A 57,671-nucleotide genomic window follows, 5' to 3' on the forward strand; every position below is an offset into this window, starting at 1 on the left:
GACTAATAAACAAATTGTACATAAATTTTTCCTTACGAATAGTTACATATTAAAATAATAATTAAAACAATATAAGATACTATAAATATTGACGGAATAGAATACTCAAATATTGTCCCATCTATATATTTTCTATCTTTTAAAAGCTCCCATTCTTTGATAAATGGTTTCTCTGGTAGTTTGTTTTCAATATCATTAATGACTTTAAATTTTTCACTGTTTAGAATTCTAAAATTTCTTAATAAAAAAATCCAAGCAAAGCATAATAAAACACCAAGCAAAGAAATAATTAAAGATTTTAAATCCCATATAATTGAAATAGCCGTTAAAATTGCCATGTTGAGAGTTACAAACAAATTGTTTAAAGTATCTCGCCTTTGGCTTATATAATTTGCCATTTCCACACAGGTTTGCCATTGAGCTAAAACAATATCTTTATTTTCCAAATTTATCCTTTCGTAATTTTACTAATTAGATTTCAATGTTTTAATTATATGATTTTACTGACACCCCTCGCATTCGATCGAACGGTCAGCTACGTCGTTTAGCTTTTCGCTGTCTGGGCTTTCAGAGCGTAGATAGTAGGTTGATTTTAGTCCAAGCTCCCATGCAAGCGTGTAAATTTCACTTAGATATCCGCCACTTGCCTTATCCAAGCTCATGAAGATATTTAGACTTTGACCTTGGTCGATCCACTTTTGGCGGATAGCGCCTGCTTTTATTAAAATTCTTTGATCAAGCTCGTAAGCTGGCGTGTAAAACTGCCAAGTATCAGGGCTTAAATTTGGCACAACATTTGGGATCATGCCGCTTAGGTTGTGCTCGAACCACTTGCGCTTATAGACTGGCTCGATAGTTTGGGTAGTGCCAACTAGGATCGAGATCGAGCTAGTTGGAGCGATCGCCATTAGGTAGCCGTTTCTCATGCCGTCACGCTTGACCTTCTCTCTTAGCTTATCCCAGTCGCAGACATTTTCGTCAAATAGCCCGCCTTTGTCGTTTAAAAGAGCCTTTGCATTCTCGTTTGCGGTGTCTATCGGCATGATACCTTTACTCCATTTTGAGCCTTCAAATTTTGGATAGATGCCCTTTTCTACGGCTAAATTTGAGCTAGCATAGATCGCGTTATAGCTTATGTTTTCCATTATGCTGTCTATCAGCGCCAAGTGCTCATAGCTGCCCCATTTTACGTTTTTCTCAGCTAGCATTTGCGCCTCGCCCATTACGCCAAGTCCGATCGAGCGAGAAGCTAGGTTTGTGTGTTTTACCTTTTTGTGTGGGTAAAAATTTAGATCTATAACATTATCAAGCATCCTGATAGCTATCGGTACGACACGCTCGATGTCCTCTTTGCTGTTTATCTTACTTAAATTTATACTTGCAAGGTTGCAAACCGCCGTTTTGCCCTCGATACTCTCTTTTTCTACGATGAAAATTTGCTTGCCTTTTAGGCTATCAAGCGCGCTAAGCTTTTTAGCTTTTTTAGTTATGCCGCTATCTACAGTAACGTCTTCTTCTTCGTCAAATAGCTCCTCGCCGCCATCCTCATAAGTGATCTTGATCTTATAGTAGTTTGGCGCTGTGTTTTGGAAAATCTCGGTGCATAAATTTGAGCTTCTGATGATGCCCTCGTGGTCGTTTGGATTTGCTTTGTTGGCATTGTCTTTAAAGCACAAAAATGGCATGCCCGTTTCAAAATAGCTAGTTAAAATTTTCTTCCAAAGCTCTTTTGCAAGGATGGTGTTTTTCTGGATATTTTCGTCGTTTTCATACTCCAAATATCTCTTCTCAAACTCCTCGCCGTAAAGGTCGCAAAGGTCGCTTACTTGAGCTGGGTCAAAGAGGCTCCAGCGGCCATTTTCTTTGACACGCTTCATAAATAGGTCGTTTATCCAAAGCGCAGGGAAAAGCTCGTGCGCGCGGCGTCTCTCTTCGCCTGAGTTTTTACGAAGATCAAGAAAATCGCTCACGTCCATGTGCCAAGGCTCAATGTAAACAGCGATCGCGCCCTTTCTAGTGCCTAGCTGATCGACCGCTACTGCAATGTCGTTTGTCACTTTTAAAAATGGTATGATACCGCCAGCTGCGTTTTTGTGCCCGTCGATACTGCCGCCCATCGCGCGCACCTTACTCCAGTCCCAGCCGATACCGCCGCCAAATTTTGAAAGTAGCGCCATCTCTTTGTAGCTATCAAAAATGCCCTCGATATTATCAGGCGTACTGCCTACGTAACAGCTACTTAGCTGGTGGCGTGTAGTCCTTGCATTGGAGAGCGTTGGCGTGGCTAGCATCACTTCAAATTTAGAGATGAGGTCGTAAAATTTCTTAGCCCAGCCTTGGCTGTCTAGCTCGTTTTGCGCAAGAAACATCGCGATCGCCATAAACATATGCTGTGGCAGCTCGATTGGCATGCCATTTTTGTCTTTGATGAGGTAGCGGTCATAAAGCGTCTTGATACCAAGGTATGCAAACTGAAGGTCACGCTCAGGCTTGATATAGGCGTTTAGATCCTCAAGATCGTACTTCTCTTTTAGCCCAGGGATGATACGGCCTACTTTTTCACCTTTTACTAGGTAGTCTTTTAGGTGATTGTAGCCGTTAAAGCCAGATACTTTGTGATAAAGATCGTATAAAAATAGCCTTGCAGCAACAAATGTCCAGTTTGGGCGGTCGATGTCGATCTTATCGACTGCTGTTTTTATAAGAGTCTGCTGAATTTCCTCAGTCGTGATCATGTCCCTAAACTGGATTTTCGCGTCTACCTCAAGCTCACTAAGGCTTACATTGCTTAGTCCAAGGACCGCTTCGTTTGTGTATTTTTTGATCTTACTTATATCAAGCTCTTCTGTTCTGCCATTACGTTTTATAACTTTCAAAAATATCTCTCCATATTAAATTTTAATTTGGGATTTTATCCAAAAGGAGATAAAAACTCTCTTTGTTAAAAAAGTGCTTTTAAATATAAAATTTAATCCGAAAAATAATATTTTATTTTTAAAAATTAAAAAATTTGATCTTATTTTAAAATGATTGTAAAAATTTTTGAAGCGATGTCTTGAAGCAAGAAGCATAAATTTGCTTCTTGCATTTAAATTTACTTGCCAAAGACTCTGGTGAAAATTCTATCTACATTTTTAGTGTAGTAGTTGTAGTCAAAGCACTCTTTGATCTCATCTTTGCTAAGGCTTTTAGTTAGGTCCTCGTCGTTTAGCAAATTTTGTAAAAATAGGCTGTGGCCTTGCTCATCGATCGCTTTTTTGCCCTCTTGCAAGTCCGCCCAGACTTTCATGGCGTTGCGCTGAACGATCTTGTAGGCATCCTCTCTAGAAATTCCACGCTGTGGTAGCTGTAAAAGCACGCGCTGTGAAAAGACTAGTCCACCTGTTAAATTTAAATTTTTCATCATATTTTCTGGATAGACGACTAAATTTGCTATCAAATTTTTGATGCGAACCAACATAAAATCAGCCGTGATAAACATATCTGGTAGGATAAATCTCTCAACTGAGCTGTGGCTGATATCGCGCTCGTGCCAAAGTGCGACATTTTCAAGCGCTGGCGTGACGTATGAGCGTAGCACCCTGCAAAGGCCAGTGATGTTTTCGCTAAGGACTGGATTGCGTTTGTGTGGCATAGCGCTTGAGCCTTTTTGTCCTGGGCTAAAATACTCCTCCGCCTCGTAAACCTCTGTCCTTTGGTAGTGTCTAATGGCGACTGCGATCTTCTCGCAAGTAGAGGCTAGAACTGCGATGGCGCTTACCACATGTGCGTAGCGGTCGCGCTGGATCACTTGGTTTGACGCTGGGGCAGCCTTAAGACCTAGCTCCTCACATGTTAGCTCTTCAAATTCTATCGGAGCGTGGGCTAAATTTCCCATAGCGCCTGAGAGTTTGCCGTAGCTGATCGTATCTTTTGCATCTTTGATGAGCTTTAGAGCCCTTGCAATCTCATCGTACCAGATGGCAAGCACGAGGCCAAAGGTTATCGGCTCTCCGTGGATGCCGTGGCTTCTGCCGACCATGAGCGTGTGCTTGTGCTCATTTGCCCTGTTTTTTACCGCCTGCATGAACTCCTCTACGTCGCTGATGATGAGCTCTAGGCTCTCTTTCATCTGAAGTGCGACGGCTGTGTCGATGCAGTCGCTTGAGGTCATGCCGTAGTGCACAAACCTGCTCTCCTCGCCAAGGCTCTCGCTAACGCTTGTTAAAAATGCGATGACGTCGTGCTTTGTCGTCTTTTCTATCTCGTCGATGCGAGCCACTTCAAATTTAGCGTTTTTGCAAATTTTCTCGCAGTCGCTGTCGCTTATGAAGCCAAGCTTATTCCAAGCTTTAACGGCAGCTTTTTCTACTTTGAGCCAAGCGTCATATTTTGCTTGTATGCTCCACTTTTCAGCCATCTCTTTGCGTGAATATCTTTCGACCATTGTTGAACCTTTTTGTATTAGTTTGCTTTTGTCCTGAAAGTATAAATTTGGCTTTTTGGGCCAGAAATCACGTCGTGCAATTTCTCTAAATTTAAGTTTTGATTATATAAAATCCGGGCTGAAATGTCGGTTATACACTTATAAATTTGGGCTTAAGATAGCTCGCTCGTTTTTCAAAGGATCATTTTTGCCCTACGTAAATAAATTTATCATTACTGCAGATCATCAAAAAGCTTACGAAATTTTACTCCAAAATGGCTTTAACATGAGTCAAACCCAGCGTCTCATCGATAAGGGCAGGCTGATCTGTGGCGGCAGTGTCGTGAGCGAGAAAAATGCCATTTTATGTGGCGATGTCTTTTTGATCGACTATGAGGCCAAGCCAAAGGGACTAAAGCCGATCTTTGAGTGCGAGAGCTTTGCGGTATTTGACAAGCCAAGTAGCGTGCTAAGCCACCCAAATGGCAGACACTGCGACTACTCACTAAACGATGAAATTTACACACTTTTTGGGCGAGATGCGAGCGTAGCACATAGGCTGGACTTTGAGACAAGCGGCTTGATAGTCGTGGGCAAAGATAGAAATTCTACGATAAAGCTAAAGAAAATCTTTGAAAACAGAGAGGTTTCTAAAAGCTACGTCGCGATGGTGCAAGGCAAGATCGAGCGAGAATTTACGATCGATGCTAAGATGGATCTGGCAAAGAACTACGACGATGTGAAAATGCGAATGCAAATTTGTGAGAACGGCAAGAGTGCTGTTACTGAAATTTTGCCGATCAGATATTTTGACGATATCGATACGACTTTGGTTCAGGCTATTCCTATCACTGGCAGGCAGCATCAAATTCGGTTGCATTTGTTTCATGTGAAACACAAGATCCTTGGCGAACCACTTTATGGTTTGTCACGTCCGCAGATCGAAAAAATTTTAGATAAAGAGATGAGCGAGCATGAACGAATAAATTTAACTGGAGCAAAAAGGCTCTTGCTTCACTCAGATGAAATTTCTTTTAAATTTGATGAAATTTTTTACACCATAAAAAGCAAATTTGACGCTGAGAGAGAGTTTTATAGATTTGCAAAAGAGAGTTTACTTTAGTCCAAAATTTTTTTAATAAATTTCTATTTCTCATAAACCTTTACCTACGTTTTGCCAAAGTTTATCACTTTTAAATACCACAATGATAATTTTGTAGTTTATGCAATTAATGCTCCATTTTATTTCTTTATGAGAGCTAGGCTTTATCTTGATGTTAAGGCTTAGAATTTATGCCTATCTTTTTCATCTTTTAAAACTTTTAAAATAAGCCCTAGTCCAAGTAAAACCACAACAGCAACAAAGACTATTTCGGCTATATCAAGTGCACTCATTCTAACTCACGCTGGCTTTACTATTATCTTCAAGTGAATGTGTTTTTAAATTTTTATCGCTGGAAATAGCTTTAAATTTTGCATTTTCATTGCGTTGTTTTAATTGCCCACAAGCCGCACTTATGTCAAGGCCTTTACTCTGTCTGATCGTGCAAGTGACGCCGTGATCTCTTAGATATTCTTGAAATTTTAGCATGCTAGTAAGCTCAGGTCGTCCAAATTCACTGCCCTCATGTGGGTTAAAATATATAAGATTTACCTTCGCTTTTATGCCATGAAGTAGTTTTACCAACTTTTTAGCATCACTCACGCTATCGTTTAAATCCTTGATAACAAGGTATTCAAACATTACACGCTTTCGTATATCGATAGGAAATCCCCTAACAGCATCCATAACAGCCTCGATGTTATATGCCTTATTTATCGGCATTAGGCGGCTTCTAAGCTCATTAGTAACAGCATGAAGCGATATGGCCAATAACACGCCAAGATCCATCTCACCAAGCTTTTTTATCTGACTGCCAAGTCCGCTAGTTGAAACGGTTTGACGACGCGGCGATATGGCTAGACCCTCGTTAAGTGCTAAAATTTTGATCGCTTTACTAACGTTAGCAAGATTATCAAGTGGCTCACCCATACCCATATAAACGACATTTATGCGTCTTTCATAAGGTATCTTATTCTCTCTTTTTATCCATAAAATTTGCCCCACAATCTCGCCTGCAGTCAAATTTCTAACAAGCCCGCCCTTTGCTGTTAGACAAAAAGCACATCCCATTTTACAGCCAACCTGTGAGCTAACACAAACTGTATAACGAGCATGGCGACTGACCTTTCCATTCTCATCACTAATCTCCTCTTTCATCGGGAGTAAGACACTCTCTATCTTTAGCCCATCTTTTAGCTCAAAAAGATACTTGATCGAACCATCACTACTTTGCTCAAATTTTACACATTTTAAAGGATCGATATAAAATTTTTCAGCCAGATCTTGACGCATATCTTTAGGTAAATTTAGCATTTGGCTAAAATCGGTTGCATTTTTTTTATATATCCACTCGTAGATTTGTGTTGCTCTAAATGGTGGAGAAACTAACTCTTTTAGCTCATCAATACTAAGATCAAGCAAATTTATCACATATTTTCCTTTATATATTTTGTTAGAATTTTCTTGGCCTCTGCGTGATTTTTTATAAAATCAGCATGTGCATCTTTATTACAAAAATTTGTCGCTACGAAAATTCCATAAGCTGGAATTTTAAAAATTTGAGCTACTTTTAGAACAGAAAAAAACTCCATATTTTCTAAAAAATAGCCTTTTTCAAATATCTTATGAGCCAAATTTTTATCTGTCGTTATGAAATTTGACGAATTTATTTTGATAGTTCCACGTGAAACGATAGAAGAAATTTCACACTCAATTGGTGAATAAGATCTATTTTCTACGCTAGAAATTTCAATATTTGCCCCAACCGAGCTTTCATAAATTTGTAAAATTTCACCATCTTTATAAAGACCTGCCGAGCCAACGAAAACTATTTTTTCTGGCATCTGATACAAATTTCGTTCAGGATTTTTTGACAAATTTTGGCTTAGATTTTGTAGCTCTGGATTTGATGAGTTTGCAAATTTAGCTTCAATCTTTGCAAGATAGTGCGGATCGATATTTTTTAAATTTATACCCTTTTCATCCGCTCCAATACATGCTCGTTTCTGCAAAAATTTTGTCAAACTTATTGCCATATCAACTAGCCCCACACCCATTGGCAAAGCAAAGTCAAAAATTTCGTTTTTTCCAGCAGAGACAATCAACATCAGAGCCTAACCTCAACGCCATTTGCCTTGAGATACTCTTTTAGCTTTTTTATCTCGATTTCGCCAAAGTGAAATATCGAAGCAGCTAAACACGCATCAGCCCCGGCTTCAAAAGCCTCTTTAAAGTGCTCCATCTCACCAGCTCCACCACTTGCGATAGTTGGTATAGAAAGCGTGCTAAATATATTTGTTAGCTCAAGATTAAAGCCCTGTTTGACGCCGTCGTTGTCCATAGAGGTTAACAATATCTCACCTGCTCCTCGCGACTCGACCTCTTTTGCCCAGGTAAAGGCATCTTTTTTGGTATCGATCCTGCCACCATTTATAAAAACGCTATAACCATTCTCGATCTTTTTAGCATCAATTGCTACGACAACACATTGCGAGCCAAATTTCTTAACTGCCTCATCAATCAAATTTGGATCTTGTATGGCTGATGAATTTAAGCTTACTTTATCGCAGCCAGCATTTAAAAGGCGAGAGATATCATCGATCGTGCGTATACCTCCGCCAACTGTTAGTGGGATAAAAAGCTTACTTGCGACCTTTTTTACGACATCAACTATCGTATCACGCCCAAGATGAGAGGCAGTGATATCCAAAAAGCAAAGCTCATCAGCACCCTCATCATTGTATCTTTTAGCTATCTCAACAGGATCTCCAGCATCGACAAGCCCTACGAAATTTACACCTTTTACGACTCTGCCATCTTTTACATCAAGGCATGGGATTATACGTTTTGCAAAATGATTCAAATCTGTCCTTTATCTATTTTTCTAGCTGCTACCTCAAAATATGGCAAATTAGACCAATTTTCTCGGTTACCAACTATATAAATAACCTCTTTTGCTCTTGTTAGTGCTACATTTAGTAAATTTGGCGTACTAGCAGCCCATGCTCTAGCGCCTTTTGTGGCACCGCCAAGAACAAAGATAACAACATCAGCTTCTTTGCCTTGCATGGTGTGAATGGTACCAGCCCCTTTTAAATTTTTACAAACATCTTTAAAAGGTGTTATTATTTTAACGCTATCTTTTAGCTTGGCTAGCTTACCATCTAAAAGCTCTTTAACGATCATGCCTTCAGCTTTATTATAGTTACCTATCCATTCATCACTACTAACATCAATCCATTCTGTTTTGATATTAGGATCACTAAGTTTACTTTTACTACTTCTACCAAGTATCATCATATCATCATATGTTGTTTCGTTTGAAATTTTAAACATAGGGTTGGCGCACCTTCTATGAACGATAAGTGGCGAACCAACCCAAATGGACTTACCCTCTCCTTTTATATATGTACCAATATTTTGTACTTTATCGGCTCGAAGTTGAACTGATGATTTTAGTAGATTAAACTCATCCTTTGCATCGCAGTAGCGTAAAATAGCGTTATTTAAAGCTGGTGGCAATGTTACAACAGGCTCAAGTTGAAGTGGATCACCAACTACAACAGCCATGTTTGAACGAAGCAGTGCACCTAATGCGTTAGTTAAATTTGCCTGCCCTGCCTCATCTATTAAGAGCAAGCCTATATCGCCATTTAGTAGCTCTTTAAAGGTATTATTAAAAGATGCGAAAGTAGAACTAACAACTGGCGTTAGTAAAAATAATCCTTTTATTATTTCACGTCTATCTTTAGCCTCAAGCCCGTTTTTCTCAGCCATTTTTTCATCATTAAATATAACACTAAGAGCTCGTAAATTTGTTCTAACAGCTTCTTTGCAAGCAAAGATAGTGGCTTTATGCAGATTAAGCGCTTCTTTAAAAAGCTTGATTCTTGCGTTAAAAAGCTTTGTCTTATGAAATTTCTCATCAAAGCCAAGCTCCATCATAAATGGCATACTCTTTTGCATTCCTTCATTACTCTGATTAAAACTACCATTTAAAAAGCTATCAAGCTCTTCACTTCTACCAATTAATTTTTGACGTCTAACAAAGTCATCATTAAGCCTATTAAGATGATCTATTTTAGCGTTAAGTTCTAAAATTTTATCTTCGAGCTGAGTTATTTGAGATTTTAGTTCGTTTAATTTTGCTTCATTCTTCTCTTTATTTTCACTATTTTGCTTGCTTGCTTCCAAATTTTGCTCAGCTATTTGGCGATTTATCTCACTAACTTTTTGCACTTCATTGTTATATTTTTCAAAAGCTTGCGTCTTTAAAATTTGCTGGAAAATAAAAAATGATGGCTTTATAGGCACACTCAGATACTCTTGTAAAATTTCATTTTGGCCAATAAGCTTTGCTAGCTCGTTAGCTTCAGCCACCTTTTGTTCTAGCTCATTTTTGCTCAAATCCAGCTCATCTATTAGTGGCTTTAAAAGCTCGTCTATTTGCTTTGCTGAATTATAGTTATCAAGTCTTTTATCGATATTTATAAGCTCGCTATTTATACTTTTTAGCTCCTCTTCTTTGATCCTGATCTCACTAAAAAGTAGATTTACTTCATGTAAGGCTTGATTAAATTTCTCCTTCGCCTCGTCAAAATCATCAATTCCTTCGCCAGTAGCCAAGTATTTGCCAAGCCCCATTAAAAAGTCATCTTGTTCTATAAATTCTTTAAATTCTTTTGAAATGTCTTCAAATTGACTATGCGTTTTTTCGATCTTTACGCCATTAATCGCGTTAAAAACAAAATTTGACTTATTTTGCTTTGAGCCAAGAGGTATGCAAAAAAGCCCCCATGCAGGTTTTGAGATAAAAGATTTTTCGCCAAAATTTATCTTTTCATCAGCCGAGAGAAGCCTTGTAGCTATAAATTTAAAATAATCAATCTCGCCTGCGTAACTACCGATGCTTTTTAGTTGGCTAAGCTCTTTACTTAAAATTTCAACCGCACCGTTATTACAAGAGCTAACAACCATCTCATAGCCCTGAAGTTCTTTATTTAGAGTAAAATAAAGCACCTTATCGCTACTATCTCGAACTGGTGCAAAGATATCATGTCTACTCATTTGCGCGAGCTTCATCGCTCTAAGCGTAACAACTTCAGCCATTACGTCTTTTAAAAGAGTTGTTTTACCAGTGCCTGGAGCACCATTTACGCTATAAATTCCACCACTTTTTTCTTTAAATTTTTTAATGATGTTATTAACGGCAATTTGCTGTGAAAAATTTAGAGCAAAGTCGCTAGAAAAGGCCGATCTTGGATACTCTTCTGCTTTAAAAAAATCTCTAACAAGCCTTCTATTTTGCTCATCTCTTACATCAAGTCTTTCAAATTTATTCTCACTGCCATCATCCAAAAACTGATCAGTTAGCTCATGTGTCCTGCCTGACTCGTAAAATTTGATAAGCAAATTTATATCATCTATGAAAAAGCTATTTAAAAGGCTATCATTTTCTTTAAAATTTGGATTTATGATCTTTACTTCAAGCCTTAAGAAATCATTACAAAATGGTGTTTTAAGTGCACTTTTTAGCTCATCGTTTATAAGCTTTATATATTTGCCAAATTCCATTTTTTCTTTATAGATAGATAGCTTATCTTTTATGCGCTCACACTCTTTGCTAAAATCACTTTGGCTTATCTCTTTTAGATAATCTAGGCGAGCCATTGCCCAAGGAGCTGTTGAGATAAAAAGATCATCAGATGAGTTTGGTGTAAAAAACGGAGTTAAATCATCATCTAAATTTACATCTTTTAAAGTAAAATTTTGGTCATCTTTACAAAATACCAAATCACCAGCGAGCTTAAGCTTATAACAAAATGCCTTTTCAAAGCTCGTTTGCTCAGAGCGTAGCTCATCTAAAATTTGCTCTTTTTCAAATTTCACCTTTGCTAGCTTTGATATCGCAAGGGCGAGCAAGTCAGTCTCAAAAATGCCGCCGTAAATCGAAATTTCTACACCATTTTTTAAAAGCGACCTGTCAAATGCCCTTAAAATTTGCATAAATTTCTCATCGAAATTTGCGATATCAAGGTCCATTGATTTTTTAAATTTGCTATTTGTCTTTTTTGGCTCGTCTAAGGTTTTTGGCTCTAAATATTGTGATAATAAAAAGTATTTTAAGGTGTTTGCCCTACTCAAATTTATGCCTTATTTTGTTGTTATTTAGTGATTATAGTCCATTTTATATATGATTAAACTAAACTTGTAATCATTGTATAAGTAATTTTTGGCTAATATCGCGGCTATGATAAAGGCAAAAAAGCACTTTGGACAGAATTTTTTACAAGACAAAGCGACACTAGATAAGATCATCCAAGCGATACCCAAGGACGTAGAAAACGTCGTTGAGATTGGGCCTGGCTTAGGTGATTTGACATTTAGACTTTTGCAAATTTACAAAACGACCTCTTTTGAGATAGATTGTGAGCTGTTTCAAATTTTAAAGGTCAAATTTGCAAATGAGATCCAAAATGGACAATTAAAACTTTTTTGTAAAGATGCTTTAGAGCAGTGGCAAGAAGAGGGCGGACTAAGTAGTCAGAACTACTTTTTAGTCGCAAATTTGCCCTATTACGTTGCTACGAAGATGATACTAAATGCGATAGATGACGAAAAATGCCTTGGACTTATCGTGATGATACAAAAAGAGGTTGCTCTTAAATTTAGTGCAAAGAGCAAGGATAAAGAATTTAGCGCTTTATCGATCCTCGCTTCACTTCAAGGCAGGTGTGAGCTTTTGTTTGATGTGGATGCAAAGCTTTTTAATCCACCTCCAAAGGTCACATCCTCAGTCATCAAACTACAAAAAACAAAAAAGATTTTTGGCAAAGACGGGATTTTCAAAGATGCAAAACAGTACGAGGCTTTTAAAGTATTTTTAAGAGCTGCGTTTGCTTCGCCAAGAAAGACGCTTTTGAAAAATTTATCCACAAATTTTGACAAAAATGCGTTAGAAGAAATTTTTGAAAGCTTAGGCTTAGCTCAAAATTTACGTCCACACGAGCTAGATGTCGATTTTTATCTAAAAGTATTTGAAAGATTAAAGGAAGATAATGAACGACAAAAACGAAGAAAAAGTTGTAACTAACCAAAGTAAAAACAACAAAAGACGAAGATTTAGACCAAAAAATAAACCAAAACAAGAGGGCGAAACTACCGAGCAAACCTCACTAGCAAGCAAAAGTGTGATAGATAACTTCTTTGCAGCAGAGCAAGCTGAAACTGAAACGCATGCCGAGCCAAAGAGCCAAAATTCTCGTCTAAAAAAGCTAAGAAACAATAAAAATCAGAACAAAAATGGCGAAAACAATAAGCCAAAAGAGCAAAAACAAGAATCACAAGAAACAAAAACCAAAACGCAAGAACAAAAAGAAAAGCCTAAAAAAGCTAAAAAGCCAAAGAAAAATTTACCTGCAAAACTAAATGGTAATGAACAATGGCAGCAAGATATTGCAAGCGCAATGGTAGCAAACAAGGCCGTTCACGAGCTTCGTCTGGAGCCGATGAAGTATCTAAACTCAAGCGAACATAAAATTCGTATAACGCCACTTGGCGGTCTTGGTGAGATCGGCGGAAATATGACCGTCTTTGAGACAGAAACTAGCGCTATCATCGTTGATATCGGCATGAGTTTTCCGAGCGAGAGCATGCACGGCGTGGATATACTAATCCCTGACTTTGACTACGTTCGCAAGATAAAAGACAAGATAAAAGGTGTCATCATCACTCACGCGCACGAGGATCACATCGGCGCAGTACCATATTTCTACAAAGAGTTTAAATTTCCAATTTACGCTACGCCTTTGCCACTTGGTATGATAAACAATAAATTTGAAGAGCACGGCTTAAAGCAAGAGCGCTCACTTTTCCGCTCTGTCGAAAAAAGAAAGCCATATCTAATAGGCGACTTTGAGGTTGAATGGATACACATCACACACTCTATCATCGATGCTAGCGCGCTAGCCATTACGACAAAGGCTGGCACCATCATCCATACGGGCGACTTTAAGATCGACCATACGCCGATCGACGGCTATCCAACTGACCTTGGCAGACTTGCATACTACGGTGAAAGAGGTGTATTATGTCTAATGAGCGATAGCACGAACAGCTACCGCGAAGGATTTACCAAAAGCGAAAGCAGTGTTGGCAAGACCTTTGATGCGATATTCTCAAAGGCCAAAGGCCGCGTGATAATGAGCACATTTAGTTCAAACATACACCGCGTCTATCAAGCGATCGAGTGGGGGCTAAAATACAACCGCAAAGTCTGTGTCATCGGTAGATCAATGGAGAGAAATTTGTATACTGCAATGGAGCTTGGCTATATCAAGCTTGATAAGAAAATTTTTATTGATGCAAACGAGGTTGGCAAATTTAAAGATAACGAGGTTCTGATCGTTACCACAGGCTCTCAGGGTGAGACTATGAGCGCGCTGTACCGAATGGCTACTGATGAACACAAATACATCAAAATAAAGCCAACCGATCAGATCATAATCAGCTCAAAAGCGATCCCAGGCAATGAAAGCAGTATCTCGACTGTATTAAATTTCCTAATAAAATCAGGTGCAAGCGTCGCTTATCAAGACTTTAGCGAGATCCACGTCAGCGGTCACGCGGCACAAGAAGAGCAAAAGCTGATGCTACGTCTTATAAAACCAAAATTTTTCTTACCGGTGCATGGCGAGTATAATCACATCGCAAAACACAAAGAGACAGCTATTAGCTGTGGCGTAGATGAGAGAAATATCTATCTAATGAGCGATGGCGATCAAATGGAGATCTGTCAAAAATACTTAAAACGTGTAAAAACGGTAAAAACCGGCAAAGTCTTCATAGACAATCAAATAAATAAACAAATCTCAGACGATGTCGTCATCGATAGACAAAACCTTGCTGAAGCAGGTGTCGTCATGATAATCGCTCAAATTTCACGTCATGGCGCAAAGCTTATAAACAAGCCTCGTGTCATTAGCTACGGCCTTGTGGGCAATAAACAAGATGCGGAGTTTAGCAAGGAGATGCAAGAAATTTTGACGCAGTTTTTAAGCAACGTCAAAGAGGAGCTTTTAAAAGATGGCAGACTGCTCGAGTCACAAGTGCGTCAAGTGATTAGAAAGCATATCTTTAGAAAGGTCAAAAAGTACCCAACTATCGTACCAATTATCTATCTAATGTAAGGAAAATTTATGCAAAAAGCCAACCAAATCGCAGCCGAAGTTTTGAAGATAGAAGCAAACGAGCTTTTAAGACATGCTAAAAACTTAGAGATAGAAGATGCTGTAAATTTGATATTTAATACAAAAGGCAAGGTCATAGTCACAGGTGTAGGCAAGAGCGGCCATGTAGGCGCAAAGATCGCCGCTACGCTTGCAAGTACTGGTACGCCAAGCTTTTTCTTGCATCCAACAGAGGCTATGCATGGTGACCTTGGCATGATAGAAAAGGATGATGTTTTGTTAGCCATTAGCTTTAGTGGCGAGAGCGATGAGCTTATCAAAATTTTACCTCATGTAAAGCGCTTTGGCGTAAAGATCGTCGCAATGGCAAGAAGTAAAACAAGCTCACTTGGTAAATTTAGCGATGCATTTATTAGCATAGATGTAGAGAAAGAGGCCTGCCCACTAAACGCTGCTCCAACAGCATCAACTACGCTAACGTTAGCTCTTGGCGATGCGTTGGCTGTTTGTTTGATGCAAAGGCGAGGCTTTAAAAAAGAGGACTTTGCAAATTTTCATCCAGGTGGCAGCCTTGGCAAGAGGCTATTTTTAAAGGTCAAAGATGTGATGAGAAGCGAAAATTTACCGATAGTTCGCTGGAATGCAAGCCTAAAAAGTGCAATCGATACTATGACACACGGTAAACTTGGCACGGTCCTAATCGTCGATAAAGATGGTGTATTAGATGCTATTTTAAGCGACGGCGATCTTAGACGTGCGCTTATGAGAGAAGACTTTGATCTAGACGAGCCAGCAATGAAATTTGCAACTTTACATCCAAAAGAGATAAACGACAAGGAAATGTTAGCCGTGGATGCGTTAGCTTTAATAGAAAAGTATAAAATTCAGCTTCTAGCCGTTGTAGAAAATGGTGTACCCGTGGGCGTTTTACACATCCATGACCTTGCAAATTTAGGACTATAAAATGGAAAAAACAAGACTAAATAAATTTATCTCACATAACACAAATTACTCACGCCGTGAGGCAGATGAGCTAATAAAAGCTGGTAAGGTTAGCATAGCAGGACGTGTGGTTAGCGACCTTGCCACAAGCGTGGATGAAGATGACAAAGTACGTATAAATGGTCATTTGATAAAGCTAAAAAAGGAATTTACTGTTATCGTCTATCATAAACAAAAGGGTGAACTAGTTAGCAAAAAAGACGACCGCGGACGAAAGACGATCTATGATACGTTAGATAAGAAATTTGCAAAATTTGTTAGCGTAGGACGCTTAGACTATGCAAGTGAAGGGCTACTTTTACTAACTGACGCTCCAGCAATCGCCACAGCTTTGATGAATAGCGACTTAGAGCGCGAATACTATCTAAAGGTAAAAGGCGAGGTGACAAAAGAGGTGATTGAGGCGATGACAAATGGCTTTTTCGCCAAGGACGCTACCAAAGGCGCACATGCAAAAACTACTATAAAATCAATGGAATTTAAGCCATTTCTAGCCTATAAAGTCTTTGGCTCAAGCGGCGGCTATACAAAACTAAAGGTCATCATCAACGAAGGGCAAAACAGAGAGCTTCGCCGTTTCTTTGGATACTTTGACCTTGAAGTGATGGATCTAAAACGTGTTAGTTTTGGGCGTGTTAGCCTTGATATGCTAAAACCTGGCAAATGGCGCTACTTTGAAAATAGCGAATATGAAGACCTAAGAGACTTTTTAAAAGTTAATAACGTTAGATACTAACATTAGGCTTGTTTCTCCAATAAAGAGGCAAGCCAAACATATTTCTGCAAATACACACCAAAATCACAAAAATTTATTAGACAGCATGTAAATTTGTCTTTCATAATCTAACCAAAAGATAAATAGATAATTAACAATAATCTAAGGTTTAAAAAGACAAAATATCTTTTAAGAAATTTATAAAAAATGGAGTAAAAATGAAAAAGATTGTATTTTTATCTATGTTTTTATTAACTATTGGATTTTCACAGGATCTTGTAGACCTTGGATTTGATGCTTACGATAAAGGCGACTACAATAAAGCGGCTAAGATATTTTCTAGGGCTTGCGACAATGAAGTTATTGATGGATGTTTAAATTTAGGATACTTATATATGGATGGCTTGGGGGGGGGTAAGGCAAGACTACCATAAGGCAGCCGAACTATTCAAAGAAGCTTGTGATGGAGGAAATGTTCAAAGTTGTAGTATTTTAGGAAGTTTGTATATACAAGGGCTAGGATTAAGCCGAGACTATCACGCCGCAAAGGAATATTTTGGTAAAGCGTGTGATTTAGGAGATCAAAAAGTGTGCGATTTTTACAAAAAACTAAATGAATGGGGGCTTTAATACTCAAAAACAACCCAGTGAGCTCTAATAAATTTATATCTTATTTTCTGAAAGTAGGATGTTTATATATGGATTTAGTAACGTCTCACCGCGTGCTGCGTAGAGCAAGACCTCTTTAAAGTAGTTGTCGTTTATGCCATATGTGTGAAACTCGTACGCTCCTATGCCGTATCCCATGGGAGTTATATCGACCCTTGAGTACCACGCATTTTGCGCTAGGATGTAGCGATTCGTATCTCTTGAATAGACATATAGTTTGATCTTATCTTTGCTCTTTTGCCCCATATACCAGATGAAAGAATTTGTGATGTCGTTAAAAAAGTAGATGTCGCCATTTGGCATGATTACCTGGGCTGTGTCGTTGTTATCAGCGATAAGCGTCCTACTCTCATAACATATAAATTTATTTGGCGTAAGTTGCTCGATCGGCTCTGATTTGCCATTATTTAAAACTAAAATTTTATCATCACTTATGTCGGCATTATAGGCAAGTACGGCTAAAACTAGAGCTAACAAACACAAAGAAAAAATTTGCTTTATCAAAATAAAAATCCTCTTAACAAATAATATTTCAGGACATAAAGTGAGCATATCAACACGCAAACACCTAACCAGATCGATGAAAATTTAAGCTTGTGTGAGTAGTTTGTCTTTGTAATGATCTCAACAAGGTACGGCATAAGACCGTAAAATACACCAAGAAACAAACTGCCCCAGATGAGGTAGCCAATATAAAAATAGTCACTTTTTAGCATGCAGTATGGGCATTTATGGTTCGGCTGCTCGTAAACATAAAGGCCAAAAAAGTAGGTGATGGCATAGTAACTAAGCACCAAAAACAATAAATTTGCCACAAAGCTTGCCATGCTTTGCTTTAAAAAATTTAGTACCAAAATGACAAAAAATAGCACAAAAAAGACGCTTACTAAGCTAAAATTTGTATAACCAAATGGTAGCTTTGGAGCTTGAAAAGTGACAGAACAGCAAAAGACCGGCACTTTTAGTGGGATATTGTAAAAAAACGAAATTTCTATACCAAGCTCAAGTAGTATCATGACAAAAAGGCAGATGAAAATGGCGTATTTTTTCTTTAAATAAGGGAAATTTAGAGCCTGCAAGTCAAGCTTATTTATAACCAGCCAAATGCCAAGCCCAAAGATCAGCAAAATTTTAGTGAGCATCAATATACCACCAAATTTATTTGAGCCAATCACGCCAGCCGAGCACATAGCACCAGGTACGATGTCAGAGAGTTCATTTAGGCAAAGTGCAAAAAATATAAACAATACGATCTTGATACAGACGCAAAAAAGCAAAATCGTATTTACAAGATAGTTTTGCTTTTCAAGTGAGTATTGAAGCGATGTTAGTGCGTTGTAGTCCCACGACCTCACGATCTTAACGACGTAAAAGAGCGAAATACTCATCAAAACTAAAAGCACAAACTCCGCTAACAAAAAGGCAATAACGGCGTTTGATAAAAAGACACTCATACTATCTCTCCGTTTTGCAAGCTGACAACCCTATCTGTTGCACTTAGCTCATCAAAAATGCTATCGTGAGTAGCGACAATAACACTCTTTTTTAGAGCTTTAAAAGACTCTAGCAAGCCTAAAAATGCACGTGCGTTTTGTCTGTCTAAATTTGCCGTTGGCTCATCAGCCAAGATGATGTTAGCATCCATAGACAAAGCCCTAGCTACCGCACATCTTTGACGCTCGCCACCACTTAAATTTGATACGTTCTCATCTTTTTTATGAGCGATATTTGCGAGACTTAGAGCCTTTTTTATCATCTCATCTCGCACATTTGCCTTGAAATTTGTTAGAGCAAATGGAGCTAGTAAATTTTCATAGACACTTAGTCCCTCGATGAGGTTAAAATTTTGAAAGATAAGTCCAAGCCTTTTGTGTCTAAGCTCAGAGCAAAAGGCATCAGGCAGTTTTGCGATGTTAGTGCCATCTATCAAAATTTCTCCACTAGTTGGCTTTTGAAGTAGGGCGATAAGAGAAAGTAGGGTGCTTTTACCGCTTCCACTAATGCCTTTTAGTATCACTAGCTCGCCGTCATTAATATCTAAATTTATATTTTTTAAAGCACAAAACTCATTTTGTTTGTTTTGGTTATAAACTAGGCTAACACCTCTTATATTTATCATTTTAGCCCCTCATTTATGTCACTACTTGCTACTCTCCATGAAGGTATGAGTACAAACGCTAAAAATGGTATCACGCCAAAAACAAAGATCAAAAAGAGCTTATCAAACTCTAAAATAGGCGTGAAATTTGTAAAATTTAAAAGCTCATCACCTAAAAATATCCCTTTTAGAAGTGGAGCGTTTAATACAAAAACAAAGAGATAAGCCAGCATAACACCTAGTAAAAAAGCACTAACGCTCACGATGAAATTTTGTATAAATTTTAAAAATATAATATCTTTTATACAAAAACCAATACTTCTTAAAATAGCTATTTCACGCTTTTTGCTACCATAGGCGAGTGAAATTTGGTTTTTAAGCAAGACAAAGAATATAAGCATAACGCTAACATAAATGCTCATAAAAATTCCACCCTTATAATAGTAAAGGTGCCTAACCTTAGCCACCTCATCTTCTATACTAAGAGCGAAAGAATTTGGGTATAAATTCTCTATCTTTAAAGCTACTTCACTGATCTCATCAGTATTTGGCACCTCAACGTAGAGCTTTGTATACTCTTCATCTTTTAAATTCAAAATAGCCCTTAGCGTATTTGGATGCAAAAATATAGCGTTATTTGAGATTAAACCACTTTGTGCCGGCATAGTCTTTAATATCTTTACTGGTATCATGCGCTCTTCAGTTAGAAAATTAAAGCTCTCGTCGTAGTAAAGCTCATTCATCGCCGCTTTTACACCTTCTCCGACGATCATCTCATCCTCTTTTAAGCTATCATCTTCATATAGATGAAACCAAACACGCTTTTGAACGAAGTAGTACTCTCCATCAACTACGCCCCTTACATCACTTACGCCATCGATCTTTGAGATATCGTAGATATAGCCAGGGTGCATGAGATCATTTTTACCAGCGCGAAATGCGCTCACTACGATACTTGATCTATCTTTTACTAAATTTATAAGATCATGCTGAATCGATCCAGAGATGAAAAGCACCGAGCTTAGCACAAAGATAATGAGTGCAAAGAGGCAAAAGCTAAAAAGGTGATCCTTCCTATCTTTAAAAAGCAGAACCACAGCATAGTTTATAAAATTTTTACCTATCATAGACAAAGCCTTTTTGCCCCTTTTGGTTAAAACTAAAAGCAGCATTTGCTCTTGTTATCTTAGAAATTTCTCTTAGCTCATTTTGCTTTGCTTTATGATCAAAGCCAAAATAGTGCGCCGCTAAAAGCGTATAAGAGAGTCCAAAAAATAACGCCAAAAAAACTAGAAATTTCACACTATTTACCGATAAAATTCTTTATCTCGTCAAATCTTATGACACCTTTGCCAGCATGATCTTTTAAAAAGCTCTCTGCCTTTGCTTCATCTTTAAATGGGATAAACTCATCGCCCATTGGTCCATAAACATTTGAGCCATGAACATAAAATGCATCTTTTGCATCAAGCTTTTCTAGAGTGTAATAATCGCTCACATAAGCATCTTTCATTTTACCGTCCGTAAAATAAAATTGTGCCATATCTTTTACGCCATCAAAATAATAATCCTTGCCATCTGATTTGATGAGTGTCGCCCATGGAGAATTTTTGACAAGCATGCCACATACCGCACATCTTGCGCCCTTTGGTACGACTATTCTCTCAGGTTTTTTTATTTCTTGTTTAGCTTTTGAAGCTTGGTTGCTAGTACCTAAATTTGCTGGAGCGTCCCATAGATACAAAGCGGCAGCTTGTAGGTGTTTATCATACTCTGGGGCTTTGTTAGCCTCTTTTGAGTCACATACTTGTTTAAGATGAGCTTTTAGCTCAGAGATAGCTTTAAAGCTTTTTGGATCTGTTTTTTCGCAGTTTGCTTCATAAAATTCTTTACCATGTGCATAAACGCCGTCCTCACGCTTAGCTTTGATCATCTTATTATCGCCTGCGAAGTCTTGTCCAGCGACCTCGTAAGCTTTAGCAAAGTTCATTATTTCGCCGCCATTTTCTGCTTGAAATTCTTTCGCATCAGCTTCTGTTGAGAAGGCGTATTTGCTATTTCTAGTCATTGTACCCTTAACACTACTGCCAACGACATAAAAGGCTTTATTTACATCGATTAAATTTAGATTTTTAGTATCGACAACCTGCGCATCGCTTGGGATCTTGCCTTCTGTTAGCTCGTATAGGCAGTGGAGTGATGCTACTTGCTTGCCGTTATATACGTGATTGGTCTTATAAAATTTAACCAAATTCATTCCACAAACAGCACAGTACTCCTTACCCTCGCCACTTCCCACTAGTGTAGCCTTGCTAGGATCCACGCTTTGAAACATCGGTTTCATTTTGACGGCTTGTTCATTTGCCGAGGCACCAAAAATCAAGGTAGCTAACAGTGCTGAACCCAAGATAGAACGTAAAATCATAATTATCTCCTTTAGTATTTTTTATTTTTATATTTATAAGCTTTAAATGCCACTGGGCTAACTTTATCAAGCATCAATGCTTTCCTAAAATTTCTAAATTCTCGCACGCTTCTTTTAAGCCATTTTTGCAGCTTCTAGTGAAAATTTCACGTGCTTTCTCTACATCTTCTTTTACGCCTTTGCCTTCAGCTAGCATGATGGCGTAGTTGTTGCAGCCCTTTTCATATCCATATACACACGCTTGCTCGTAAAGTTTTGTGGCTTTTGTAAGGTTTTGATCAACGCCTTGAGCATAGACATATAAAAAACCGAGATTATCGCATCCTATGCCAGCTTCGTTTGCACAAGCCATTTCGTAGTTTGCTTTGGCTTTTGCATAGTCTTTCTCGACACCTTCGCCCTGCGCGTATAGATAGCCAAGGTTGCTACATCCTATGCCATCACCTGCCTTGCAAGCCTTTTCGTAAAGCTCTTTTGCCTTTTTAAGATCCTTTGTTACGCCGGTGCCATTTGCATAAAGCAAGCCAAGCTCCGTGCAACCCTCATTATCCTTACAAGCCTCTTCGTAAAATTTAACTGCTTTTTCGAGGTCTTTCTCTACGCCTTTGCCTTTTTCATAGACGTAGCCAAGATTACTGCAAGCCATAGAGAAATTTTGATCGCAAGCCTTTTCATAAAGCATCGCTGCCTTTGCTTCGTCTTTTTTGACGTTACCGTCGCCCCTACTGTAAAGCACAGCTAGATTGTAGCAGCCTGATGCCTTTTTCTCTTTATCACAAGCATCTTCATAAATTTGTGCTAGCTTATTGTGATCGTCTTTTGCGCTTAAAGCCTCTTTGATATAGCCAGCATTTAATAGTCCCAAACAAGCAAACAATAAAACTAAACTCTTTTTCATCATATCTCCTAAATCTCTTTTATATCCTTACCTCTATAAGCAAAGACGATTAGCAAAGCCAAGAGCATTAAAAGCAAATAAAGCAAATTTGAAATGCTAAATCCATCGCCATTTGCGTATGAGTGAAGTCCACTTAGATAGAAATTTACACCAAAATAGGTAAAAATAACTGAACCAAAAGAGAGCACGCTAGCTACTAAAAAGATAAAAATATTTTTTAATCTTGGGATAAATCTTAAATGAAGCACAATGGCATAAATAATTATCGTAATGTACGACCAGCTCTCTTTGCTATCCCAGCCCCAGTATCTGCCCCAGCTCTCATTCGCCCAGACGCCGCCAAGAAAATTTCCAATAGTTAGCAAACTAAGTCCTATGATGAGGCTTAGCTCATTAGTTGCGGCGAGGTATCTTATCTGCTCACTAAGCTTTTGCTCGTTTTTTTGATTTTTTATAGCCATTAAAAGAAGCCCGAGAAGCCCGAGCACAAAGCTAAAGCCCAAAAAGCCGTAGCTTGCCGTGATGACACTTACATGCACACTAAGCCAAAATGACTTTAAAACTGGGACTAGATTTGTTATTTGTGGATTTATAAAATTTAGATGAGCGACAAGTAAGCTCACACTTGCAAAAAGTGAAGCGGCCCCAAGAGCAAAGCTTTGATGTTTAAAAAATAAAACTCCAGCTAGTACACTTGCAAGCGAGATATACACTAAGCTCTCATAAGCATCACTCCAAGGCGCATGCCCTGAGATATAAGCACGAAGAGCTAAATTTAACAAATGTACCGCAAAGCCAAAATAAAATGCAAGGCTTAATGCACCCTCAAATCTAAATTTCTTTCCAGAAAATAACCTATAAAAGCCAAGAGCGAGCGAAACTAGCCCAAGGATCATGTAAAAATATATAAGAAATTTAAAAATTTCCATTTGATTATAAAGCACTTCAAGCTCCACCTTTGCCTCGCTTGGTGCAAGGGAGCCTAGAGTGCTTCTTTGATAGCTTGAAATTTTCTCCAAGCTCCTATCAGCTTCTTTGCACTCACCACTTTTTACGCAAAGGCTTAAATTTTCTATATAAGCGCCCAAAATGCTTTTAAGCTCGCTTGAAATTTCACTTGAGCCAAAGGCTTCATTTACGCCTAGCCACGTGAGCTTATCACCATTTTTAGCTGGGATAAATTTTAAAATTTCTCCCTTTAATGCAAGGTATAAGACATTTAATCTCTCATCAAATTTGATCACGTCGTTGTCAAATTTATCTCTTTTTGAGGCGGATTTTTCATTTGCAACTTCTACAAATTTAGCCAGCTTATACTCGCCATTTTCGTTAAAAATGTCGTTAAAACTAGCAAATTTCTCATTAACTTCCAGAAGCTCGCCCACACGCTCGCTTGTGATCTTTACTATCCTTTTGTCCATCCACTCTTTTGGCGAGATGGCAAAAGAGAGCATTAGCTCCTCGCTGCTAAGCCCAAATAGCGTAGTTTTGGTTGAAATTTTACTTATCACAGCTATTGAGTAAGAGCCAGCTGGAGCGATTCTGCTATCAGCTTGAGTTAAAATTTTGGCAAATTTGCTTGCATGAGCGTCTAAATTTTTATTATTTTCATTAGCAAAATTTGGAGTAGCATTTAAAAGCAAAATCGCCAAAAATGCGATTTGCGAACCTTTTATAAAATTTAGCAGCCTAAAAAAACGGCTCTTTTTGCTAAATAAATTTGCCACAAAGCCAAGACAAAGTAAAAAATATCCTATGTAAGTTGGGATTTTGCCAGGATCACGGCTGATCTCAAAAGCGCTTCCAAGCTCGTCAGGATCGTATGAAGACTGAAAAATTTTATAGCCATCAATCGTTAGTGGATTATTTAGCGAGATGTCGTACTTGTTGCCAGCGATACTTACTTTGCTTATATAAGATGATGGACTATTTAGCCCCGCATATCGCTCTAAAATAAACTCGTCAAGCTTTAATAAAAATGGTAAATTTAAAGCCTTTGAGCTAAAGTAAAATTTCACCTCTTGCCCACCAAAACTTAGCACACTAGGCTCCAGCTCATATCCAGCTCCGCCTTTTAGCTTAACACTCTTTTTTTCGCCGTTAAAGCTTATTTCTAAACTGAGCGTAGCAGGAGCGTTTTTCTCATCTTTTTTATATCCAAGCAAGTTAATTATAAATTCCTTGCCGTCTATAAAATTTTTAAACTCAAAGTCGTTTTTACCAAATAAGCTTAATTTTAATGGATAACTAAAATTTTCCCCAAGCATTTCGACTCTAAGATAAGGCTTAACGCTTTGCATTATATTTGAGCTTTGCAGAGCTCTAAGATGCATAACGCCCTCTTCGCCAAAATACCTTGTAAGTGCAGCCCCGATGAAGATAACGATAAAAGCAAGATGTATCAAAAATGCGCTAAATTTTTTATACATCTTGGTTTTTACAATACTAATGGCTAAACAAATAGTGCAAGCAAACATAACACACTCGTACCAAAGCGCTTCATAGACAAGCACTCTGGCCGTTTGTGTGTCATAAAAATTTTCTAAAAAAGTCGCAAGCCCTGCACCAAAAGCAAGAATAAATAATAATATCAAAGACAAGCGGTAGATATTTAAAATTCTCATCGCTCGCCTCTACTTTAAATGCTATAAGTTTGTCCCGCATAAAGTATAAACACCCTAAGCAGTAAAACACCGATAACAGCCGCTAATGAACTGATATAAAAGCTAAATTTTAGGCTAGCTACTTTTTTGCCAAATGCGAAATTTAAAACAAAAGGCACAATAAAGCCAACTAGCACAACACCAAGCCAAAAGAAATTTGCCCAAACGCCACTATAAAAAGCAACGGCTGCATTTTGCTGATAACTTGAACCAAGCAAAAGCGATACAAAAAGCATTAAAATGAGTAAAATTTCAGCTCCCAAAACACTAAATTCTACGCTATGAAGCGAATGAAGGTCACTTGAATGTGGATCTTCTTTAAATAAAGCTGCTGCGACCAAGCTACTGCCACTTATGCCAGCACTTAGCCCTGAAGCTATAAATAAAGCTGGAAGCACAGCTGTGTTTAAGAGTGGAAATCTAATCAAAACTGAGATCAAAAATCCAGTATAAGCACAAATTATTACAGCAAAAATAAGACAAATACGACTTAAAAATGGATAAAGCGGTATTAAAATTTTCATTATTAGCGCAAAAAGAGTGCTAAAGGATTTTAAACTTTTGGCTAAGAAATTTGAAATCTCATCATTAAATGCATAAAGGCACATCAAAAAGCTAAGCGGTATAAATACGCAAAGTCCAGCAACACCGATAGACATAACTGATGTGAAATTATAATTAATCAAAATTTTCCAAAACAAGAGTGGCTTTTCAAGATCAGCTATCAAGCAAACCATACCAAGCATGATGCTAACAAATGCTAAAAGCGAAGCAGCCTTAAAAAATGGACTAAAGCTCTCTTGCTTTTTATAGTGTTTTAAGAGTATGGCAGCGATTAGCGCTCCACCACTCATACCAGCTAGCAAAAGATAAACAGCGATCGGCCAGCCCCACTCTACTCCATGCGAAAATGTTGCAGTAAAATTTAATGCACCATCCATCTTACACCCCCATTTTTACTTTAGGAATATATCTAAGGCTTGGTTTTGTGCCAAGCTCTGCTCTTAGCCTTATGCTATCTTTTACGGCTAGTAGCTTACTGATGTGCGAATTTTCATCGTTAAGATCACCAAAGACGATCGCCTCATATCTACAAGCTTCTACGCAAGCTGGCTCTTTTTCGTCCTTTAAATTTGTATCTATGCAAAAGTTACAGCTTTGAGCTGAGTGCGTAACCTTATCGATATATCTCACGTCATATGGACAGGCTACGATGCAGTATTTACAGGCGATACAATCATCTATATTTGTAGTTTGTATGCCAGTTTTTTCGTCTTTATGACAAGCCTTGGTCGGACAAACAGCTACACAAGGCGCATCGACGCACTGCTGACAAGACACTCTTACAAATCTTTTATCGAGTAAATTTTTAGGATTAGTCTTATCTTCTATAAAAAGTCTCATCTGTCCTTTTGGGACTAAATTTACCTTTCTGCAAGCTATCTCGCAGTCTGTACAGCCAACACATTTATTTTGGTCAAATATCATACCAAAGTGTGGTTTTTTTACACTTTCTTCACTCTTAAAAGCAAAACCACTACTTGCCGCACCAGCACCAGCAGCCACAACTACCATGCTTTTTAAAAAGGCTCTTCTATTTTTTTGATTTTGCATTTTTAACTCCATTTTATATCTTAATGAGGCTTTTTAATGCCCTCATTTAGTTCTTTTTCGTGAATTTTCTTTGCAGCCTCGGCTAACTCACCTGGCTTTAAGACCTTAACAAGCTCTATCTCAAAAACAATAGTCTCGCCTCCAGGTATACCCTCCATGCCGCTATTGCCGTATGCAAGTTCTGGCGGGATAACAAATTTAAACTTATCGCCCTCTTTCATGAGCATTAAGCCCTCTTCAAGACCTGGGATCAAATTTAGCATAGAAAGATGAGCTGGAGCCTCTTTTGTCTCATCAAAGACCTTACCATCGATAAAACTAGCTTTGTAGTTTGCTATGATGATACTCTCTTGTTTTGGAGTTGCTCCTTTTTTGCTTGATTTTAAAATTTCATATTGTAATTTTGATTTTGTCGTTTTTACATTTTTATTTTTTGCATTTTTATCCATAAAAGCCTTGCCCTGCTTTAAATTCTCTTTAAGTATGGCGGCTTCTTTTTCTTTTACTATCTTGTCTAAATTTTCAGCTCTTTTGTTTAGTAGCTTTGCTATCTCATCATCGCTTAGTTTTAGCTCTCCTTTTAGTGCATCACTAAAACCTTTGATAACGGCTTCAGCATCGTAGCTAATGCCTATTTGTTTTTGTTCAAGTAACCCTTTTAAAACATATCCACCACTTGTTGCTCCCATGGCATAAGACTCATTTGAATCTACATTTGCAAGCAAACCAGAAGCACTTAAACTAAGAAGTAGCGTAAATTTTAAAACCTTATTTTTCATATCAAACCCTTAAGATTAAAGGGGCTAAAACTAGCCCCTAAATGCTATAAATTTTTATTCAAAATTCTTTGAGCTTCTTTTATATACTCTTTTGATGCATCGAGTTTTTGTTTAGTAAATTTAAATCCGTGCATACCCCATGAACCATCTTTTTCAACCATATCGATGATCTCTTGAGCATTTTGGATAAGCTCATAAACTCTTACTTTATCACTTGCATCAAGTTTTTTAGTCTCAAGTAGTGAGTAAAGTCCTTCAATACCAATTTTAACTTCAGAGAATTCATTCTTAACTGGAGTTTGCCATCCCATAACTTCATCATAAACTTGTTTTTGGTTTTTGAAGTGAAGTGTTGGTTTTAGCTCAGATAGTACTGGGCTGTGGCAGCCTTTGGTATCTTTCATATCCTTATCAGCCCAAGATGTTCTAGCGCACGCCCACATCAAGTCAACGTAGTTGTGACCATTTTTGTCTCTCTCAAAGTGCCAATCTTTAGCATCTCTTGGACCTTTAGCAGCATCGCCTGGTACTAGAGATTTCTCTTTTGGATCAACCATAATCTTCCAGATGTGAGATCTTCTTTGAGTATCAAAGCCAGCGTTGTCTTGGAACTGAACAGCGTAGAAATTCTCACAACTCATCATAAATGGCATGTGGCAAGATGCACAAGTGTTGTCTTTGTGAGTATCTGCTTTAGATGCGATATATGCTTGAGTCTCGTGGCAATCTTTACACTCTTTTCTAATTTTTGGTTTAGTATAGAATGAGCTTAGATAGCCTTGCTCTGAATTATAGTTCATACCTTTTACGTTTTTATCGCCTACAACTGGACCTGTGTTGTCGTGTGGATCGTGGCAAGTTACGCATCTCATACCTTTGTCGTAGTGAGCTGTAAAGTATGATTGTGAACCTTCAGAACCACATCCTGGTCCCATTGACTTAAATTTAGAGCTTAATGATAGATCAAGCTTGCCGTTGTTTAATGGGTTAGCACGCATTAAGTCTGGGCTAAAGTTAAATCTTTGGTGGCAGCGTTCGCAGTTTGATGTTCTAAAATTTGTAGCCCCGTCAAGGTGACCGCCAGCTCCGTGGCACTCCTCACAGCTTACGCCTTTTGAGATAGTGTGTTTTTGAAGCTCTTTAGCATTACCAAGTGCTGCGTAAAATTCTGCTTTTGACTTAAAGTCAAATTTAACTGGGTGACAAACTTCACAATATGATGAGTTTGCTTGGAAGAACATTGATTTTTTATGTTTTGCGGCGTATGAAGCAAGACCTCTAACATATCCGCCATTATCGCCGTACTCTTCAAGAGTGCCAGGAAATTCTGGGACAAGCTCTTTTATCTTTTTAACAGTAGCGTCGTCTAAATTTAACGCCCATGTTCTTTGCCATTGGTTACCACCAGCTACGATCTGACCTGTACCATCTCTTAGCAAACCACCCTCAACGTAGTAAGTGCCACGAAGTAACCACGCATCAACGTAGCCCATTTTGGTTCTTAAGTGACCAACGGTTGCGTAGATAACATCTGGAGTAATACCTTTTGGAAGGATAGAAGCTGTATCTTTGTCAAATACTGGCTCAGTTAGGTTGTTATTAACCTCTGGGTGCTCGCCAGGGAAACGCATAGTAGTTGCGTGGCGAGATCTGCTCCACACTTCATACTGAGCCGGGTGACACTCACCGCACTTTTCTGGTCCTACAAATTTATTAGGAAACTGAAGTGATGAAGTGGCTGGAATTCTATACATCATAGAGCTATAGCCCTTACCGCCATCTCTTTTACTAAGCTTTGACATATCAAAGCCATGTCCCTCGGCAAGCCACTCTAAGCCACGGTCGTGAACGACCATTTTACCGACGGTTTTACCACCATACTTTGTAAAAATAGGGTGGTTTTTAAATAACCAGTTATACATCTCTTGCTCTTCTACAACGTAGTCTTGCAAGGAGATAACACCTCTACTTTGCAGTGTGCCTTTAGGATTTGCGATAACATCACGTGCTTTATCGGACATCTGCATATTATGCTCTTCGCAACAGGCTTGTGAAGCGAAGATGCTAACACCCATGAGCAAACCAGCTAAGGCTTTTTGTAGATTTCTCATGTGCCCTCCTTTAAATTTTTTATCCTAAAATCAAAATGATTTCATACTGATAATACTAACACCAAAAAAGGGTAGAAAAGGGGGAATTTTAATAAATTATAAATTTTCGAAACTAATTGTAAATGTAATACTATTTTCATCTACGTTTCTAGCAAAGATTAGAGCGTTATTTTTACTAGCGATTAGCCGACTCATATATAGACCAAGCCCGCTGCCAGACTCTTTTGTGCTAAAGTGTGGCTCAAAGATAACCTTTAAAAACGAAGCCTTTATAGCTCCTGCATTATTTTGCACGCATAAATTTTTACGATTATCTTTTATGAAAGTATAAATTTTTATTACTCTTGGCTTTACATAGCTTTGTTTAAATGCATCTTTTGCGTTATTTATAATATTTATTAAAATTTGGATTATTTCATTAAAATTTGTAAAAATCGTAAAATTTTCTCTTATATCGATCTCTATTTCAATTTGATATTTCTTAAGTGAGGCGTTTAGAATTTTTATAGTCTGATTTACTACTTCCTCTACGCTAAACTCCCTTTTTAAAGTATTTGGCTTAAAAAAGTTTTTAAAATCATCAACCGTTTCAGACATGAAATTTATCTGCTTGCTAGTCTCTTCTATAAACTCATAAATTTTTGCTTCATCAAGCTTTTTTCGCTCCTGATAGAGCTCTAAATTTATTAAAGCTGAGCTAATTTGAGCTAAAGGCTGCTTCCACTGATGTGAGATATTGCCTATCATCTCGCCCATTGAGGCTAGGCGACTTTGATGTATCATTAGCTGCTCAGTCTGTCTTTTGCTCTCTTCGCCACGCCTATGCATCTTATAAACGAGTAGCAAAAATATCCCGAATACAAAGGCTATCGCGCTCATTATGATGACAACCTCTTTTAAATGGTAAGAAAAAATGGCACGTAGTGGGATTTTAAAAGATAGCATTGCCATCATCTCACTTGCTTCAGAAATTTTTCCATTTGAAATTTCATAGCGATCCAACATCTGTTTTGGAGCACTTTCGCTATTGTGACAGGCTAAGCAAGATGTATTTTGACTTTTTATAGGAAGTCCTACAAAAAATTGTGAGCCATTTTCATCTTTTATAATCTTTGAAAACTCACTAAATTTATTCTCTTTAAAGCCTCTTAACACCTGCGCTTCAAATTCATTTGGTTCATGAGCTTTATTTAAAGGCGCCATGGCGACTAGTTTGTAGTCAAAGTCAAGATTGTATTTTTTCTTTTGGATATTATAAATTTCACGGCTTATATACGAAGATGAGAGCAATCTCTCGTCAAAAAAATCCTCTTTTATAATGCCATCATGCTTTAGCTGCTCTATTAGCGGACGCTGAACGCCTGCGATGTACTCTCTTACAGAATTTATACTCTCAAGCACATAATACGCCTCTTTTTTGGCATCTTTCATTGCAAGATTATTATAAAAATTTAAAACAAGTGCGGATATTAAGAGATAAACAAAGATAAAAACACTAACGATTAGCTGAAATTTATATTTCACAAAGATAACCTACACCATATAAATTTTTAATCACATCTTTGCCAAGCTTCCTTCTAAGCTCTTTTACGATCGTCTTTATCGCCTCTTTGCTTGGCTGCTCATACTCCCAAATATAATCAAAAATTTGTTCATAAGTTATAGTTTGATTTTTGTTGTTTAAAAAATACTCTAAAAGCCTACTTTCGCTCTTACTCAGATGAGAAATTTCACCATTTATATAAAGTACTTTTTTACCAAAATCGTATTCTAATTCATCATTTAGCCTAAGAGTCGGCTTGCGTCCAACAAGCTCTAAAGCAACGTCTTCTAGGGCTTTTATAAATGACTTTTTATCATATGGCTTTGCAAGATACCTTGTGATCTTTAGTTCAACTGCTCTCCACAAATACTCTTGCTCGACGTGACTTGATAGGATCACGATAGGAATTTTTTGATTTATAGTTCTTACTTTTTTAGCGATCTCTAGGCCATCGATATTTGGCACGCTTATATCAAGCACCAAAACATCATAAGTATCGCTCATCGCTAGCTCAAGTGCATCATAGCCATCCGTTACGCCATTTACCTCGGCAAAAAATAGTTCCAAAGAAGCACAAATATTTTTTAAAATCGCCTCTTCATCCTCAAGACAAAGGACTTTTTTATTTGATAAAACATCTAAAATATCATTTTCTTGCATAGCTTCATCTCGCTTTTTGAGCAGATATTATCACTTGGTAGCTTAAAAAATAAGATTATCTAAAAAATAATTCATACCAATATAAAAGACAGATTACTTTTAAAAATTAAACTATAAATTTTTGTTGAAGTGATTTGAAGTCTTGATTAAAATTCTTCTATAAGTACTATTTTGGATTTTCTAAAAATTTTAGCTATCGATCAATTTTAAAAAAGAAAGATAGCTATATTTATAGTATAAATTTTAGTTACCTCTGCTTCCAGGTTTGATCGCTTTACTTCCATTTTTACAAAGTGGGCAATGCTCAGGCTCATAAATTTCAAACTCAAAATTTCCTAAAGCAAAAAACGGCTTATCGCTTGGCAGTTTAGCATTTGGCTTAGCTTCATTGTCTAAATTTGTAACCTTACAAAAGCCACGGTTTGCAAGCGCTGCAAAGCCAACTACCTCACCGCCAAGGCTCTCTATCACATGCGCTGCCTCAAGTGCTGAGCCGCCAGTTGTGATGATGTCTTCACAAACTATAAATTTCTCGCCCTTTTTCACTTCAAAGCCGCGCCTTAAGCTCATTACTCTATCAACTCGCTCTGTAAAGATAAAACGCTTCTTTGCTGCGCGAGCTAGCTCATAGCCAGCTAAAATTCCTCCAAGTGCAGGCGAGCAAACGCTATCAAATCTAATGCCAAATTTCTCTATCACACAGGCAAGCTCGTCAGCTAGCTTTCCAGCCAAAGCTGGGTCTTCAAGTACCTTTGCACTTTGCAGATAAAACTGCGAGTGATTACCACTACTTAGTAAAAAATGTCCCTCTAAATATGCCCCAGCCTCTTTATAAATTTTCTCTAAATCCATCGTTTTTTCCTTTTAAAATTTACTCAAAATCTTAACACAAGCCCACTTAAGCCACTCTTTTTAAAATTTAATAAGCCACACATTTGTATAATCTCTCAACACTCACAAAAAGGACGCTCATGCTTATATTTAACCCTGTTGTTTTTAGCATTTTGGTAATGACGATACTTTGTCTATTGCGTTTTAACATTTTGCTTTCTATCCTTATCTCTGCTCTTGTTGCGGGAGTAATGTATAAGCATGGATTTAGTGGATTTGAAAGTGGCATTGCAGGTGGGATCGATAGCCTCTTTACAGCCCTAAAAGAGACTACACAAAGCCTCATAAGCGGTATGCAAGGCAATCTTGAAACATCGCTTAGTTATATTTTGCTTGGTGCTTTAGCAGCCGCTATCGCAAATACAAATTTAACTGCTATCTTGATAAATGCTTTGAGTAAATTCCTTAGCTCAAATAAAGTGATTTTTATACTAACTATTGCATTTATAGCATGCTTATCTCAAAATTTAATCCCTGTTCACATAGCTTTTATACCTATTTTGATCCCGCCGCTTCTTGCTATTATGAACAAAATGGGGATAGATAGACGTGCAGTAGCTTGTGCTTTGACATTTGGTCTTCAAGCACCTTATGTAAGCCTTAGCGTTGGCTTTGGTCTGCTTTTTCACAATATCTTAAAAAAAGAGCTAGCAAATAACGGCATAACCACATCTATTTCTGATATCTCTTCTGTTATGTGGATAGGCGGCGCTTCTATGCTTATCGGACTTATCCTTGCCATACTTTTTTATGGTAAAAAAAGAGCTTATAAAACTTCAAAATTTGAAAAAGAAGAGCTTGATGAGATCGAGCGCGCAAAAAGCCTTGAGATGACTAAAAAAGAGTGGGCGGTTTTAGCTGGTGCAGTTGTGGCTTTTGGTGTGCAAATTTATACTGAGCTGCTACCTCTTGGTGCACTACTTGGGCTTTTGGTTATGGTCGTTTTTGGCGGTATCGAATACAAAAAAGTAGATAAGATCATGGATAACGGCCTTGCTATGATGGGATTTATCGCTTTTATCATGCTAGTTGCTGCAGGTTATGGTACTATCCTAAGAGAGAGTGGTGGCATAGACGAGCTTGTAAAATACGCTAGCTTGGTATCTGGCGGCAAGATAGGTGGAGCATTTTTGATGCTTCTTATCGGTCTACTTGTAACAATGGGTATAGGCACTAGCTTTGGTACGATACCGATCTTAGCCTCTATCTACGTGCCACTATGTGTTAGCCTTGGTTTTGGCGTACCAGCTATCATCTTGTTAGTTGGCATAGCTGCAGCTCTAGGAGATGCTGGAAGCCCTGCAAGCGATAGCACACTTGGGCCAACAAGCGGTCTAAATGCTGATAATGAGCACAACCACATATATGATACTTGTGTACCTACATTTGTATTTTTCAATATCCCACTTATCATCGGTGGCATAGTTGGAGCTATGATACTTGGATAAAATTTGGCGTTAATTACGCCAAATTTCTTTTTATTTCTTCTACTTTTTATCAATATAAATTTTTTGGAACATCTTTTGCTTTTGAAAAATATAAAAATTTAAAATGCAAAAAGGATAAGTCAATGATGAGATCACTTTGGTCTGGTGTTTCAGGCCTACAAGCCCACCAGATAGCCATGGACGTAGAAGGCAATAATATCGCAAACGTCAATACTTATGGTTATAAATACAACCGTGCAAATTTTGCTGATATACTAAGCCAAACTCCAAGAGTTGCTACTGCTCCACAAGGTCAGCTAGGCGGTCAAAATGCTATGCAAATAGGTCTAGGAACGACTATAAACTCAACTACAAGAATTTTCTCACAAGGCACACTGACATCTACTGATAAGCAAACAGACCTTGCACTTCAAGGAAATGGTTTCTTCGTCGTATCTCCAGATGGTGGAACTACAAGATACTATACAAGAAATGGTGACTTTGTCCGTGATAAAGCTGGAAATTTTGTAAACAATAGTGGCTATATCGTTCAAGGCTGGACAAGAGATGAAGAGACTGGCACTATTGACTCAACTGGACCGATAAAAAATATTGTGATCAAAGAGGGCCTTACTACTCCAGCAAGAGCGACAACAGAAGTAAAGATAAAAGGCAACCTTGACTCAGGCAACACCATCGACCAAAGAAGCACTCCTATTTATTCACTAGATTCGGTTGCTGGTGGACGTGACTATAACAATGACGGAATTTTAGATCCAAACGAAGTCCACAACGAGAATGATGTAAATAACGATCAGTTTTATACGAACTCAAGAAAAGAACAAAGCCTAACAGAGCGTGGCGTAGATCTAGGTGTTACATTTGATGAGCTTGGAAATGGTCTTGCTTTAAGAGATGGACAAGGTATCTGGGTAAGCTACGCAAATGCTAAAACTGAAAAATTTACTATAGGTAGTGGATCACCAAATAATGTTGGTTCACTTACTAATGGAACTGCAAAAAAATTAAATATAACATTAAATGGTGTAAATATAACCGGAGATGTAACAAATATAAGTGATGTTGCAGCCGCTATTAACGCTCAATACAATAAAACTGGTGTTAGAGCTGAAATTTCAGAAGGTAATAAACTAACACTTATAAATAGAAATAATTCAGGTACTACAAAAGAGACAAAAAATATTCACTTAACTGTCAATACTGGTGATGAATTAGTAGCAGCAACGACAGCAATGGGAGTGGCAAATGGCGGTTTAAAAAATCGAGATATTATCACAGCTTATCAATATGTCTATACGAGCTCACAAACAACAGCAGTTCACGAATATAATGATGCGAAAGAAAGGCAAGTAACTACAACAGAAGATCTTCGTGCTGCTATGCAAAAAGATGCAAGGAACTACATTGACTACAACGGTGATGGTCAAATAAGAGCAAATTCAGACGCACTTGATGCTGCAAAACAAGCAATAGCGGCACATAGAAGAACGCCTGGAACTGGCGGGGCAGCCATAACTAGCACCGTATATCAAACAGCTTATAATACTGCTTATAACAATACAACTGGTACTCCGGATGCAAAACACGCAGCTGGTATCGCGGCACTTCAAGCACTTGCAGGTGATGATACAAATGATGGTGTAAAGATCACTGTAAATAAACTAGGTCAATTTCAACTAGAAAATCCATCAAACGAAGTAGCAGATCATGCACTTTATATGACAACAACTGGTCTTACAAAGCCAGCTCAAGGTACAAATAATTCAGCTATAAATGAAAATGTTAGGCTCACAACTATTATGAAAGCACTTGATGGCGCATTAAGCCCAGGCCAAGCTCTAAGAGCAAGTGGAAAGATGATGATGTCAAGCCACGGCTCAACGGCAGAAATTTTTGACTCACTTGGCTCAAAACACACAGTTAGTATCAAATGGACAAAGACAGGCACTACAACAGATGGTGGAACTGAGTGGAGCATGGTTATACAAGTGCCAGAGCCAGCTAAGATAAACTACACAGGCGAAGGTCCGGATAACGTTATAACTGGAACAGCTAGATTTAACGCAAATGGCTCACTTGCAAGTTTTCATCCAGCAACGATAACATTTTCAGCTAACAACGGCTCACAAAGTGGCCAAAACATTAGTTTAAATTTTGGTCTTGGAACTGACTTTAACGGCTTAACAAGCTTTGATAAAGACTCATCAACTGAATCAATCTCGCAAGATGGCTACACAGGCGGCACATTAAACGGCATAAAAATAGATGAGACTGGAACAATAATAGGCTCATTTTCAAATGGTCAAAGCTTTGGCCTAGCTAAAGTAGCACTTGCTACCTTTACAAATAACGAGGGTCTTCAAAGCGAGGGTGGAAATGTCTTTTCACAAACCGCAAACTCAGGTGAAGCAGTCATCGGTGCAGCTGGCACAGGCGATAAGGGAACGATCGCAGCTTCAAAACTTGAAGCTAGTAACGTCGATCTAAGCCGTGCGCTAACAGATCTTATTGTTATCCAAAGAGGTTTCCAAGCAAACTCAAAAACGATCACAACAAGCGATGAGATGTTAAATACACTTCTTCAATTAAAACAATAATAACTAAGACTTTTACAAAAGGGAGCGTTTGCCTCCCTTTGAAATTTATGCTTTAAATTTACAAATAAAATCAGCCTTATTTTTGTAAAATGCTAGAAAATTTTACAAAAGAGAAAAAATGCAAGTAACACTTCTAAACCACACTCCACTAAATATCTGCTCTCACGCTATCCGCACATGCTGGCAAAGCTTTGATAAAGGCGACAACGGTGGCGAAAAAGATGTTGAGCTAATAGATAGAGTAGGCAATAAATTTAAGCATGCCTCGACCTTAGAGCACCTATATTATAACTTCTACATCCAAGGTATCTCTCGTGCGCTACTTCAGGAACTAGCTCGTCACCGCTTGGCAAGTCTAAGCGTCAAATCAACTCGCTACACGCTAAAAGAGCTAAAAAAAGAGGAGAAATTTGAAGTAGGGCAGTTTGAGCGAGCGGCTAAATTTATCGTACTAACAAATGACGAATTAGTCGATAATGCAAGCATAAAAGCGCTTGAAAATTTACGCGAGATACTAGCTACAACTACAAAGAGTCTAGACATCGTCAAATACTGCCTGCCAGAGTGCTACAAAACAGAGCTTACATGGAGCATAAACGCTAGAAGCTTACAAAATTTTATCTCACTTCGCAGCTCAAAATCAGCCCTTTGGGAGATCAGAAATTTAGCAAATGCCATCTACGATGCCTTGCCTGATGAGCATAAATTTATATTTGAGAGATGTTTGCCAGAAGATGAACAAAACTAACATTTGAGTTAGTACGGTTTGTGATTTAGAAGTGATGAAATGAGCGCTAAATTTACTTTTTCAAAACGTAAAGAAGCTCGTCTACGTGGATGTTTCTAGCTTTTAAATTTCTGCTACCGCGGTAGGCATTATATTTTTGGCGCAGTAGATGAACTTTGCCCATTTTATTTAGGTTTTGATCAAATTCATCTTGGTTGATAAAGCCTTCTGAGTTAAACGAGATAAGCACAAATTTCGCTTTTAAATTTGATATCAGCTCAAAAAATGCCTCGCTTGCTGATGATTTTTTATTAAAGACTGATCTATTCCAGTCTTTTGCGATGCCTGAAACTTTTGAAATATTGCTTGGCTCCTCATAGCTTGCGATGAGATTTAGCATGAAATAGTTTGAGCCGTATGGGTGCTGGTTATAGGGCGGATCAAGATAGACTAGATCAAGCCCATCAAGCTCTTTTGCGAGCAAATTTGCATCCTTTTGATAGACCTCAAAAGGCACATTAAAATTTGAGAAAATTGGCTTAGTCAAATTTATATCAGAAGTGATCCTTGAGATGGCATTTTGCCCCCTGCCACCAAACTGACCGATGCCCTCTTTATTTTTATGAAAACCTTTAAAAATTCCACTCGTATTTGCATGTACGCTTGCATTATAAAGTAGTGGAGCTATGAAAAATTTTCTCATCTCAGCTGGCATTAGCTCATCTATGAGCCTTCTAGCAGTGTCGATGAATATAGCATTTTTTCTTGTGTAAAAGACCCGCTCGCCAAAAGCGATATTTTCATCATCTTTTGGGGCATAAAGTTTTGTTATAAAGCCTTCAGAAAGGCTATTTTTTATCTCTTTTTCAAGCTTTTTTTGCCAGAAATTTATCTTATTTATTAGCTCGTTTGTGGCGTTTTGTAGGTAGCATGAGTTTGTGATGAAGCTATAAAGCTCCAAGTCGTTTGCGACTAGAAATTCGCTATTTTGTTTTAAAAACCTAGCCACTACGCCACTTCCGCTAAAGAGGTCGCAGCAGCTAAGTTTTTCTTTTTTAAGCTCGTCTTTTGCGTATTTTACGCCTAGATCTATAAAGCCTAAAAGCGAGCGTTTGTTACCAAGATAGGTTAAAATTTGCTCTTTTAAATAGGCTTGATTTTCTTGTTTTGCTGGCTTCAAATCAGTGCTTTTTTAGTCCCATAGCATCAACGTCAAGCTTGATCTCATCGTTATTTATTATGACTAGACCTTGTGCTAAAATTTTGTTTGCTATGGCGTGAGCTTCATCAAGTGAATGCATCTTGTAGGTGCCACATTGAAATTTATTTAGCTCTGGGATCTTATCTTGATCTTTGACCTCTAAGATATCTTTCATTGAAGCAAGCCATGCTTTTTTTACAGCTTCTTCGCTAGGTGTGCCGATCACACTCATATAAAAGCCAGTTCTACAGCCCATCGGAGAGATGTCGATGATCTCTACGCCATTGCCATTTAGGTGATTTCTCATAAAGCCAGCAAACAAATGCTCTAATGTATGGGTACCTTTTTCTGGCAAAATTTCTTCATTTGGCTTGCAAAATCTCAAGTCAAAAACACTTATATCATCGCCCTTTGGTGTTTTCATACTTTTTGCTAGTCTTACTCCTGGGGCTTGCATTTTTACGTGATCTACACAAAAACTATCAAGTAGTGGCATATCTTCTCCTTTAAATTTTTGGTAATTCTAGCGTAAAAAATGTTTAAAATTTAAAGGCTCATGCAAAATTTCACATAAGCCTTGTAATATTTGAATGTTTGTGGTTATTAAAATAATAAAACTTTTACTTAATATTATAAATTTCTCATATATTCTGTGCTATAAATACCTTGAATACGTCTTTCCATGTCACTATACCAACTTTTTGGAAGAGTAGTAAGAGAGTTAAATTTCTCTAGTAAATTTAAATTTTTACTTGGAGCACAAAAAAGTCTATTTACTTCTAAAATGCTCATATGAACTGGATCTTTTTCTATAACTTCTATTACGTCGCCCACTTTGCACGATCCTGGAGTGATGACGCGGTAGTACCAGCCAGTTAAGCCAGTTTCAAAGATATGAGTAGCCATATTTTCATTGCCCCATCTTTTTGAGAGCTTAAAACAAGGCTTTCTTGGCTGCGATACTTGAAGGACTAGTGAGCCGACCTTATGGATATCGCCCACGCAGACACTACTCTCATCAAGCCCATCAATGCATAAATTCTCACCCATAGCTCCGTAAGCCATATTTTTAAATCCTAAAAATTTCTCCCATTTAGCGTAGTTTGCAAACGAATTTGCAAATATAGCTTTTTCTGGGCCTCCATGGTGCTTCGTATCAGCGACGCTATCACCCTCAAAGCCAAGCTCATTTGCAAAAATTTCACCATTTTGAGCTACTTTAAAAATAGCTGAGCTCCAAGGTGTATTTAGCTTATCAGTCGCACTTTGCGAGCCATAATTTTTTACCTCGCCAATTAATAATGCTTTTACTATTGCCATCTTTTTCCTATCAAAATTTAGCTTATTCTTAAATTATTTGCGTGAGTTAGCGCGATCGCGATCGCATCAGTGATATCAAGTGGTTTTATCTCTTTGTTTATACCTAAAATTTTCTTCACCATAAATGCGACTTGCTCTTTGTCAGCTTTAGCCTTGCCAGTGACAGTTTTTTTCACCTGAAGCGGCGTATACTCTGCAAAATCACCATGAAGCTGTAAAATTTTAAGGCTAAGTGCTCCGCGAAATTGAGCGAGCTTTAAAACCGTTTTTGGGTTGTAGGCAAAAAATATATCTTCGATCGCGACCTCGTCAAATTTATGATTTTTAAAGATGAGATCAAGCCCCTCGCAAAGCTCGGTAATCTGATACTGAAGTGTGTTTGGTTTTATTTTTATGAGTCCTGCTTCAAGAAGAGTAGTTTTAAATTTATTTTTTTCAAGTATTGCATAACCACAATTCTTCGTACCTGGATCGATTCCTAAAATTTTCATAACTATCTTTTCAATACTTTTTCACGACTTTTTCACGATGTGAAAAAGTTTGTCAGAGTTTAACAAAGGTTTTATTAAAATTAAGATAGTATCACTATAAAAATTCTCGAAATTTAAGGCATAAAAATTTGATAGCAGACGAAATTTTAGAAAATCTTTCAACACAAATTTCACCTGAAGAATACCAAAGTTATATCAAGCAATTAAAATTTAACGAAAAGGCTTCAGACGATCATATTATCGTATTTACTGCACCAAATGAGTTAATGGCTAAATTTATAAATACAAGATACGCTGATAAAATCGCTCATCTGTATGAAGTTAGAACAGGCATAAAACCAAATATAGAAATTTCATCTACTAAAAGTAGCAAGGTATCAAAACAAAATCAAATAAATGTTAAGCAAATAAAAACACAAAGTAGCATTTTAAATCCAAGCTACACATTTGAAAATTTTGTCTGTGGAGCGTCAAATCAATACGCATTTTTAAGCGCAAAAGCAGCCGCTGAAAAGCCTGGTGTACTTTATAATCCACTTTTTATCTATGGCACAACGGGACTTGGCAAGACACATTTACTCCAGTCAGTCGGAAATCACTGCCTAAATAAAGGGAAAACCGTTATTTGCGTAACTAGCGAACAATTTATGATAGATTTTACCAGTCATATAAATAACCACTCAATGCCAAAATTTCGTGAAAAATATAGAAACTGTGATGTTTTACTAATAGATGATGTACAGTTTCTTGGTAAAACTGATAAAATCCAAGAGGAATTTTTCAACACATATAATGAACTTTTAGCAAAAAATGGTCAAATAGTTATGACTTCTGATCGACCTCCAAAGACACTAAAAGGCTTTGAGGATAGGATGATTTCAAGATTTGATAAGGCTTTTATGGCTGATATTACGCCGCCCGAACTTGATACAAAGATAGCCATCATCATCAAAAAATGTGAATTTGATAAAATCGATCTAAATAAAGAAGTCATAAACTACATAGCTACAAATATGGGGGATAATATCCGTGAGATCGAGGGAGCTATCATAAATTTAAACGTATTTAAAACTCTTATGAAAGAAGAGATTACACTTGATCTTGCAAAAAGTATATTAAAAGATCTGATCAAAGAAAAACGTGAAAATATAAATTTCGATACTATCGTTGAAATAGTTAGTAAAGAACTAAATATCAAACAAAGTGATATAAAAAGCAAATCAAGAGTTACAAATATCGTAGAAGCAAGACGAATCATCATATATCTTGCAAAGATGCTTACAACAAACTCAATGCCACAAATTGCAAACTATTTTGGTATGAAAGATCACAGTGCCGTTAGTCATAATATTAAAAAGATAAATGAGCTAATACAAACTAATGAAATTTTTAGTCTAAAAGTTACTGAATTAAAAAATAAAATTTTGACAAAAGGATAAAATACAATATGAAATTTGTGAATAAATGTGAAAAAGAAAATATAATTTTTCACATTTCAAATAGCTGTATTTCGATGTTTAAAAGTACTTTTCACTTTTTAACATCACCTACTAAAACAAAAAAATTAAATTTAAAAATAGAAGGAAGTTTTTAATGAAGGTTTTAATAAACAAAAATATGCTTGAAAGCATAGTAACAAATACAAATCCATATCTTGAAAAAAGAGATCTTAGTGCTATAACTTCTCACATTTATATCTCAGCAAAAGATGGTGTTTTAAACATAAAAGCAACTGATCATGAAATAGGTCTAGCATATAAGCTAAGTAATGTAAAAATCGTTGATGAAGGTTACGCAACTGCAAATGGCAAAAAACTACTTGACATTATAAAAAGTCTAAAAGACGAAGAAGTGATGTTAGAAACTGTAAATAACTATCTTTACATAAAACAAAAAAACTCAAAATATAAACTTCCAATGTATAAATTCGAAGATTTTCCAGAATTTCCAACGATTGAGGGTAAATCAAAATTTGATGTTGATGCTGTTATGTTAGGAAGAAGTTTAAAGAAAATTTTACCAAGTATTGATAGTAATAACCCAAAATTTGAACTAAACGGAGCTTTTCTTGATATTAAAAAAGACTTTATAAATATCGTCGGAACTGATACAAGAAGACTTAGTGTATTTAGATTTCAAACACCAACTGAAAAAGAATTTTCACTTATAATCCCTAAAAAAGCTATCAATGAAATACAAAAATTATTTTTTGACAAGATAGAAATTTACTATGATGAAAATATCTTAATCGCTCAAAGCCAAAATTTTGAATTTTTCACAAAACTTATAAATGGTAAATTCCCAGATTACGAGCGTGTAATACCAAAAGAGGTTAGAAAAAGACTTCAATTAAGTAGAGATAAGATGATAGAGGGTATAAAAACTATCTCAATGCTAAGTGATACAATGAAAATATCTTTTGCAAAAGATAATATAACATTTGAAAGTGTTATAGAAGATAACTCTGAAGCAAAAACTATGATAGATTATCAAACTGGTTTAGAGCTTGGAGATGAATTTTTCATAGGTATAAAAAATAGATATCTACTTGACTTTTTAAGTAGCATAGAGGATGAAAATTTTGAGCTTGGATTTAATGAAAGCTCACTAGCATTTGTTGTAAATTCAAAAGAATTAACAACAGTAATAATGCCGATAAATTTATAAGATAAGGCAAGATTATGGAAAATAATTACGGCGCAGAAAATATTAAAGTACTAAAAGGTCTTGAGGCGGTCAGGAAACGCCCAGGCATGTATATAGGTGATACTAACATAAGTGGTCTTCACCATATGATCTATGAAGTCGTTGATAACTCTATCGACGAAGCGATGGCTGGATACTGCGATACGATAGATGTTGAGCTTACACGTGAGGGCTCAGCGATCATCAGCGATAATGGCCGTGGTATCCCAGTGGATATGCACCCAACTGAGAAAATTTCAGCTGCGACTGTTGTTCTAACTGTGCTTCACGCTGGTGGTAAATTTGACAAGGACACTTATAAGGTCTCTGGCGGTCTTCACGGCGTTGGTGTATCTGTCGTAAATGCCCTTTCTAAAAAACTAGTCGTAAATATCAAACGCGATGGCAAGCTTCATAGACAAGAATTTGCAAAAGGTATCCCACAAAGCGATCTTGAAGTGATAAAAACTACAAACCGCACAGGCACGCAAGTCGAGTTTTGGCCAGATGATAGCATATTTGAAGTGACTGAATTTGATGATGAAATTTTAGTAAAAAGATTTCGCGAGCTAGCTTATCTAAACCCAAAGATAACTATAAATTTTAAAGATCAAAGAAATGGCAGAAGCGAGAGCTTTCATTTTGAGGGCGGACTTGAGAGCTTTGTAACTGATATGAACAAGGCAAATGCTGTCAGCAAAGCAGTCTCATTTAGCGGCGGCGAAGATGACGTTATGGTTGATTTTGCCCTGCTTTACAACGACACTTATAGTGAAAATTTACTAAGCTTTGTAAATAACATCAAAACTCCAGATGGCGGTACACACGAGGCTGGCTTTAGAGCGGGCCTTACAAGAGTTATCACAAACTACGTTCAAGCAAATGCTGCTGCACGTGAAAAAGATACAAAGATAACTGGCGAAGATATACGCGAGGGACTTATCGCAGTTGTGAGCGTAAAGGTGCCAGAGCCGCAGTTTGAGGGACAAACAAAGGGCAAACTAGGCTCAAGCTACGTAAAACCTATCGTTCAAAAGATGGTTTTTGATGTGCTTACAAAGTATTTTGAAGAAAATCCTATCGAAGCAAGAGCGATAATGGATAAAGCTCTAATGGCAGCTCGTGGTAGAGAAGCCGCTAAAAAAGCAAGGGATCTAACTCGTAAAAAAGAGAGCATGAGCGTAGGCACACTCCCTGGCAAACTAGCTGATTGCCAGAGTAAAGACCCAGTAATTAGCGAGCTATATCTAGTGGAGGGCGACTCTGCGGGCGGTTCTGCAAAGCAGGGACGTGATAGAGTTTTTCAAGCGATATTGCCACTTAAGGGTAAAATTCTAAACGTTGAAAAGGCAAGACTAGATAAAATTTTAAAATCTGATGAGATAAAAAATATGATAACAGCGCTAGGTTGCGGCATCGGAGATGAATTTGACGCTGAAAAGCTTAGATATCATAAGATCATCATCATGACCGACGCCGATGTCGATGGTAGTCACATCCAGACGCTGCTTTTAACATTCTTCTTTAGATTTTTAAATAAAGTTGTAGAAAACGGCCACATCTACCTAGCTCAGCCGCCACTTTACCGCTATAAAAAAGGTAAGAAAGAAATTTATCTAAAAGATGAAAAAGCGCTAAACGAATTTCTTATCGAAACTGGCATCGAGGGCGTTGATATAGAGGGTATTGGTAGTGCTGATTTGATTGATTTTTTAAAGATTGTTGCAGCTTATAGAAGCGTCTTAAAAGAGCTTGAAAAACGCTTTAACGTCCTTTCGGCGATCCGCTATATGATAGAAAATCCAGACATCGTCTCAAAAAGCTACAATGAAATTTTTGAAATTTTAAGAGACTTCTTAAAAGCTGAGGGTCACAACATCCTAAACCACTACGTTAGCGATGATGAGGTTAGAATTTATGTCCAAACTGAAAGCGGCCTAGAAGAGCTTGTGGTAAATGAAAATTTATTTACAAATCCACTCTACGAAGAGGCGCTTTATATCAGCCAAAAGATAAAAGAGCGCGGCCTAGACTTACATAGTGACGTTATCGACGTGCTTGATGAGGTAGAAAAAAATGCTAAAAAAGGTGCATATATCCAGCGCTACAAAGGTCTTGGTGAGATGAACCCTGAGCAGCTTTGGGAGACTACGATGAACCCTGAGAACAGAAGACTTTTAAAGATTGATATAAACGACGCTATAAGCGCTTCTGACACGTTTAATCTCTTTATGGGCGATGAGGTCGAGCCAAGAAGAAACTACATCCAAGACCACGCAAAAGACGTTAAACACTTGGATATTTAAAAGAAAAAGGATAAAAAATGAGCGAAGAGATGAAATATGGCGAGAAAATTTTAAAAGAATTTGACGTAGAGAGTGACCTTGAGGTCTGGGAAAATAAGCAAACAAGGGACTATGTCATAAAGATCACTCTGCCTGAATTTTGCTGCCTTTGCCCTCGCTCTGGTTATCCTGACTTTGCGACGATCTATCTTGAGTACATACCAAATAAGCTAGTTGTTGAGCTAAAAGCGATAAAGCTTTATATAAATAGCTTTATGAACCGCAACATCAGCCACGAAGATAGTATAAATGAAATTTACTCTGTTTTAGAAAAAAAACTTGAGCCTAAATTTATGAAGATAGTTGGTGACTTTAACCCACGTGGAAATGTTCATACAGTTATTGAGATCAGCTCTGATCTAGTCGTAAAAAAGCCAGCTGAGGAGAAAGAATTTACTCCAAGAAGTAGGGAGAGAAGTTTTAGTGATAAGCCACGTGAGAGACGAAGTACAAGTGATCGTGGCAGCAGCAGGGGCAGCAGAGATGATAAATTTAAAAAAGATGACAAACCAAGAAGAAGCTCAAATAAAGAGGGATTTAGAAAGATAAGCTATGCCGATGATAAGAAGCCAAAAGTAGTCAAAAAGGATAAATAATGATAAGTGCTAAGCTTATAGAACATATCTTTAAAGCAGCATCTATATCACGTTGGAACGACTATCCAAAGATGGCAAATTTAGTCGAGCTTGACAAGCAGGCTCATAAATTTATCATCGCTTATTTCATAGCAAAACAAGAACAAGACGCCGATATGAACTATATCATTGAGGCTGGAATTTTTGAGTTTTTAAGCAGGGTCGTAGTCACGGACATACGACCAGATGTCTTTCATCACATACAAAAGACAAAAAAAGAGCAGATAAATAGCTGGGTTTTAAGTAATCTTGATAGCCTTATTTCAGATATTGAAGATGGGGAGTTTTTAGAGAGATTTAAAAGTTATTTTAAAAGTGATAAAAAGCATGAAAAAGAGCGTCTCATTCTAAAAGCAGCCAGCTATCTTGCCACTAGGTGGGAATTTTCTATCGTATATCAAACAAGCCAGTTTTTAAGCGATATAGAAGAGCTTAAAGCTAAAGTCGAAGAGGAGATGGAGGATTATTACGAGCTAATTGGCGTTAGAAAGATCGCTATGAATCAAAAATTAGCCCGCCTTGTTGATTTAAGTGGCAGGCTAAGGTTTCAAAAACGATGGGCACAAACGCCTCGTATCCCTGAAACTGCAGTCTTAGGGCATATGCTAGTAGTTGCGATACTTAGTTATTTTTACTCACTCAAAGCAAAAGCTTGCAAAAAGCGCCTAGAAAATAACTTCTTTTGTGCGCTATTTCACGACCTACCAGAGAGTCTCACAAGGGACATCATAAGCCCTGTAAAGTACGGTGTAAAGGGGCTAAATGAGATCATCAGCGAGTATGAGATGAGGCTTATTGATGAGAGGATTTTGCCATTTGTACCGGAAAAGATCAAAGATGAGTTTAGCTACATCCTTGGCATTAGAAAAGATGGCGAGAAATTTATAAAAGATGAGTTTGAAAATAGGACTTATGAGCGCAAGATCATCTGCCACGAAGGGACGATGGAAAACGTAAATGAGGATAAATTTAACCCAATCGATGGCAAAGCGCTAAAATACTGTGACAAACTCTCAGCCTACATCGAAGCTGGAATTTCTATAAGCTACGGCGTCAAGTCAAAAGAGCTAACTGACGGCTTTAATAATATGTATAAATTTTTTAGCGAAAAACCTAAGATCGATGGAGTGGATTTTTTAGAAATTTGCGATGATTTTAATGAGCATTTTGGTTTAGAAAGACCCCCTCTCAGATAACTGCGGCACACACTTAATACAAGTGCTCTGCTGTGTTCCCACCCTGAAGCGGTGCTCATAAAAAGCATTGCACAGGTCTAAGAAGGAGCTTCGCAATCATACAGAAACTATACTTAAATTTAGTTTTATAGTTACATTTTTAAAAATTTAGCTTTAAAAGTATATAATCAGCCCAAATTTCATAAAAAGTAGAGTAATGTCTGGAAAGTTTAAACTTCGTTTTTTATCAGCTTTTAGAGATTTTTTTATCTATCATCACAAATCTTTAGAGTTTCGTGCCAAAATTTTTGCTGCTATGATCTCTGCTAAATTTGACCCAGACGAAGATGATTTTTTTGTTTTAAATGACATTACAAATGAAATTTATGAAAATGACCAAACCAGAAAAGACTTTTTGATCCAAACTGTTAAAGAGTATGTAGCCAGAGTTAAAAGAAACGATAGAATCACACTTGATGCACTACTTTTAAGCATTGATAAAGACCTAAAAGATCACAAAAGATACGCCAAAAAGATAGATTTTTCTCATCTTCGTCGCTTGATGAGTGGCTGTGAGGAAGAGATTTTAGTTCAGCAAAGAGTTTATGAGTTTTTGATAAACGAAGTCAAACTCTATTCTTAAGATTATCATTCATTTTAAATTTTTAATCATCAACTAGCATAAAATTATTTCTTCATCTGAATAGCAGTCTGAATCATCTCATCACTTGTTGTGATACTTTTTGCACTAGCCTCATAAGCCTTTTGTGTGACTATAACCTCACTTAGCGCTTGACCAAGATCGACATTACTCATTTCAAGTTTATTTGCAAGAATTTGTGAGCCATAAATGGTCTCACCAGCTTTATTTTTATAAAAAAATGCTTCACCTGAATTTGGAGTTGCTTCATAGAGATTATCACCCACTTTTGATACGCCTTGCTCATTTTGGAAGTGATATAGAGCTATTTTTGCAACTATAAATGAGCGAGAATTATCAAAATTTGCCATTATATTTCCACGATCATCGACGCTATATTTTGTGAGATTTCCTTCGGCGTAGCCATCTGCTTTTATGACAAAGTCTTTTTTTGAATTAGCCGAGCTTGTTATGCCATTATAGACATTTGCATCTCCATCGCCAAGAAAATTTAAAGCCACGTTTCCAACGCTTGTTAATGTATTTGTAACAAGCCTACCGCTACCATCAAAAGTAAGTGTTCCCATAGCTGTATTTTGTACAACACCATTAGCATCGGTTATTGTAGCTGTTGCATTCCAAATGGTTTGATCACCACCTTGAGGGATTTGCTTTGTAAAATTTATAGTTACTAAGCTCTTTGTGCCATCGCTGTTATATATCTCTGAACTTAGTTTTTCTTTATTAGCTACTTCAACTAGTGAAGTAACTTCAGCTTTTACATCTAAGCTAGCAAAATTCATAAATTTTAGGCTTTTATTGTTTATATGCCAGCTGCCATCGCTCTCTAGCGTGGTTGAAAACTCACTAAATTTACCATCGCCGTCTTTTACTTTTACCACTACGCTATCGCCTGCTTTTGCACCAAATCTTGTCTGACTTAGCGGAATTTGTCCATTTAGTGAGATAGTTTTGTTTGTATTATCGAGTGTATAGTTAAAATTTGCCGCATCAATGGCTGTTGTTCGCTTATCTGTTATAAGGCTTGAGTCTAGGTTACCTTTTAAATTTATATTTTTTGTTTGCTTGGCTGGCATATATAAAAAATGAGGTAAATTTATACCTTTTTGTGAGCCAGTATCGGCTAGTTTTAGATCTTCTTCTTTTGCAGTAAATGCCTGCGTGGTACCTTTTGTTTGACCATATTTTCTAAGAGCATTAGCACTTGGAGTGACTGGAGTAAAACTTGTTAATGTACCAAGAAGCAAGTTGCCTTTATTATCTACTAAATTTCCAGCTGCGTCTATATCAAAGCTACCTGTTCTTGTATAGTAGTTTCTACCATTTTTGTCAACAACACCAAAAAAGCCTTTACCACCTATGGCTAGGTCGAAGTTATTATCGGTATTTTGAAAACTACCATTTGTCATCTTTAAAGCTGTCGTTTGTTTCGTAGCTCCAAGACCTACTTGATTGTTAGTTGGACCACTTCCAGCAGAAGCCATATGTTGATTGATTAAATTTTTAAACTCAGGGATTGAAGCTTTAAAACCTACGTTGTTGATATTTGAAATATTATTTGCCCAAACATCCATACCAAAGCTTTGTGTTTTAATGCCACTAATTCCGTTGTAAAAACCTCTCATCATGGCTTTTATCCTTCGTAAAATTCAGATATTTTATCCATTGGGACATATTCGCCTGCGATTTTTATCATGGCTTTACCATCTACAAATTTTACTGCTTCAACCGGATAGCTACCTACTTGAGTCTTGTATGAATTACCATCTTTTCCAGTGTAATTAACAGAAACTGTATATGCACCATTTGGTAATTGTTTTCCAGAATCATCTTTGCCATCCCAAGATATTCTGCGAACTCCTGATTTTAGATCTTTTATATCGATTGAACGAACGACCTCTCCATTTGCATTTTTAATTTCAAGCTTACCATTTGCAAGATCTGATTTAAAATAAAGTGCAAAATTTACAGTTTTTTGCTCATCTGTTAGTAAAACTGAGTTTGAACCAGTTGAGACCATTTTGCCAAGAGCTGATATGGCGTAGGCATTTGCATTTGATTTTAACTGATTTACAAGCTCTTTCATAGCTGAGTTTGTATTTTGTTGCATCTCTAGTGAAGCTAGCTGACTAGTTTGCGTAAGCATCTTTTCAGTATCCATAGGACTTGTTGGGTCTTGATACTGAAGCTCTGTTAAAAGTAGCTTCATAAATGCATCTTTATCTAGCTGCGCATTTGGGTTAGTTCCTGTACCGGCTGCTGCATCTTGCTTTGCTTTTGCCTTTTTCTCGGCGTTTTTTTGTTGTGTTGTTTGTGTAGTTATATCTGAAACTGAAGCCATGATCTCTCCTAAATATATCTTGGTATTACTAGCTCAAGCAAGCTTTGTTCCGCTTGAGCGTTTTCGCTCTCATCGCTTTGATTTGAGCTGTATTTATTCTTTGCTTGTTCTTTTTTATCTTGTCTTTGATTTTGATCTGAGAAATTCATCTCAAGCTCGGTAAATCCCATATTTACAAGGCTATTTTTAAACTCGGCTTGATTTTGTAAAAAGAGATTCATCGTAGCCGTGGTTGAGTTAAAATTTACATGCAAATTATTGCCGCGATTTACCATCGTGATCTCAACCTCGCCTAAATTTAGTGGATTAAGCGTGATGTTAAAACGAGTGATCGGAGCTTTGTAATTTTGCACCTGCTCTTTTAGCGTAGAAGAGAAGTTACTAAGCGTCTCTTTTATCTCAGCCTTTGTTTGAAGCTGGTGTTTGGCGCTACTAGCGATATCTTTTACCATTTGATTTAGTTCTGATTTATTATCGCTATTAAATGTCTCTTTGCTCTCTAAATTCTCATTTTTTTGTTGTTCTCTTTCAGGGAAGAGTAGCGACTCAAGAGTTGGAGCTTTTTGTGCCTTTTGCTCGTGTAAATTTACCTTTACTTTAGGCTCTTTTAGCTGCTCGTCAGGCTCAACATCCACTATCTCATCATCAAGCTTTACTTCACTATCTAGCTTTTTAGGCTCTTCTTTTACTAAATTTTTAGTTTCATTAGTTGGATTTGCCACTACCTCTTTTAACAAAGTATCAAGCTTTACGACCTCTTTTGGTTCATTTTTGATGATGGTTTGCTCGACCTCATTTTTTAGCTCTTTTAGATAAAAAGGCTTCTCTTCAGTTTTTATAGGTATGAAAAATTCTTTTTTGCCTAAATTTTTAAACATCTCATTTAGTTTTGCCACTTCTTCGTTTGAAATTTCTATATTTTCAAGGCCAAGGTCAAATTTCTTAGCAAGGTCGATAAGATCGCTAACGCTTTTAACGTTGCTAAGCTCTTCGACGTTTTCAGGCACACTTAAGAAATTTGCTATTTTGTCGCTGAAATTTGGAAATTTACTTACTTTTTCATTGCCATTTAGAATTTCTAAAACTTGCAAAAGCTGCATGAAATTTGCATTTTCATAGAGCTCATTTTTTATATTTTCATCCAAATTTTCTTCAAGTGCGGTTGAAATTTTTGCCACGCTTTCACTTTGAGCTTTTTGCAGTGTCTCTTTTTGAGTGGTAACCGTTTTTACTATCTCTTTGACATCTTTTTCAGTGATTTTTTGGCCGCTATTTGCCTTGCTCGCAGCTGCATCTAAAACCATCGATAAAAATTCGCCATTATTTTGAGATTTTTTAGAAATAGAGGGCTTTTTACCTCCAGCAGGAGCCAGCAAATCTACGTTGTTTTTCGCTGTATAAGCTTGCATTTAAACCTTTCAAATTTTTAAACTTAATGCCAAGCATGCAAAATCTATTCCAAAAATTAATTTCTTGATATCAGCTTAAAATTTATAAAAATTTGGCTATAATCTGCCCCTATTTTAAAACTGACAAACGAAAAATAGCAAACTAATAAACGGAGAAAAATTTGGAAAAGATACGAAATATAGCCGTTATCGCACACGTCGACCACGGTAAAACAACAATGGTTGATGAGCTTTTGAAACAGTCAGGAACATTTAACGAGCATCAAAACCTTGGCGAGCGTGTAATGGATAGTAACGACATCGAAAGAGAGCGTGGCATCACGATTCTTTCTAAAAACACCGCCATTCGTTACAAAGATACAAAGATTAACATCATTGATACCCCAGGCCACGCCGACTTTGGTGGTGAGGTAGAGCGTGTTCTTAAGATGGTTGATGGCGTTTTGCTACTTGTCGATGCGCAAGAGGGTGTTATGCCGCAAACTAAATTCGTCGTCAAAAAAGCACTTTCACTAGGGCTTCGTCCAATCGTCGTCGTAAATAAGATAGACAAACCTGCAGGCGATCCAGACCGCGTTATAAATGAAATTTTTGACCTTTTTGTCGCACTTGACGCAAATGATGAGCAGCTAGAATTTCCAGTCGTTTATGCCGCTGCTAAAAATGGCTACGCAAAGCTAAAACTAAGCGATGAAAACAAAGATATGCAGCCACTTTTTGAGACTATCCTAGCTCACGTACCAGCTCCAAGCGGCAGCGACGAGAACCCACTTCAGCTTCAAGTTTTCACGCTTGATTATGATAACTACGTCGGCAAGATCGGTATTGCAAGAATTTTTAACGGTAAGATATCAAAAAATCAAAATGTCATGCTTGCAAAGGCTGATGGCACAAAGACAACTGGTAGAATTTCAAAGTTAATTGGCTTTATGGGTCTTGAAAGAACCGATATTAACGAGGCTGGCACTGGCGACATCGTAGCGATCGCTGGCTTTGATGCGCTTGATGTTGGCGATAGTGTCGTTGATCCAAATAATCCTCATCCGCTCGATCCTCTCCATATCGAAGAGCCAACACTTAGCGTTGTATTTTCTGTAAATGATGGGCCATTAGCAGGTACTGAGGGCAAACACGTCACATCAAATAAGATCGATGAGCGCCTTGCAAACGAGATGAAGACAAATATCGCGATGAAGTATGAAAACATCGGCGAGGGCAAATTTAAAGTAAGTGGCCGTGGTGAGCTTCAGATTACTATTTTGGCTGAAAATATGCGCCGCGAGGGTTATGAGTTTTTACTTGGCAGACCTGAGGTCATCGTAAAAGAGATAAACGGCGTAAAATGCGAGCCATATGAGCTTTTGGTAATCGATGCACCTGATGATACGACAGGCACAGTCATAGAAAAACTAGGCAAAAGAAAGGCTGAAATGGTCTCTATGAACCCAACAGGCGATGGCCAAACAAGGATCGAGTTTGAGATTCCAGCGCGCGGACTTATCGGCTTTAGAAGTCAGTTTTTAACTGACACAAAGGGCGAGGGCGTTATGAACCACAGCTTTTTGGAGTTTAGACCACTTAGCGGTACCGTCGAGCATAGAACAAATGGTGCTTTAGTTTCGATGGAAAACGGCGTAACGCTTGCTTATTCGCTATTTAACTTACAAGATCGTGGTGTGCTTTTCCTTGATCCGCAAGCAAAAGTCTATGTGGGCATGATCATCGGCGAGCACAGCCGTCCAAACGACCTTGACGTAAATCCTATCAAGGGTAAAAACCTAACAAACGTGCGTGCTAGCGGTAGCGACGATGCGATCAAGCTTGTGCCACCTAGAAAGCTAAGCCTTGAGCGCGCGCTAGAGTGGATAGAAGATGACGAGTTAGTCGAGGTTACACCTATAAATATCCGCGTTCGCAAGCGCTATTTAGACCCAACAGAGCGCAAAAGAAAAGCAAAACTCTAATCAAAATTTGTCATCTAGCCCCTTTGTAAAGGGGCTAATAATTAAACTCTAAAAACAGCAAATAAATTTATATAAATTTCTCATACTTTTTTTGCATTATTTATTTAAGTTGGCTTTGTTCAAGACGAAATAGAGCCATTCTCTCTCATTTAAAATTTATCAATCTTAAAACTATTTATGCTTTAAAATACCATACTCACTTTTCTATTTTTGCTTTTAATGTAATCAATACAAAAATGTTTAGTTTATGCTAGAATCGGTGAAAATTTAAAGGAAACCGATGAAAAAACTAAAATTTATCTTTGCTTTTGCCGCGGCGTTTGTTTTTAGCGGTTGCTACGAGACGATGCTGCTTACGCGCGTACCGATCTCGGCGCTTGCTTCGGATAAAGGCGCGGACGTGAAATCCACGATCGTGCTAACGGGTATAACGCCGCAGACGCACGAAACGAAGACGGTAACGGACAACGTGCGGGTTTTTGTCCCCGACGCTAAATTTAAGGACTTCCCGACGGGAGAAACCGCCTACGAGATGAGCGTGAGCGCCGGTAAGGGCGAAAAAGGCGGCAAAAACTCGGATAAGCGCGCCGTGCGGATATATCTAAGCCCAGACGGCGACGTCTACGGCAAGCTTAGCAAAAATATGCTCGAGCAGTACGCGGGCGCGGCAAAACAGGGCGAAGCGCCGACGCTAAAAGCGGCGATCAAATTTGAAAACGACACGAAGGACGTCTATGAGCTGGTCGTGGGCAACGACTTTAAGGCTAGCGATGAGGCGCAAACGGGCGGCGTTTATACCTTGATGCCTGGGCAGGTTACGGGGGCTATCTGGGCGGATAGCGCGGCGGTACGTGACGCGGTCGCGGGCAAAGCGGTTAAAATCGGCACTCTAAAAAAGACGGCGAAATGAAAAACGTAAAAATAGGCTTCATTGGCGGCGGAAATATGGGCGGCGCGATGATAGAGGCGCTTTGGCGCGCGCAATCTGACGAAGCGGACGCGGGGCGAAGCTCGGCCGAGGGCGAGCGAAAATCCAGCGGCGGCAGCGAGACGCAAAGGGCGGAAAATTTAGTGCAAACTGGCAAAAACGTAAGCCAGCGCGAATGCGAAAAAAAGACGAAATTTGAAATCCTAGCCTATGCTAGAAGCAAAAACGAGGCTTTGCGGCAGAGATTCGGCGTAAAAATAGCCGCGAGCGAAACGGATCTAGCGCGCGAAGCGGACGCGGTCGTGCTGGCTACTAAGCCCGCTAGCTACGAGGCTATCTTGCGCCTGATCGCGCCCGATCTTGCGGGCAAAATTTTGCTTCTTTTGGCGCCGGGTTTTGACATAAAACGCGCTAGGCAAATCGTAGGCGAGGGCGTTTATATCGCTCGTGCGATGCCAAATATCGCCGCTTGCATTGGCGCATCGGCCATGGCTCTTTGCTTTGACGCTGGATTTAGCGAGGCTAAGAAAGAGACCGTGCGCGAGATAATCGCTAAAATCGGTAAAATTTACGAGATAGACGAGGCTGGGTTTGCCGCATTTACGGGCATCGCGGGAAGCCTGCCCGCGTATGTTTGCGCCTTTATCGAGGCTGCGGCCGATGCGGGCGTGCGGGGCGGACTGCCTAGGCGGCTTTGCTACGACGCCGTCTGTGCGGCCGTGGAAGGGACGGCGCGCCTGATCCAAAGCGGCAAGCACCCGGCCGCGCTAAAAGACGAGGTCTGCTCGCCGGCGGGAACCACGATTGAGGGACTTGCCGCGCTTGAAAAAGGCGGATTTCGCGGCGCTTTGATGCAGGCCGTCGCCGCTTGCATCGCCAAAGCGCGGGGTTAGGCAAATTTTTAAGGATAAAAATGAAAAATTTATTATTTGCGCTATTTGCGGCGTTAAATTTATTCGCTAGCGAGCCTGGCCTTTCGCCATTGCTAGCCGCAGATACGCTAGAAAAGCTCAAAAAATGCAAAAACCCCGATCTAAACGCTACCAAAGAGTGCGTGCAAGCGGGCATAGTAGCGGCTAACTTAAAGCAAGACTACGGCGCGGCGGAGGGGCTATTTAGCCTAGCTTGCGCCAAAGGAGACGGCGAGGGCTGCTTTTATCTAGGCGAACTTTATAAAAATAATCTAGTAAAAGCCGCAGACAAGAGCGAGCGCGAGACTAAGATTAGCGCGTATTACAAGGCTAGCTGCGTCCTTTACGAGTATTTGCCGGGTTGCTTGGCGCTAGCAAATTTTATGCAAGAAGAGCTGAGCGACGAGGTGCAGTCGTTTGCGATAAACAATACCCTATGCAACAAAAAATACGCTCCCGGATGCTACAACGTGGGTTGGATGATAGAGCGAACGGGAGGCGATATTGGCGAGATGATGGAGTATTACGAGCGCTCGTGTAAGCTAGGCTACGTAGGCGGCTGCGCGAGAGCGGCGTGGCTGTATGAGGGAAATTTCAACGAAAACAGATACGAGCAAGTAAAAAAAGACGCGAAAAAGGCAAAGCAAATGCGAAAAAAGGCGTGCGAGCTAGGCGATAAGCAAAGCTGTTAAATTGACAATAAGGCGTTTTGACAAAAATTTTAAAACGATAAAACTCTAGAAAGTCTTAGCATAGCCAGCAATGTAGAGTAGTAACTTTTAGCATATTTTTGAATTCTGCAAGAAGTTTGCTAGTTTAAGTTTTTAAGTTTATAAAAACTTTGCCATACTTTTTATAGTAGCTAGTGAAGTAAAGTTAAATTTTTACTTCACTAGATCCATAATTAAAATTTTTACAGAGCTTGTAAGCTAGAAAAATTTTACTTATACCTTCAGCAATTAAGCCATCCAATAAAACTCATTGATAAATTTTCTGCCAAATCTTATTTTTAATAAAAATGAATATTAACTTTCTTAAATAAAGCTAAATACAACAATGTAATTTTAAGCCATTAGGTTATAAGATTTTTTTAAATTTTATTTTTAAGGATTGCAACATGAAAATGCTATTTTTAGCCCCTGTCTTAGCATGTAGTCTTGCTTTTAGTGCCGATGTCATCGCAAAAGATGCCAATATAACGCTAGATGGCAAGATGATAGGAAAGATCGAGGTTTTAACACCAGTTGAAGTCGTCGAAAAAGGTGATAAAACGAGTAAGATCAAGGTTAATGGCGTAGTTTCGGCAAACTACTTGGCTCAGCTTCAAAGAAGCATAGAAGATCCGGAAGTTTTTATTGCTTTTAATGATGAAAGTGGGATAAATTTTAAAAAAGTAAAAGATATTGAAGATGAGTATGGCGAAATATGGTACCAAGCAGAGGGTGTTTACGAAGTGCCAAATGACGCACTTGGTGGCGATACAAAAAAGCTTTACGTAAAAGCACAACAAATTTACGAAGAGACGTGTTCCGCATGTCATAGACTTCATGAGCCAAATAGCTTTACAGCGGCTCAGTGGCCAGCAAATTTAGCTGGAATGGTCGATGCAAAATTTGTAGCACTAGACGAAACTGACCTAAATTTAGTGCTCAAATACTTACAACACAATGCCAAAAAAGTAAAATAAATTTTTCATAAGGGAGAAAATATGAAAAGACGAGATTTTATAAAATTTTCTGCACTTGCTGCCACAGCAGCGCAGGCAAACAAGATAGAGGGCGTGACTAAGACCATTTTTGACCAAAACAAAACCTTTGGCGCAAATAGATTTGGGCTATTTTGGGCAAATACCAACTCAAATCAAATCGTCTCTGTTGATCCATTTGAGGGCGATAAATTCCCAAATACCATGAATAATAGCTTGCCAGACCTCATCCAAAACGAAAGCCGCGTGCTCTATCCATACGTAAGAAAGAGCTACTTAAAGGCAAAAGGCGCAACAAAAAGTGAGCTTCGTGGCAAGGAAGAATTTGTGCGTGTTAGCTGGGATACAGCACTTGATTTAGCTGC

51 protein-coding genes and 1 other RNA gene (1 of these 52 cut by a window edge) are annotated in these 57,671 nt (G+C 38.0%); 22 read left to right on the top strand and 30 right to left on the bottom strand.

The features are described from left to right. Nucleotides 1-32: 32 nt before the first annotated feature. The 3 genes from FZ940_RS05430 to purB form a co-directional block, all read right to left on the bottom strand. Complete coding sequence (locus FZ940_RS05430; protein ID WP_103579948.1) at nucleotides 33-446, bottom strand: RipA family octameric membrane protein; 414 nt, start codon at nucleotides 444-446, stop codon at nucleotides 33-35. A gap of 54 nt (nucleotides 447-500) precedes the next feature. Continuing rightward, entirely contained in the window at nucleotides 501-2,876 is a 2,376-nt protein-coding gene (locus FZ940_RS05435; protein WP_072595276.1) for a ribonucleoside-diphosphate reductase subunit alpha, read from the bottom strand. A 218-nt stretch (nucleotides 2,877-3,094) separates the two neighbouring features. Then, nucleotides 3,095-4,426 (bottom strand): adenylosuccinate lyase, encoded by a 1,332-nt coding sequence (gene purB, locus FZ940_RS05440; RefSeq protein ID WP_148821849.1) that lies wholly within the window; start codon nucleotides 4,424-4,426, stop codon nucleotides 3,095-3,097. Nucleotides 4,427-4,613: 187 nt separating this feature from the next. Here purB and FZ940_RS05445 point away from each other — a divergent pair, with 187 nt between their 5' ends. Then, on the top strand, nucleotides 4,614-5,528 hold the full coding sequence (locus FZ940_RS05445) for a pseudouridine synthase family protein (RefSeq protein WP_148821851.1): 915 nt from the start codon (nucleotides 4,614-4,616) through the stop codon (nucleotides 5,526-5,528). 273 nt (nucleotides 5,529-5,801) lie between these two features. Here the strand turns inward: FZ940_RS05445 and rlmN are convergent, their stop codons facing one another. Genes rlmN through FZ940_RS05465 form a run of 4 tightly spaced genes read right to left on the bottom strand, consistent with a single transcriptional unit; the run spans nucleotide 5,802 to nucleotide 11,651 of the window. After that, nucleotides 5,802-6,938 carry a dual-specificity RNA methyltransferase RlmN gene (gene rlmN / locus FZ940_RS05450; RefSeq protein WP_148821852.1) on the bottom strand — a complete coding sequence of 379 codons (1,137 nt, stop codon included), beginning with the start codon at nucleotides 6,936-6,938 and terminating at the stop codon, nucleotides 5,802-5,804. Next, nucleotides 6,935-7,615 carry a purine-nucleoside phosphorylase gene (locus FZ940_RS05455; RefSeq protein WP_148821853.1) on the bottom strand — a complete coding sequence of 227 codons (681 nt, stop codon included), beginning with the start codon at nucleotides 7,613-7,615 and terminating at the stop codon, nucleotides 6,935-6,937. Before FZ940_RS05455 ends, rlmN begins: the two co-directional genes overlap by 4 nt. Further along, complete coding sequence (hisF, locus tag FZ940_RS05460; RefSeq protein WP_148821854.1) at nucleotides 7,615-8,370, bottom strand: imidazole glycerol phosphate synthase subunit HisF; 756 nt, start codon at nucleotides 8,368-8,370, stop codon at nucleotides 7,615-7,617. The genes FZ940_RS05455 and hisF overlap by 1 nt, the downstream gene beginning before the upstream one ends. Then, the gene (locus tag FZ940_RS05465) at nucleotides 8,367-11,651 is read right to left on the bottom strand and encodes a DEAD/DEAH box helicase (RefSeq protein ID WP_148821856.1); all 3,285 of its coding nucleotides are present in this window, start codon (nucleotides 11,649-11,651) and stop codon (nucleotides 8,367-8,369) included. Before FZ940_RS05465 ends, hisF begins: the two co-directional genes overlap by 4 nt. Nucleotides 11,652-11,757: 106 nt before the next feature. Here FZ940_RS05465 and rsmA point away from each other — a divergent pair, with 106 nt between their 5' ends. From rsmA to FZ940_RS09800, 6 genes are all read left to right on the top strand, one after another. Then, nucleotides 11,758-12,600 (top strand): 16S rRNA (adenine(1518)-N(6)/adenine(1519)-N(6))-dimethyltransferase RsmA, encoded by an 843-nt coding sequence (gene rsmA, locus FZ940_RS05470; protein WP_148822100.1) that lies wholly within the window; start codon nucleotides 11,758-11,760, stop codon nucleotides 12,598-12,600. Next, the gene (locus tag FZ940_RS05475; protein WP_187422141.1) at nucleotides 12,566-14,695 is read left to right on the top strand and encodes a ribonuclease J; all 2,130 of its coding nucleotides are present in this window, start codon (nucleotides 12,566-12,568) and stop codon (nucleotides 14,693-14,695) included. Before rsmA ends, FZ940_RS05475 begins: the two co-directional genes overlap by 35 nt. 9 nt (nucleotides 14,696-14,704) lie before the next feature. Beyond that, complete coding sequence (locus tag FZ940_RS05480; RefSeq protein ID WP_148821857.1) at nucleotides 14,705-15,658, top strand: KpsF/GutQ family sugar-phosphate isomerase; 954 nt, start codon at nucleotides 14,705-14,707, stop codon at nucleotides 15,656-15,658. A gap of 1 nt (nucleotide 15,659) precedes the next feature. Continuing rightward, the gene (locus FZ940_RS05485; RefSeq protein WP_148821859.1) at nucleotides 15,660-16,433 is read left to right on the top strand and encodes a pseudouridine synthase; all 774 of its coding nucleotides are present in this window, start codon (nucleotides 15,660-15,662) and stop codon (nucleotides 16,431-16,433) included. Between the two features lie 197 nt (nucleotides 16,434-16,630). Beyond that, nucleotides 16,631-16,846 (top strand): SEL1-like repeat protein, encoded by a 216-nt coding sequence (locus FZ940_RS05490; RefSeq protein ID WP_148821860.1) that lies wholly within the window; start codon nucleotides 16,631-16,633, stop codon nucleotides 16,844-16,846. Continuing rightward, a complete protein-coding gene (locus tag FZ940_RS09800; protein ID WP_148822101.1) occupies nucleotides 16,812-17,042 on the top strand; it encodes a tetratricopeptide repeat protein in 231 nt (76 codons plus the stop codon). Before FZ940_RS05490 ends, FZ940_RS09800 begins: the two co-directional genes overlap by 35 nt. Nucleotides 17,043-17,075: 33 nt before the next feature. Here FZ940_RS09800 and FZ940_RS05500 read toward each other — a convergent pair whose 3' ends face one another. The 15 genes from FZ940_RS05500 to pyrE form a co-directional block, all read right to left on the bottom strand. Further along, nucleotides 17,076-17,585, bottom strand: a complete 510-nt coding sequence (locus tag FZ940_RS05500) for a hypothetical protein (protein WP_148821861.1) — start codon at nucleotides 17,583-17,585, stop codon at nucleotides 17,076-17,078. Further along, entirely contained in the window at nucleotides 17,582-18,535 is a 954-nt protein-coding gene (locus tag FZ940_RS05505; RefSeq protein WP_148821863.1) for a hypothetical protein, read from the bottom strand. The genes FZ940_RS05500 and FZ940_RS05505 overlap by 4 nt, the downstream gene beginning before the upstream one ends. After that, a complete protein-coding gene (locus FZ940_RS05510; protein WP_103559504.1) occupies nucleotides 18,532-19,200 on the bottom strand; it encodes an ABC transporter ATP-binding protein in 669 nt (222 codons plus the stop codon). The genes FZ940_RS05505 and FZ940_RS05510 overlap by 4 nt, the downstream gene beginning before the upstream one ends. After that, nucleotides 19,197-20,306 carry an ABC transporter permease gene (locus FZ940_RS05515; protein WP_084041971.1) on the bottom strand — a complete coding sequence of 370 codons (1,110 nt, stop codon included), beginning with the start codon at nucleotides 20,304-20,306 and terminating at the stop codon, nucleotides 19,197-19,199. The genes FZ940_RS05510 and FZ940_RS05515 overlap by 4 nt, the downstream gene beginning before the upstream one ends. After that, nucleotides 20,296-20,481, bottom strand: coding sequence for a hypothetical protein (locus tag FZ940_RS05520; protein WP_148821864.1), 186 nt, complete (start codon nucleotides 20,479-20,481; stop codon nucleotides 20,296-20,298). Before FZ940_RS05520 ends, FZ940_RS05515 begins: the two co-directional genes overlap by 11 nt. Nucleotide 20,482: 1 nt before the next feature. Continuing rightward, a complete protein-coding gene (locus tag FZ940_RS05525) occupies nucleotides 20,483-21,604 on the bottom strand; it encodes a nitrous oxide reductase accessory protein NosL (protein WP_148821866.1) in 1,122 nt (373 codons plus the stop codon). Nucleotides 21,605-21,677: 73 nt separating this feature from the next. Next, the gene (locus FZ940_RS05530) at nucleotides 21,678-22,502 is read right to left on the bottom strand and encodes an SEL1-like repeat protein (protein WP_148821867.1); all 825 of its coding nucleotides are present in this window, start codon (nucleotides 22,500-22,502) and stop codon (nucleotides 21,678-21,680) included. Between the two features lie 8 nt (nucleotides 22,503-22,510). Further along, complete coding sequence (locus FZ940_RS05535) at nucleotides 22,511-25,126, bottom strand: cytochrome c biogenesis protein (RefSeq protein WP_148821868.1); 2,616 nt, start codon at nucleotides 25,124-25,126, stop codon at nucleotides 22,511-22,513. 14 nt (nucleotides 25,127-25,140) lie between these two features. Next, nucleotides 25,141-26,106: an NrfD/PsrC family molybdoenzyme membrane anchor subunit gene (gene nrfD, locus FZ940_RS05540; protein WP_087584878.1), complete on the bottom strand. Its 966-nt coding sequence runs from the start codon at nucleotides 26,104-26,106 to the stop codon at nucleotides 25,141-25,143. Between the two features lies 1 nt (nucleotide 26,107). After that, entirely contained in the window at nucleotides 26,108-26,779 is a 672-nt protein-coding gene (locus FZ940_RS05545; RefSeq protein WP_107785617.1) for a 4Fe-4S dicluster domain-containing protein, read from the bottom strand. Nucleotides 26,780-26,799: 20 nt separating this feature from the next. Continuing rightward, the gene (locus tag FZ940_RS05550; RefSeq protein ID WP_021090397.1) at nucleotides 26,800-27,558 is read right to left on the bottom strand and encodes an FKBP-type peptidyl-prolyl cis-trans isomerase; all 759 of its coding nucleotides are present in this window, start codon (nucleotides 27,556-27,558) and stop codon (nucleotides 26,800-26,802) included. A gap of 44 nt (nucleotides 27,559-27,602) precedes the next feature. Next, complete coding sequence (locus FZ940_RS05555; RefSeq protein ID WP_148821869.1) at nucleotides 27,603-29,669, bottom strand: cytochrome C; 2,067 nt, start codon at nucleotides 29,667-29,669, stop codon at nucleotides 27,603-27,605. A gap of 96 nt (nucleotides 29,670-29,765) precedes the next feature. Beyond that, nucleotides 29,766-31,193 (bottom strand): c-type heme family protein, encoded by a 1,428-nt coding sequence (locus tag FZ940_RS05560; protein WP_148821870.1) that lies wholly within the window; start codon nucleotides 31,191-31,193, stop codon nucleotides 29,766-29,768. Further along, entirely contained in the window at nucleotides 31,183-31,872 is a 690-nt protein-coding gene (locus FZ940_RS05565; RefSeq protein WP_148821871.1) for a response regulator transcription factor, read from the bottom strand. The genes FZ940_RS05560 and FZ940_RS05565 overlap by 11 nt, the downstream gene beginning before the upstream one ends. Before the next feature lie 243 nt (nucleotides 31,873-32,115). Next, on the bottom strand, nucleotides 32,116-32,724 hold the full coding sequence (gene pyrE / locus FZ940_RS05570) for an orotate phosphoribosyltransferase (protein ID WP_148821872.1): 609 nt from the start codon (nucleotides 32,722-32,724) through the stop codon (nucleotides 32,116-32,118). Between the two features lie 119 nt (nucleotides 32,725-32,843). Between pyrE and FZ940_RS05575 the strand changes: the two genes are divergently transcribed. The 3 genes from FZ940_RS05575 (at nucleotide 32,844) to thyX (ending at nucleotide 37,556) form a co-directional block, all read left to right on the top strand. Further along, nucleotides 32,844-34,211 carry a Na+/H+ antiporter NhaC family protein gene (locus tag FZ940_RS05575; protein WP_148821873.1) on the top strand — a complete coding sequence of 456 codons (1,368 nt, stop codon included), beginning with the start codon at nucleotides 32,844-32,846 and terminating at the stop codon, nucleotides 34,209-34,211. A gap of 122 nt (nucleotides 34,212-34,333) precedes the next feature. Continuing rightward, nucleotides 34,334-36,808, top strand: a complete 2,475-nt coding sequence (gene flgE, locus FZ940_RS05580) for a flagellar hook protein FlgE (RefSeq protein WP_148821874.1) — start codon at nucleotides 34,334-34,336, stop codon at nucleotides 36,806-36,808. A 118-nt stretch (nucleotides 36,809-36,926) separates the two neighbouring features. Then, nucleotides 36,927-37,556, top strand: a complete 630-nt coding sequence (thyX, locus tag FZ940_RS05585; protein WP_148821875.1) for an FAD-dependent thymidylate synthase — start codon at nucleotides 36,927-36,929, stop codon at nucleotides 37,554-37,556. 52 nt (nucleotides 37,557-37,608) lie between these two features. Here the strand turns inward: thyX and FZ940_RS05590 are convergent, their stop codons facing one another. From FZ940_RS05590 to ruvC, 4 genes are all read right to left on the bottom strand, one after another. Continuing rightward, nucleotides 37,609-38,715, bottom strand: coding sequence for a DNA adenine methylase (locus FZ940_RS05590; RefSeq protein WP_148821876.1), 1,107 nt, complete (start codon nucleotides 38,713-38,715; stop codon nucleotides 37,609-37,611). 1 nt (nucleotide 38,716) lies between these two features. Then, nucleotides 38,717-39,232: an S-ribosylhomocysteine lyase gene (luxS, locus tag FZ940_RS05595; RefSeq protein WP_148821877.1), complete on the bottom strand. Its 516-nt coding sequence runs from the start codon at nucleotides 39,230-39,232 to the stop codon at nucleotides 38,717-38,719. Between the two features lie 134 nt (nucleotides 39,233-39,366). Beyond that, entirely contained in the window at nucleotides 39,367-40,056 is a 690-nt protein-coding gene (locus tag FZ940_RS05600) for an MOSC domain-containing protein (protein ID WP_148821878.1), read from the bottom strand. Between the two features lie 17 nt (nucleotides 40,057-40,073). Beyond that, nucleotides 40,074-40,553 carry a crossover junction endodeoxyribonuclease RuvC gene (gene ruvC / locus FZ940_RS05605; protein ID WP_178140253.1) on the bottom strand — a complete coding sequence of 160 codons (480 nt, stop codon included), beginning with the start codon at nucleotides 40,551-40,553 and terminating at the stop codon, nucleotides 40,074-40,076. Between the two features lie 122 nt (nucleotides 40,554-40,675). Here ruvC and dnaA point away from each other — a divergent pair, with 122 nt between their 5' ends. The 5 genes from dnaA to FZ940_RS05630 all read left to right on the top strand — a co-directional run bounded on the left by dnaA (nucleotide 40,676) and on the right by FZ940_RS05630 (nucleotide 47,408). Next, nucleotides 40,676-41,986 carry a chromosomal replication initiator protein DnaA gene (gene dnaA, locus FZ940_RS05610; RefSeq protein ID WP_054195855.1) on the top strand — a complete coding sequence of 437 codons (1,311 nt, stop codon included), beginning with the start codon at nucleotides 40,676-40,678 and terminating at the stop codon, nucleotides 41,984-41,986. Nucleotides 41,987-42,140: 154 nt separating this feature from the next. Further along, nucleotides 42,141-43,214 carry a DNA polymerase III subunit beta gene (dnaN, locus tag FZ940_RS05615; RefSeq protein WP_148821879.1) on the top strand — a complete coding sequence of 358 codons (1,074 nt, stop codon included), beginning with the start codon at nucleotides 42,141-42,143 and terminating at the stop codon, nucleotides 43,212-43,214. 14 nt (nucleotides 43,215-43,228) lie between these two features. Continuing rightward, nucleotides 43,229-45,538 (top strand): DNA topoisomerase (ATP-hydrolyzing) subunit B, encoded by a 2,310-nt coding sequence (gene gyrB / locus FZ940_RS05620; protein WP_084041988.1) that lies wholly within the window; start codon nucleotides 43,229-43,231, stop codon nucleotides 45,536-45,538. Nucleotides 45,539-45,555: 17 nt separating this feature from the next. Further along, on the top strand, nucleotides 45,556-46,173 hold the full coding sequence (queF, locus tag FZ940_RS05625) for a preQ(1) synthase (protein WP_223155217.1): 618 nt from the start codon (nucleotides 45,556-45,558) through the stop codon (nucleotides 46,171-46,173). Beyond that, nucleotides 46,173-47,408 carry an HD domain-containing protein gene (locus FZ940_RS05630; RefSeq protein ID WP_087586503.1) on the top strand — a complete coding sequence of 412 codons (1,236 nt, stop codon included), beginning with the start codon at nucleotides 46,173-46,175 and terminating at the stop codon, nucleotides 47,406-47,408. The genes queF and FZ940_RS05630 overlap by 1 nt, the downstream gene beginning before the upstream one ends. Here the strand turns inward: FZ940_RS05630 and ffs are convergent. Continuing rightward, an RNA gene (ffs, locus tag FZ940_RS05635) (signal recognition particle sRNA small type) lies at nucleotides 47,395-47,492 on the bottom strand. The two genes, FZ940_RS05630 and ffs, sit on opposite strands and share 14 nt — an antisense overlap. A gap of 112 nt (nucleotides 47,493-47,604) precedes the next feature. Here ffs and FZ940_RS05640 point away from each other — a divergent pair. Then, nucleotides 47,605-48,030: a hypothetical protein gene (locus FZ940_RS05640; RefSeq protein ID WP_072595304.1), complete on the top strand. Its 426-nt coding sequence runs from the start codon at nucleotides 47,605-47,607 to the stop codon at nucleotides 48,028-48,030. Between the two features lie 44 nt (nucleotides 48,031-48,074). On the opposite strand, the gene FZ940_RS05645 is transcribed toward FZ940_RS05640, so the two are convergent. Genes FZ940_RS05645 through FZ940_RS05655 form a run of 3 tightly spaced genes read right to left on the bottom strand, consistent with a single transcriptional unit; the run spans nucleotide 48,075 to nucleotide 51,798 of the window. Further along, on the bottom strand, nucleotides 48,075-49,676 hold the full coding sequence (locus FZ940_RS05645; RefSeq protein WP_187422142.1) for a flagellar hook protein FlgE: 1,602 nt from the start codon (nucleotides 49,674-49,676) through the stop codon (nucleotides 48,075-48,077). Between the two features lie 5 nt (nucleotides 49,677-49,681). Continuing rightward, on the bottom strand, nucleotides 49,682-50,389 hold the full coding sequence (locus FZ940_RS05650) for a flagellar basal body rod modification protein (protein ID WP_021090228.1): 708 nt from the start codon (nucleotides 50,387-50,389) through the stop codon (nucleotides 49,682-49,684). A gap of 8 nt (nucleotides 50,390-50,397) precedes the next feature. Further along, nucleotides 50,398-51,798, bottom strand: coding sequence for a flagellar hook-length control protein FliK (locus FZ940_RS05655; RefSeq protein WP_148821880.1), 1,401 nt, complete (start codon nucleotides 51,796-51,798; stop codon nucleotides 50,398-50,400). A 161-nt stretch (nucleotides 51,799-51,959) separates the two neighbouring features. On the opposite strand from FZ940_RS05655, the gene typA reads away from it, so the two are divergent. The 6 genes from typA to FZ940_RS05685 all read left to right on the top strand — a co-directional run. Then, a complete protein-coding gene (gene typA, locus FZ940_RS05660; RefSeq protein ID WP_072595308.1) occupies nucleotides 51,960-53,762 on the top strand; it encodes a translational GTPase TypA in 1,803 nt (600 codons plus the stop codon). 469 nt (nucleotides 53,763-54,231) lie between these two features. Next, a complete protein-coding gene (locus tag FZ940_RS05665; protein ID WP_262367604.1) occupies nucleotides 54,232-54,672 on the top strand; it encodes a hypothetical protein in 441 nt (146 codons plus the stop codon). After that, on the top strand, nucleotides 54,669-55,583 hold the full coding sequence (proC, locus tag FZ940_RS05670; RefSeq protein ID WP_148799390.1) for a pyrroline-5-carboxylate reductase: 915 nt from the start codon (nucleotides 54,669-54,671) through the stop codon (nucleotides 55,581-55,583). The genes FZ940_RS05665 and proC overlap by 4 nt, the downstream gene beginning before the upstream one ends. 20 nt (nucleotides 55,584-55,603) lie before the next feature. Further along, on the top strand, nucleotides 55,604-56,293 hold the full coding sequence (locus FZ940_RS05675) for a tetratricopeptide repeat protein (RefSeq protein ID WP_148799388.1): 690 nt from the start codon (nucleotides 55,604-55,606) through the stop codon (nucleotides 56,291-56,293). A 425-nt stretch (nucleotides 56,294-56,718) separates the two neighbouring features. After that, a complete protein-coding gene (locus FZ940_RS05680; RefSeq protein ID WP_148821881.1) occupies nucleotides 56,719-57,288 on the top strand; it encodes a hypothetical protein in 570 nt (189 codons plus the stop codon). 21 nt (nucleotides 57,289-57,309) lie between these two features. Continuing rightward, nucleotides 57,310-57,671, top strand: the 5' end (the start) of a protein-coding gene (locus FZ940_RS05685) for a molybdopterin-dependent oxidoreductase (protein ID WP_148821882.1). The gene runs 2,080 nt beyond the window's last position; only the first 362 of its 2,442 coding nucleotides appear in the window; its start codon is at nucleotides 57,310-57,312; its stop codon lies off the right edge, out of view.

The organism is Campylobacter concisus, assembly GCF_902460415.1.
Classification (GTDB): domain Bacteria; phylum Campylobacterota; class Campylobacteria; order Campylobacterales; family Campylobacteraceae; genus Campylobacter_A; species Campylobacter_A concisus_Y.

Bases quoted from the DNA above. Each gene is read 5' to 3' on its own strand.
- FZ940_RS05480 (WP_148821857.1), top strand. From the start codon at position 14,705: ATGCAAAAAGCCAACCAAATCGCAGCCGAAGTTTTGAAGATAGAAGCA.
- gyrB (WP_084041988.1), top strand. From the start codon at position 43,229: ATGGAAAATAATTACGGCGCAGAAAATATTAAAGTACTAAAAGGTCTT.
- FZ940_RS05515 (WP_084041971.1), bottom strand. From the start codon at position 20,306: ATGATAGGTAAAAATTTTATAAACTATGCTGTGGTTCTGCTTTTTAAA.
- dnaN (WP_148821879.1), top strand. From the start codon at position 42,141: ATGAAGGTTTTAATAAACAAAAATATGCTTGAAAGCATAGTAACAAAT.
- FZ940_RS05525 (WP_148821866.1), bottom strand. From the start codon at position 21,604: ATGATTTTACGTTCTATCTTGGGTTCAGCACTGTTAGCTACCTTGATT.
- FZ940_RS05640 (WP_072595304.1), top strand. From the start codon at position 47,605: ATGTCTGGAAAGTTTAAACTTCGTTTTTTATCAGCTTTTAGAGATTTT.
- FZ940_RS05630 (WP_087586503.1), top strand. From the start codon at position 46,173: ATGATAAGTGCTAAGCTTATAGAACATATCTTTAAAGCAGCATCTATA.
- FZ940_RS05505 (WP_148821863.1), bottom strand. From the start codon at position 18,535: ATGAGTGTCTTTTTATCAAACGCCGTTATTGCCTTTTTGTTAGCGGAG.
- FZ940_RS05550 (WP_021090397.1), bottom strand. From the start codon at position 27,558: ATGAAAAATAAGGTTTTAAAATTTACGCTACTTCTTAGTTTAAGTGCT.
- FZ940_RS05575 (WP_148821873.1), top strand. From the start codon at position 32,844: ATGCTTATATTTAACCCTGTTGTTTTTAGCATTTTGGTAATGACGATA.
- FZ940_RS05530 (WP_148821867.1), bottom strand. From the start codon at position 22,502: ATGAAAAAGAGTTTAGTTTTATTGTTTGCTTGTTTGGGACTATTAAAT.
- FZ940_RS05600 (WP_148821878.1), bottom strand. From the start codon at position 40,056: ATGGCAATAGTAAAAGCATTATTAATTGGCGAGGTAAAAAATTATGGC.
- rsmA (WP_148822100.1), top strand. From the start codon at position 11,758: ATGATAAAGGCAAAAAAGCACTTTGGACAGAATTTTTTACAAGACAAA.
- FZ940_RS05545 (WP_107785617.1), bottom strand. From the start codon at position 26,779: ATGCAAAATCAAAAAAATAGAAGAGCCTTTTTAAAAAGCATGGTAGTT.
- FZ940_RS05555 (WP_148821869.1), bottom strand. From the start codon at position 29,669: ATGAGAAATCTACAAAAAGCCTTAGCTGGTTTGCTCATGGGTGTTAGC.
- flgE (WP_148821874.1), top strand. From the start codon at position 34,334: ATGATGAGATCACTTTGGTCTGGTGTTTCAGGCCTACAAGCCCACCAG.
- nrfD (WP_087584878.1), bottom strand. From the start codon at position 26,106: ATGGATGGTGCATTAAATTTTACTGCAACATTTTCGCATGGAGTAGAG.
- FZ940_RS09800 (WP_148822101.1), top strand. From the start codon at position 16,812: ATGGCTTGGGGGGGGGTAAGGCAAGACTACCATAAGGCAGCCGAACTA.
- FZ940_RS05475 (WP_187422141.1), top strand. From the start codon at position 12,566: ATGAACGACAAAAACGAAGAAAAAGTTGTAACTAACCAAAGTAAAAAC.
- queF (WP_223155217.1), top strand. From the start codon at position 45,556: ATGAGCGAAGAGATGAAATATGGCGAGAAAATTTTAAAAGAATTTGAC.
- FZ940_RS05655 (WP_148821880.1), bottom strand. From the start codon at position 51,798: ATGCAAGCTTATACAGCGAAAAACAACGTAGATTTGCTGGCTCCTGCT.
- FZ940_RS05650 (WP_021090228.1), bottom strand. From the start codon at position 50,389: ATGGCTTCAGTTTCAGATATAACTACACAAACAACACAACAAAAAAAC.
- thyX (WP_148821875.1), top strand. From the start codon at position 36,927: ATGCAAGTAACACTTCTAAACCACACTCCACTAAATATCTGCTCTCAC.
- FZ940_RS05535 (WP_148821868.1), bottom strand. From the start codon at position 25,126: ATGAGAATTTTAAATATCTACCGCTTGTCTTTGATATTATTATTTATT.
- FZ940_RS05680 (WP_148821881.1), top strand. From the start codon at position 56,719: ATGAAAATGCTATTTTTAGCCCCTGTCTTAGCATGTAGTCTTGCTTTT.
- luxS (WP_148821877.1), bottom strand. From the start codon at position 39,232: ATGCCACTACTTGATAGTTTTTGTGTAGATCACGTAAAAATGCAAGCC.
- proC (WP_148799390.1), top strand. From the start codon at position 54,669: ATGAAAAACGTAAAAATAGGCTTCATTGGCGGCGGAAATATGGGCGGC.
- FZ940_RS05565 (WP_148821871.1), bottom strand. From the start codon at position 31,872: ATGCAAGAAAATGATATTTTAGATGTTTTATCAAATAAAAAAGTCCTT.
- FZ940_RS05675 (WP_148799388.1), top strand. From the start codon at position 55,604: ATGAAAAATTTATTATTTGCGCTATTTGCGGCGTTAAATTTATTCGCT.
- FZ940_RS05485 (WP_148821859.1), top strand. From the start codon at position 15,660: ATGGAAAAAACAAGACTAAATAAATTTATCTCACATAACACAAATTAC.
- pyrE (WP_148821872.1), bottom strand. From the start codon at position 32,724: ATGGATTTAGAGAAAATTTATAAAGAGGCTGGGGCATATTTAGAGGGA.
- FZ940_RS05645 (WP_187422142.1), bottom strand. From the start codon at position 49,676: ATGATGAGAGGTTTTTACAACGGAATTAGTGGCATTAAAACACAAAGC.
- purB (WP_148821849.1), bottom strand. From the start codon at position 4,426: ATGGTCGAAAGATATTCACGCAAAGAGATGGCTGAAAAGTGGAGCATA.
- FZ940_RS05510 (WP_103559504.1), bottom strand. From the start codon at position 19,200: ATGATAAATATAAGAGGTGTTAGCCTAGTTTATAACCAAAACAAACAA.
- FZ940_RS05455 (WP_148821853.1), bottom strand. From the start codon at position 7,615: ATGTTGATTGTCTCTGCTGGAAAAAACGAAATTTTTGACTTTGCTTTG.
- FZ940_RS05490 (WP_148821860.1), top strand. From the start codon at position 16,631: ATGAAAAAGATTGTATTTTTATCTATGTTTTTATTAACTATTGGATTT.